This window comes from Pseudomonas sp. SWRI22 (assembly GCF_014268395.2).
GTDB classification, from domain to species: domain Bacteria; phylum Pseudomonadota; class Gammaproteobacteria; order Pseudomonadales; family Pseudomonadaceae; genus Aquipseudomonas; species Aquipseudomonas paracarnis.
The window spans coordinates 450,753-506,762 of sequence record NZ_JABWQK020000003.1; the positions used below are offsets into that span (position 1 = coordinate 450,753).

General features: G+C 61.7%; 55 protein-coding genes (2 of these 55 running past the window's edge). 29 read left to right on the plus strand and 26 right to left on the minus strand.

Features of this window, described 5'->3' with window-relative positions; genetic code table 11:
* The 9 genes from mrdA to HU730_RS25145 form a co-directional block, all read left to right on the plus strand.
* Positions 1-542, plus strand: the 3' end of a protein-coding gene (gene mrdA / locus HU730_RS25105; RefSeq protein WP_034126905.1) for a penicillin-binding protein 2. 1,357 nt of this gene lie to the left of the window's left edge; 542 of the gene's 1,899 nt are visible here — the last part of the coding sequence; the start codon falls outside the window, past its left edge; the stop codon is at positions 540-542.
* Between the two features lie 31 nt (positions 543-573).
* On the plus strand, positions 574-1,677 hold the full coding sequence (rodA, locus tag HU730_RS25110) for a rod shape-determining protein RodA (RefSeq protein WP_044268991.1): 1,104 nt from the start codon (positions 574-576) through the stop codon (positions 1,675-1,677).
* Between the two features lie 17 nt (positions 1,678-1,694).
* Positions 1,695-2,705 carry a lytic murein transglycosylase B gene (gene mltB / locus HU730_RS25115; protein WP_054896188.1) on the plus strand — a complete coding sequence of 337 codons (1,011 nt, stop codon included), beginning with the start codon at positions 1,695-1,697 and terminating at the stop codon, positions 2,703-2,705.
* On the plus strand, positions 2,705-3,709 hold the full coding sequence (locus HU730_RS25120) for a septal ring lytic transglycosylase RlpA family protein (RefSeq protein ID WP_014720084.1): 1,005 nt from the start codon (positions 2,705-2,707) through the stop codon (positions 3,707-3,709). Before mltB ends, HU730_RS25120 begins: the two co-directional genes overlap by 1 nt.
* A 180-nt stretch (positions 3,710-3,889) precedes the next feature.
* Complete coding sequence (locus HU730_RS25125) at positions 3,890-5,047, plus strand: D-alanyl-D-alanine carboxypeptidase family protein (protein ID WP_014720083.1); 1,158 nt, start codon at positions 3,890-3,892, stop codon at positions 5,045-5,047.
* A gap of 85 nt (positions 5,048-5,132) precedes the next feature.
* Entirely contained in the window at positions 5,133-5,414 is a 282-nt protein-coding gene (locus HU730_RS25130; protein WP_005791752.1) for a DUF493 domain-containing protein, read from the plus strand.
* Complete coding sequence (gene lipB, locus HU730_RS25135) at positions 5,414-6,061, plus strand: lipoyl(octanoyl) transferase LipB (protein ID WP_014720082.1); 648 nt, start codon at positions 5,414-5,416, stop codon at positions 6,059-6,061. The genes HU730_RS25130 and lipB overlap by 1 nt, the downstream gene beginning before the upstream one ends.
* Before the next feature lie 25 nt (positions 6,062-6,086).
* Positions 6,087-7,088: a lipoyl synthase gene (lipA, locus tag HU730_RS25140; RefSeq protein ID WP_161793230.1), complete on the plus strand. Its 1,002-nt coding sequence runs from the start codon at positions 6,087-6,089 to the stop codon at positions 7,086-7,088.
* A 152-nt stretch (positions 7,089-7,240) separates the two neighbouring features.
* Positions 7,241-8,161 (plus strand): LD-carboxypeptidase, encoded by a 921-nt coding sequence (locus tag HU730_RS25145; RefSeq protein WP_057975549.1) that lies wholly within the window; start codon positions 7,241-7,243, stop codon positions 8,159-8,161.
* Between the two features lie 115 nt (positions 8,162-8,276).
* Here the strand turns inward: HU730_RS25145 and HU730_RS25150 are convergent, their stop codons facing one another.
* The 5 genes from HU730_RS25150 to leuS form a co-directional block, all read right to left on the minus strand.
* Positions 8,277-9,602 (minus strand): lytic murein transglycosylase, encoded by a 1,326-nt coding sequence (locus HU730_RS25150; RefSeq protein WP_127881465.1) that lies wholly within the window; start codon positions 9,600-9,602, stop codon positions 8,277-8,279.
* Between the two features lie 62 nt (positions 9,603-9,664).
* Complete coding sequence (gene arfA, locus HU730_RS25155) at positions 9,665-9,829, minus strand: alternative ribosome rescue factor ArfA (protein ID WP_003176285.1); 165 nt, start codon at positions 9,827-9,829, stop codon at positions 9,665-9,667.
* A gap of 233 nt (positions 9,830-10,062) precedes the next feature.
* The gene (holA, locus tag HU730_RS25160) at positions 10,063-11,100 is read right to left on the minus strand and encodes a DNA polymerase III subunit delta (protein WP_003194456.1); all 1,038 of its coding nucleotides are present in this window, start codon (positions 11,098-11,100) and stop codon (positions 10,063-10,065) included.
* Between the two features lie 39 nt (positions 11,101-11,139).
* Entirely contained in the window at positions 11,140-11,745 is a 606-nt protein-coding gene (gene lptE, locus HU730_RS25165) for an LPS assembly lipoprotein LptE (RefSeq protein ID WP_014720078.1), read from the minus strand.
* An 87-nt stretch (positions 11,746-11,832) separates the two neighbouring features.
* On the minus strand, positions 11,833-14,439 hold the full coding sequence (gene leuS, locus HU730_RS25170; RefSeq protein ID WP_003194453.1) for a leucine--tRNA ligase: 2,607 nt from the start codon (positions 14,437-14,439) through the stop codon (positions 11,833-11,835).
* A 261-nt stretch (positions 14,440-14,700) separates the two neighbouring features.
* On the opposite strand from leuS, the gene HU730_RS25175 reads away from it, so the two are divergent.
* Entirely contained in the window at positions 14,701-15,006 is a 306-nt protein-coding gene (locus HU730_RS25175) for a hypothetical protein (RefSeq protein WP_020301951.1), read from the plus strand.
* A gap of 97 nt (positions 15,007-15,103) precedes the next feature.
* Positions 15,104-15,865, plus strand: coding sequence for a YdcF family protein (locus HU730_RS25180; RefSeq protein WP_034126912.1), 762 nt, complete (start codon positions 15,104-15,106; stop codon positions 15,863-15,865).
* Positions 15,866-15,976: 111 nt separating this feature from the next.
* Here the strand turns inward: HU730_RS25180 and lnt are convergent, their stop codons facing one another.
* The 5 genes from lnt to miaB form a co-directional block, all read right to left on the minus strand.
* Entirely contained in the window at positions 15,977-17,500 is a 1,524-nt protein-coding gene (gene lnt / locus HU730_RS25185; protein WP_034126913.1) for an apolipoprotein N-acyltransferase, read from the minus strand.
* Between the two features lie 8 nt (positions 17,501-17,508).
* Positions 17,509-18,348 (minus strand): HlyC/CorC family transporter, encoded by an 840-nt coding sequence (locus HU730_RS25190; RefSeq protein WP_003194444.1) that lies wholly within the window; start codon positions 18,346-18,348, stop codon positions 17,509-17,511.
* Positions 18,349-18,390: 42 nt separating this feature from the next.
* Positions 18,391-18,849: an rRNA maturation RNase YbeY gene (gene ybeY, locus HU730_RS25195; protein ID WP_003194442.1), complete on the minus strand. Its 459-nt coding sequence runs from the start codon at positions 18,847-18,849 to the stop codon at positions 18,391-18,393.
* Positions 18,842-19,846, minus strand: coding sequence for a PhoH family protein (locus HU730_RS25200; protein ID WP_019818064.1), 1,005 nt, complete (start codon positions 19,844-19,846; stop codon positions 18,842-18,844). Before HU730_RS25200 ends, ybeY begins: the two co-directional genes overlap by 8 nt.
* 306 nt (positions 19,847-20,152) lie before the next feature.
* Positions 20,153-21,481 (minus strand): tRNA (N6-isopentenyl adenosine(37)-C2)-methylthiotransferase MiaB, encoded by a 1,329-nt coding sequence (miaB, locus tag HU730_RS25205; protein ID WP_014720071.1) that lies wholly within the window; start codon positions 21,479-21,481, stop codon positions 20,153-20,155.
* 130 nt (positions 21,482-21,611) lie between these two features.
* On the opposite strand from miaB, the gene HU730_RS25210 reads away from it, so the two are divergent.
* Positions 21,612-21,938, plus strand: a complete 327-nt coding sequence (locus tag HU730_RS25210) for a DUF1820 family protein (RefSeq protein ID WP_003215457.1) — start codon at positions 21,612-21,614, stop codon at positions 21,936-21,938.
* Between the two features lie 127 nt (positions 21,939-22,065).
* Here the strand turns inward: HU730_RS25210 and HU730_RS25215 are convergent, their stop codons facing one another.
* The 4 genes from HU730_RS25215 to HU730_RS25230 all read right to left on the minus strand — a co-directional run bounded on the left by HU730_RS25215 (position 22,066) and on the right by HU730_RS25230 (position 25,599).
* The gene (locus HU730_RS25215) at positions 22,066-22,620 is read right to left on the minus strand and encodes a tetratricopeptide repeat protein (protein WP_034126914.1); all 555 of its coding nucleotides are present in this window, start codon (positions 22,618-22,620) and stop codon (positions 22,066-22,068) included.
* 226 nt (positions 22,621-22,846) lie between these two features.
* Positions 22,847-24,130, minus strand: a complete 1,284-nt coding sequence (hemL, locus tag HU730_RS25220; RefSeq protein WP_186527217.1) for a glutamate-1-semialdehyde 2,1-aminomutase — start codon at positions 24,128-24,130, stop codon at positions 22,847-22,849.
* Positions 24,131-24,141: 11 nt separating this feature from the next.
* Positions 24,142-24,771, minus strand: coding sequence for a thiamine phosphate synthase (gene thiE, locus HU730_RS25225; RefSeq protein WP_034126916.1), 630 nt, complete (start codon positions 24,769-24,771; stop codon positions 24,142-24,144).
* A 30-nt stretch (positions 24,772-24,801) separates the two neighbouring features.
* The gene (locus HU730_RS25230; protein ID WP_060764047.1) at positions 24,802-25,599 is read right to left on the minus strand and encodes a hydroxymethylpyrimidine/phosphomethylpyrimidine kinase; all 798 of its coding nucleotides are present in this window, start codon (positions 25,597-25,599) and stop codon (positions 24,802-24,804) included.
* A gap of 275 nt (positions 25,600-25,874) precedes the next feature.
* Here HU730_RS25230 and HU730_RS25235 point away from each other — a divergent pair, with 275 nt between their 5' ends.
* From HU730_RS25235 to HU730_RS25250, 4 genes are all read left to right on the plus strand, one after another.
* Positions 25,875-28,274 carry a hybrid sensor histidine kinase/response regulator gene (locus HU730_RS25235; RefSeq protein ID WP_186527218.1) on the plus strand — a complete coding sequence of 800 codons (2,400 nt, stop codon included), beginning with the start codon at positions 25,875-25,877 and terminating at the stop codon, positions 28,272-28,274.
* A 68-nt stretch (positions 28,275-28,342) separates the two neighbouring features.
* Positions 28,343-29,995: an acyl-CoA dehydrogenase family protein gene (locus HU730_RS25240; RefSeq protein ID WP_060764049.1), complete on the plus strand. Its 1,653-nt coding sequence runs from the start codon at positions 28,343-28,345 to the stop codon at positions 29,993-29,995.
* Positions 29,996-30,177: 182 nt separating this feature from the next.
* Positions 30,178-31,650: an AMP nucleosidase gene (gene amn, locus HU730_RS25245; RefSeq protein WP_153475217.1), complete on the plus strand. Its 1,473-nt coding sequence runs from the start codon at positions 30,178-30,180 to the stop codon at positions 31,648-31,650.
* Positions 31,651-31,721: 71 nt separating this feature from the next.
* Complete coding sequence (locus HU730_RS25250; protein ID WP_254914196.1) at positions 31,722-32,357, plus strand: pseudouridine synthase; 636 nt, start codon at positions 31,722-31,724, stop codon at positions 32,355-32,357.
* Here HU730_RS25250 and HU730_RS25255 read toward each other — a convergent pair.
* On the minus strand, positions 32,352-32,561 hold the full coding sequence (locus HU730_RS25255) for a DUF2788 domain-containing protein (protein ID WP_025999909.1): 210 nt from the start codon (positions 32,559-32,561) through the stop codon (positions 32,352-32,354). The two genes, HU730_RS25250 and HU730_RS25255, sit on opposite strands and share 6 nt — an antisense overlap.
* A gap of 226 nt (positions 32,562-32,787) precedes the next feature.
* Complete coding sequence (locus HU730_RS25260) at positions 32,788-33,267, minus strand: Lrp/AsnC family transcriptional regulator (RefSeq protein WP_003194418.1); 480 nt, start codon at positions 33,265-33,267, stop codon at positions 32,788-32,790.
* Positions 33,268-33,694: 427 nt separating this feature from the next.
* On the opposite strand from HU730_RS25260, the gene HU730_RS25265 reads away from it, so the two are divergent.
* On the plus strand, positions 33,695-34,657 hold the full coding sequence (locus tag HU730_RS25265) for a DUF6515 family protein (RefSeq protein ID WP_186527219.1): 963 nt from the start codon (positions 33,695-33,697) through the stop codon (positions 34,655-34,657).
* Between the two features lie 12 nt (positions 34,658-34,669).
* On the opposite strand, the gene HU730_RS25270 is transcribed toward HU730_RS25265, so the two are convergent.
* Positions 34,670-35,575 (minus strand): cation diffusion facilitator family transporter, encoded by a 906-nt coding sequence (locus HU730_RS25270; protein ID WP_034126922.1) that lies wholly within the window; start codon positions 35,573-35,575, stop codon positions 34,670-34,672.
* A 9-nt stretch (positions 35,576-35,584) separates the two neighbouring features.
* Positions 35,585-36,004, minus strand: a complete 420-nt coding sequence (locus HU730_RS25275) for a hypothetical protein (protein WP_003194410.1) — start codon at positions 36,002-36,004, stop codon at positions 35,585-35,587.
* A gap of 253 nt (positions 36,005-36,257) precedes the next feature.
* Between HU730_RS25275 and hrpB the strand changes: the two genes are divergently transcribed.
* Positions 36,258-38,768, plus strand: coding sequence for an ATP-dependent helicase HrpB (gene hrpB, locus HU730_RS25280; RefSeq protein WP_186527220.1), 2,511 nt, complete (start codon positions 36,258-36,260; stop codon positions 38,766-38,768).
* Positions 38,769-38,896: 128 nt separating this feature from the next.
* Positions 38,897-39,652: a TIM barrel protein gene (locus HU730_RS25285; RefSeq protein ID WP_034126924.1), complete on the plus strand. Its 756-nt coding sequence runs from the start codon at positions 38,897-38,899 to the stop codon at positions 39,650-39,652.
* 3 nt (positions 39,653-39,655) lie between these two features.
* Here the strand turns inward: HU730_RS25285 and HU730_RS25290 are convergent, their stop codons facing one another.
* Positions 39,656-40,744, minus strand: coding sequence for an endonuclease/exonuclease/phosphatase family protein (locus HU730_RS25290; protein ID WP_054896177.1), 1,089 nt, complete (start codon positions 40,742-40,744; stop codon positions 39,656-39,658).
* A gap of 41 nt (positions 40,745-40,785) precedes the next feature.
* Positions 40,786-41,445 carry a YciC family protein gene (locus HU730_RS25295; protein WP_032873246.1) on the minus strand — a complete coding sequence of 220 codons (660 nt, stop codon included), beginning with the start codon at positions 41,443-41,445 and terminating at the stop codon, positions 40,786-40,788.
* Between the two features lie 182 nt (positions 41,446-41,627).
* On the opposite strand from HU730_RS25295, the gene HU730_RS25300 reads away from it, so the two are divergent.
* The 5 genes from HU730_RS25300 (at position 41,628) to HU730_RS25320 (ending at position 45,822) form a co-directional block, all read left to right on the plus strand.
* On the plus strand, positions 41,628-42,350 hold the full coding sequence (locus HU730_RS25300) for a DUF2076 domain-containing protein (protein ID WP_096144093.1): 723 nt from the start codon (positions 41,628-41,630) through the stop codon (positions 42,348-42,350).
* Between the two features lie 118 nt (positions 42,351-42,468).
* The gene (locus tag HU730_RS25305; protein ID WP_060764062.1) at positions 42,469-42,945 is read left to right on the plus strand and encodes an NYN domain-containing protein; all 477 of its coding nucleotides are present in this window, start codon (positions 42,469-42,471) and stop codon (positions 42,943-42,945) included.
* Between the two features lie 25 nt (positions 42,946-42,970).
* Complete coding sequence (locus tag HU730_RS25310; protein ID WP_032895195.1) at positions 42,971-43,582, plus strand: 3'-5' exonuclease; 612 nt, start codon at positions 42,971-42,973, stop codon at positions 43,580-43,582.
* Positions 43,583-44,999: 1,417 nt separating this feature from the next.
* Positions 45,000-45,566 (plus strand): hypothetical protein, encoded by a 567-nt coding sequence (locus tag HU730_RS25315; protein ID WP_034126927.1) that lies wholly within the window; start codon positions 45,000-45,002, stop codon positions 45,564-45,566.
* Positions 45,556-45,822: a hypothetical protein gene (locus HU730_RS25320; RefSeq protein WP_034126928.1), complete on the plus strand. Its 267-nt coding sequence runs from the start codon at positions 45,556-45,558 to the stop codon at positions 45,820-45,822. The genes HU730_RS25315 and HU730_RS25320 overlap by 11 nt, the downstream gene beginning before the upstream one ends.
* Before the next feature lie 144 nt (positions 45,823-45,966).
* On the opposite strand, the gene HU730_RS25325 is transcribed toward HU730_RS25320, so the two are convergent.
* On the minus strand, positions 45,967-46,428 hold the full coding sequence (locus HU730_RS25325) for an Lrp/AsnC family transcriptional regulator (RefSeq protein WP_034126929.1): 462 nt from the start codon (positions 46,426-46,428) through the stop codon (positions 45,967-45,969).
* Between the two features lie 160 nt (positions 46,429-46,588).
* On the opposite strand from HU730_RS25325, the gene yedA reads away from it, so the two are divergent.
* Together yedA and HU730_RS25335 are read left to right on the plus strand one after the other, a co-directional pair.
* Positions 46,589-47,485 carry a drug/metabolite exporter YedA gene (gene yedA / locus HU730_RS25330; protein WP_072448278.1) on the plus strand — a complete coding sequence of 299 codons (897 nt, stop codon included), beginning with the start codon at positions 46,589-46,591 and terminating at the stop codon, positions 47,483-47,485.
* A gap of 48 nt (positions 47,486-47,533) precedes the next feature.
* Complete coding sequence (locus HU730_RS25335; protein ID WP_034126931.1) at positions 47,534-48,868, plus strand: DEAD/DEAH box helicase; 1,335 nt, start codon at positions 47,534-47,536, stop codon at positions 48,866-48,868.
* Between the two features lie 110 nt (positions 48,869-48,978).
* Here HU730_RS25335 and HU730_RS25340 read toward each other — a convergent pair whose 3' ends face one another.
* Positions 48,979-50,205, minus strand: a complete 1,227-nt coding sequence (locus HU730_RS25340) for a TIGR03862 family flavoprotein (RefSeq protein ID WP_127881450.1) — start codon at positions 50,203-50,205, stop codon at positions 48,979-48,981.
* A gap of 171 nt (positions 50,206-50,376) precedes the next feature.
* Entirely contained in the window at positions 50,377-51,297 is a 921-nt protein-coding gene (locus HU730_RS25345) for a histone deacetylase (RefSeq protein ID WP_034126932.1), read from the minus strand.
* A gap of 77 nt (positions 51,298-51,374) precedes the next feature.
* On the opposite strand from HU730_RS25345, the gene HU730_RS25350 reads away from it, so the two are divergent.
* The 3 genes from HU730_RS25350 (at position 51,375) to HU730_RS25360 (ending at position 53,557) form a co-directional block, all read left to right on the plus strand.
* Positions 51,375-51,944, plus strand: a complete 570-nt coding sequence (locus HU730_RS25350; protein WP_014720044.1) for a GNAT family N-acetyltransferase — start codon at positions 51,375-51,377, stop codon at positions 51,942-51,944.
* A gap of 159 nt (positions 51,945-52,103) precedes the next feature.
* Positions 52,104-52,973, plus strand: a complete 870-nt coding sequence (gene tesB, locus HU730_RS25355; RefSeq protein ID WP_014720043.1) for an acyl-CoA thioesterase II — start codon at positions 52,104-52,106, stop codon at positions 52,971-52,973.
* On the plus strand, positions 52,970-53,557 hold the full coding sequence (locus HU730_RS25360; RefSeq protein ID WP_060764072.1) for an HAD family hydrolase: 588 nt from the start codon (positions 52,970-52,972) through the stop codon (positions 53,555-53,557). The genes tesB and HU730_RS25360 overlap by 4 nt, the downstream gene beginning before the upstream one ends.
* 132 nt (positions 53,558-53,689) lie before the next feature.
* Here the strand turns inward: HU730_RS25360 and HU730_RS25365 are convergent, their stop codons facing one another.
* The 3 genes in view from HU730_RS25365 to HU730_RS25375 are tightly spaced (at most 45 nt apart) and all read right to left on the minus strand, a layout consistent with a single transcriptional unit that may run on beyond the window.
* Positions 53,690-54,664 carry a hypothetical protein gene (locus tag HU730_RS25365; RefSeq protein WP_089042496.1) on the minus strand — a complete coding sequence of 325 codons (975 nt, stop codon included), beginning with the start codon at positions 54,662-54,664 and terminating at the stop codon, positions 53,690-53,692.
* Positions 54,665-55,552, minus strand: a complete 888-nt coding sequence (locus HU730_RS25370; RefSeq protein ID WP_014720040.1) for a neutral zinc metallopeptidase — start codon at positions 55,550-55,552, stop codon at positions 54,665-54,667.
* Between the two features lie 45 nt (positions 55,553-55,597).
* On the minus strand, positions 55,598-56,010 hold the 3' portion of the coding sequence (locus tag HU730_RS25375; protein ID WP_034126935.1) for a lipoprotein. Its footprint extends 1 nt past the window's final position; the window shows 413 of its 414 coding nt (coding positions 2-414); only part of the start codon is in view: it crosses the right edge, with 2 bases visible at positions 56,009-56,010; its stop codon occupies positions 55,598-55,600.

Here is a 56,010-nt window from a genome sequence, read left to right on the forward strand (position 1 = left end):
GCTATATGCAGGCCACTCCGCTGCAACTGGCCCAGGCCACGGCGCTGGTGGCGAACAAAGGCGTGTGGAATCGACCGCACCTGGCCAGGACCATCGAAGGCGAAAAGCCGGTGGACGACAATCCGATTCCTGACATTGTGCTACGTGACCCGTCTGATTGGGCCAAGGTCAACCACGGCATGCAGCAGGTGATGCACGGCGCTCGCGGCACTGCGCGCAAAGCGGCAATTGGCGCTCAATACCGCATTGCCGGCAAAAGTGGTACCGCCCAAGTGGTCGCGATCAAGCAGGGCGAAAAGTATGACCGCTCCAAGGTCCAGGAACGCCACCGCGACCACGCCTTGTTTGTCGGCTTTGCCCCGGCGGAAGACCCGAAGATCGTTGTGGCAGTGATGGTCGAGAACGGCGAGTCCGGCTCCGGCGTCGCGGCCCCAGTGGTACGCCAGGTGATGGACGCCTGGCTGCTGGCCGACGATGGCCGGCTCAAGCCCGAGTATGGCGGCCCCCCTTCAAGCCCCGAGGTTACGGCCCGTGAAGAGTAATTTTGACCGCATCCTCTCCAGCGAAGATGTGATGCGTCGCCGTGCGACGTTGCTGCAACGCATGCACATTGATGGCCCCCTGCTGATCCTGCTGCTGACCCTGGCGGCCGGCAGCCTTTTTGTACTGTATTCGGCCAGCGGCAAGAACTGGGACCTGCTGATCAAGCAGGCGTCCTCGTTTGGCCTGGGCCTGCTGTCGATGGTGGTCATCGCCCAGTTGGAGCCGCGTTTCATGGCGCGCTGGGTGCCCTTGGGGTATGTCGCCGGCGTGTTGTTGCTGGTGGTGGTGGACGTCATGGGCCACAACGCCATGGGCGCCACACGCTGGATCAACATCCCCGGGGTGATTCGCTTCCAGCCGTCGGAATTCATGAAGATCCTGATGCCCGCCACCATTGCCTGGTACCTGTCCAAGCGCACCTTGCCGCCGCAGCTCAAGCACGTGGCGATCAGCCTGATCCTGATCGGCGTGCCCTTTGTGTTGATCGTGCGCCAGCCGGACCTTGGCACCTCGTTGCTGATCCTCGCCGGTGGCGCGTTCGTATTGTTTATGGGCGGCCTGCGCTGGCGCTGGATCCTCAGCGTGTTGGCAGCCGCCGTGCCCGTGGCCGTGGCCATGTGGTTCTTCTTTATGCACGACTACCAGAAGCAACGGATCCTGACGTTCCTCGACCCGGAAAGCGACCCGCTGGGCACTGGCTGGAACATCATCCAATCCAAGGCGGCCATCGGTTCCGGCGGGGTGTTTGGCAAGGGATGGTTGCTGGGCACCCAGTCTCACCTGGACTTCTTGCCCGAGAGCCACACCGACTTCATCATCGCGGTGATGGGCGAAGAGTTCGGCCTGGTGGGCATTTGCGCGTTGTTGCTGATTTATCTGCTGTTGATTGGTCGCGGCCTGGTGATCACTGCCCAGGCGCAAACGCTGTTCGGCAAATTGCTCGCCGGCAGCCTGACCATGACTTTTTTTGTTTACGTTTTCGTCAACATCGGTATGGTCAGTGGCCTGCTGCCGGTGGTTGGGGTGCCGTTGCCATTCATTAGCTACGGCGGAACTTCGCTGGTGACATTGCTGTCAGCGTTTGGGGTTTTGATGTCGATTCATACGCATCGCAAGTGGATCGCACAGGTTTGAATAAGGTGAAGATGTCAATGCAAGTAATGCGCGGCTGGGCGACTCGGCATGCGACCTGGATGGGCCTGATCGGGCTGCTGGGGGCAACGCAAGAGGCGCAGGCCGGTGACTACGATGGCTCTCCCCAGGTTGCCGAATTTGTCGGTGAGCTGACCCGCGACTACGGTTTTGCCGGTGAGCAACTGATGGGCGTGTTCCGCGAAGCCCAGAAAAAGCAGGCGATCCTCGACGCCATCTCCCGGCCCGCCGAACGCGTCAAGCAGTGGAAGGACTATCGCCCGATGTTCCTCACTGATGCGCGCATCGCCCGCGGCGTGGATTTCTGGCGCCAGCACGAGGCGGTACTGGCCCGCGCCGAGCAGGAGTACGGCGTGCCGGCGCAGGTGATCGTCTCGATCATCGGCATCGAAACCTTCTACGGGCGCAACACCGGCAGCTACCGGGTGATCGACGCCTTGTCGACACTGGGCTTCGATTACCCGCCCCGCGCCGAGTTCTTCCGCAAGGAACTGCGCGAATTCCTGTTGCTGGCCCGCGAAGAGCAGGTCGACCCGCTGAGCCTCAAGGGCTCCTACGCCGGGGCGATGGGCTTGCCGCAGTTCATGCCGAGCAGCTTTCGCGCCTATGCGGTGGATTTCGACGGTGACGGGCACATCAATATCTGGAGCAACCCCGACGATGCCATCGGCAGCGTGGCCAGCTACTTCAAGCGCCACGGCTGGGTCGCCGGCGAGCCGGTGGTTATCCGCGCCGATGTCACGGGCGAGCGCGCCGACGAGGGCCTGACCCAAGGTATCGAACCGGTCAAGACCGTCGGGGAGTTGCGAGCGCTGGGCTGGTCGAGTCAGAATGCGCCACGCGACGACATGCCGGTGACGGCATTCCGCCTGGAAGGCGCAAATGGCCCTGAATACTGGATGGGCCTGAAGAATTTCTACGCAATCACGCGTTATAACCGCAGTGTGATGTACGCCATGGCCGTGCATCAGCTGTCAGATGAGCTGGTTCAAGCACGGGGCAACAAGTAATGCGGGTATCGCCGTTCAAAAAACCGCTCAAGCTGGTGGCGTTCGCCGCGTTGTCCTTGTTGGTAGCCAGTTGTTCCACCACCCCTAACCGTGCGCCGGCCAAAAAGGCGGGCGGTGCGGTGGTACGTGCCCAGCCGGGCCTGGACATCAACCGCGCGCACAAAGACGGCGCGCCGTGGTGGGATGTGGATGTGTCGAAAATCCCGGACGCCACGCCGACCCTGCACACCGGCCCGTACAAGGCCAACCCCTATACCGTGCTGGGCAAGAATTACTTCCCGCTGCAGGAATCCAAGACTTACGTGCAGTCAGGCACCGCGTCCTGGTACGGCACCAAGTTCCATGGCCAGAACACCGCCAACGGCGAAGTGTATGACCTGTATGGCATGAGCGCGGCCCACAAGACCCTGCCGCTGCCTAGCTATGTGCGCGTGACCAACCTGGACAACAATCGCACCGTGATCCTGCGGGTCAATGATCGTGGGCCGTTCTATTCGGACCGGATCATCGACCTGTCCTACGCCGCCGCCAAGAAGCTTGGCTACGCCGAAACCGGCACCGCCCGGGTGAAAGTCGAAGGCATCGACCCGGCGCAGTACTGGGCCCAGCGCGGCAAGCCGGCGCCGTTGATGCTCAACGAACCGGCTACCCCGCAACCGCAAGTGACGGCCTCGACCGGCAAGATCGAGCAGTGGACGCCGCCGCCGGCGCAACATGCTCCGGATACCGTCGTCGTCCCTCACGCGGCACCGGGCGCCTCGATGGCGGGCGGGCAATACCTGCAGGTCGGCGCTTTCGCCAACCCGGATGCGGCAGAACTGTTAAGGTCCAAGCTCAGCGGCATGGTCAGTGCGCCGGTTTTCATCAGCTCCATCGTGCGTAACCAGCAAACGTTGCACCGTGTGCGCATGGGCCCGATCGGCTCGCCGAGCGAAGTGGCGCAAGTGCAGAACAGCGTACGCCTGGCCAACCTGGGGCAACCTAGCGTGGTCACCGCAGAATAAGTAACGCATTGATGGCTCGGGGGCGTCTGCGTGCCCGAGCCCTGGTTGTTGGCTCGTTGAACAATAAAAACCCAGGGGCAAGGGGTGAGCGGGCAACCGAACACGTGACAGTCTGGAAGCGGGCTGTCTGAATAGTTTTGCCCGCGAGGGCAAGTTTCCATAAGCAATTTCGAGAGACGGATGAACATCACCACCTTAGCCAAACGCACGTGCCTGCTTATCTCGCTGATCATCACCCCGGCCGCCTGGGCGGTTGAAATGGTGCCGGCCTCCCCGCAACTGGCCGCCAAGTCGTGGGTCCTCATGGACGCCGCCAGTGGCAACGTGCTGGTCGAAAACGGCGGTGATGTACGCCTGCCGCCTGCCAGCCTGACCAAGCTGATGACTGCCTACATCGCGACCCTGGAAATCCGTCGCGGCCAGATCGGCGAAAACGACCCGGTTACCGTCAGCGAAAACGCCTGGCGTACCGGTGGTTCGCGGATGTTCATCAAGGTGGGTTCGCAAGTGACCGTGAGCGACCTGCTGCACGGCATCATCATCCAGTCCGGTAACGACGCCAGCGTCGCCCTGGCCGAGCACATCGCCGGCAGCGAAGACGCCTTCGCCGACATGATGAACAAAACCGCCGGTGAGCTGGGCATGACCAACAGCCACTTCATGAACCCGACCGGCCTGCCGAACCCAGAGCACTATTCGTCGGCTCATGACATGGCGATCCTGGCACGCGCCATCATCCGCGTTGACCCGGTGCACTATGCGATCTACTCCCAGAAGGAATTCTTCTGGAACAACATCAAGCAGCCTAACCGCAACCTGTTGCTGTGGCGCGACAAGACCGTCGATGGCCTGAAGACCGGCCACACCGACGAAGCCGGCTACTGCATGGTGTCGTCCGCCGTACGTGATGGCCAGCGCCTGATCGCCGTGGTATTCGGCACCAACAGCGAGCAGGCCCGTGCGGCCGAGACGCAAAAACTGCTGACTTACGGCTTCCGCTTCTTCGAAACCCAGACCTTCTACCAGAAGGGTGCTGAACTGGCGACCGCGCCGGTGTGGAAGGGCTCGACTTCGCAAGTCAAGGCCGGCCTGGCCGACGACCTGACCCTGACCATGCCTAAGGGCCAGCTGAAAAAACTCGCCGCCAGCATGACCCTGAACCCGCAATTGGTTGCGCCAATCGCCAAGGGTGATGTGATCGGCAAGGTCGAAGTGAAGCTGGACGACAAGGTGGTGCACAGCGCCGACCTGATCGCGCTGGACGCTGTCGAGGAAGGTGGTATCTTCCGCCGCGTATGGGATAGCATCCGTCTATTCTTCTACGGCTTGTTCAACTGATTGTGTGCACCTGCAAAGCCCCGCGTTGATCCAACGCGGGGCTTTGCCCGTCGCCACGGCTTAGCGCTTACGAGGCTGTTCTGCCATGACCGATAAAGACGTAGAAGTAAAGGCGCCAAAGATCGAATTTCCTGTGACGGATTATCCCGTCAAGGTGATCAGCGATACCGGTGTCGGCCGCAAGGACAAGATTCTCGAGATCGTCAGGAAGCACGCGACGATCAACGACAACCGCGTGGACGAGCGCCAAAGCTCCACCGGCAAGTACACCACGATCCAGTTGCACATCGTTGCGACCGATCAAGACCAGCTCTACAACATCAACAGCGAACTGCGAGCCACCGGCTTCGTGCATATGGTGCTGTGATGTCGCAAGTCCTGGGCTTTCGCGAGCTCGGCCGGATGGCATACGAGCCGGTCTGGCATGCCATGCAGCGCTTTACCAATGAGCGCGGCACTTCGGCCCCGGATGAAATCTGGCTGGTGGAACACCCGCCGGTCTTCACCCAGGGTCAGGCCGGCAAGGCCGAGCACTTGCTGCTTCCGGGCGATATTCCGGTGGTGCAGGTCGACCGAGGGGGGCAAGTGACTTACCATGGGCCCGGTCAACTGGTGGCTTACCTGCTACTGGACGTGCGCAAGCTGGGGTTTGGCGTGCGCGACCTGGTCAGCCGCATGGAGACGTGCCTGATCGAGCTGTTGGCCAGTTACGGCGTGACCGCCGTGGCCAAGCCCGATGCACCGGGTGTATACGTGGATGGCGCGAAAATCGCCTCCCTGGGGCTGCGCATTCGCCACGGTTGTTCGTTTCATGGCCTGGCCTTGAATGTGGACATGGACCTGGCGCCGTTCCGACGGATCAACCCGTGCGGTTACGCCGGGCTTGCGATGACCCAGTTGAGTGAGCATGCAACATCCATAGAATTTGCCGAGGTAAGTGCCCGGCTGCGCGCGCAGCTCGTCAAACACCTCGACTATGCAGAGCAGACGACCCTGACGGGCGGAATCGATTGATATGACTACTGATGTTGTGCAAACCATGATCCCGACGCTGGACATCACTGAGCGTCCAGCCCCGGCCCCGCGTGCCAAGGTGGAAGCCGGCGTCAAGCTGCGCGGCGCCGAGAAGGTTGCACGCATCCCGGTCAAGATCATCCCGACCACCGAACTGCCGAAGAAACCTGACTGGATTCGCGTGCGCATCCCGGTTTCGCCGGAAGTCGACCGTATCAAGTCGCTGCTGCGCAAACACAAGTTGCACAGCGTATGCGAAGAAGCCTCCTGCCCGAACCTGGGCGAGTGCTTCTCTGGCGGCACCGCCACGTTCATGATCATGGGTGACATCTGCACCCGTCGCTGCCCGTTCTGCGACGTCGGCCACGGCCGTCCGAAGCCGTTGGACGTCAATGAGCCAGAAAGCCTGGCCATCGCCATCGCCGACCTGAAGCTCAAGTATGTGGTGATCACCTCGGTAGACCGCGACGACCTGCGTGACGGTGGTGCCCAGCACTTTGCCGACTGCATCCGCGAGATCCGCAAGCTGTCGCCGAACGTGATGCTCGAAACCCTGGTGCCGGACTACCGTGGCCGTATGGACGTCGCCCTGGACATCACCGCTGCCGAGCCGCCGGATGTGTTCAACCACAACCTGGAAACCGTGCCGCGCCTGTACAAGGCTGCGCGGCCGGGTTCGGACTACCAGTGGTCGCTGACCCTGCTGCAGAAATTCAAGCAGATGATGCCGCACATCCCGACCAAGTCCGGCTTGATGCTGGGCCTGGGTGAAACCGACGAAGAAGTCATCGAAGTCATGAAGCGCATGCGCGAACACGACATCGACATGCTGACCCTGGGCCAGTACCTGCAACCGTCCCGCAGCCACTTGCCGGTGCAGCGCTTCGTGCACCCGGACACCTTCGCTTGGTTCGCCGAGGAAGGCTACAAGATGGGCTTCAAGAACGTGGCCTCGGGCCCGTTGGTGCGGTCTTCGTATCATGCCGATGAGCAGGCCAAGCTGGTCAAGGCGAGCCTGGTTTCGTAAGCCGCTCCAGAATCAATGTGAAATGCGGGCTTGTGTGGGAGCTGGCTCGCCTGCGATAGCATCACCTCGGTGTCACTGATACACCGAGGCGCTTGCATCGCAGGCGAGCCAGCTCCCACATTTCGTTCTGCGTCATATAGGGAGAACCATGGATGACCGCCGCCGTACCTGCACTGCGCCCCGAAGGCACCCTCGGCCTGATCGCCCCCGCCGGCCCCGCCGCGCTGGATGTTGAAAAAGCCCGGCAATGGATGCGTGCCCGTGGCTACGACCTGCACATTTTCCCTGGTGTGCACGAGCGCGACGGCTACCTGGCCGGTAGCGATGAAGTGCGCCTGCGCGATTTGCATGCCGCCTTCGCCAACCCCGACATCGATGCCATCCTCTGCCTGCGTGGCGGCTATGGCACGCCCCGTTTGCTCGATGCGCTGGACTTCGACCTGCTGCGCGCCAACCCCAAGCCGTTTGTGGGCTACAGCGATATCACCGCCTTGCACCTGGCCATCAACCGCTATGCGGGCTTTGTGACGTTCCATGGCCCGATGCTCAATGCCGACCTGCTCGGTGGCAAACAGCCGCCCACCGAATCCTCTTTGTTCAGCCTGCTGCGTGGCCAACGGGGCGCCGGCAGTGTGCTGCCGCACCCGATGGCCTACCCGTTGATCACAATCGAGCCCGGTGTGGCTTGTGGGCGCTTGCTGGGCGGTAACTTGTCGATGATCGCCGCAGTCATGGGCACGCCGTACGAAATAGACGCTGACGGCATCATCCTGTTTATCGAAGACGTCAACGAACCGCTCTATCGCATCGACCGCCTGCTGACCCACCTGCGCTTGGCTGGGAAGCTGGCTCAGGTCGCCGGTGTGCTGGTAGGGGATGTGGCCGGTGTGGATAGCGCGGCGTTGGCGCATCTGCTGAAGCAGACCTTTGAGCCGCTGTGCATTCCAGTGCTGGCAGGCTGGCGCAGTGGGCATTGCGACCCGAACCTGACATTGCCGATGGGCGCCTTGGTGCGCCTGGATGCGGGAGAGCAGCGGGTGGTGTTGGAGCAAGATGTAGTGTTCAAGGCCTGATCGTTCCCACGCTCTGCGTGGGAATTCCTCCAGTGACGCTCTGCGTCACCCTCTTCAGTCGCCGACGCGGAGCGTCCAAGGCAGCGCTCCCACGCAGAGCGTGGGAGCGATCACTTCAGCGGTTCTGCAGCGACTCCAGCAACTTCACCGTCGGATACCCATCCGCCGGCCAGCCCAACGCCTGCTGTGCAGCCCGAATCGCCTTGCGCGTGTTGGCGCCAATAATCCCGTCGGCATTACCCGCGTCATACCCTTTGGCGCTGAGCGCCGTCTGCAGGTCAATGCGTTGCGAACGGCTCAGCGGCAGCTCATCCTTTGGCCAACTGCCCCGAATCACACCGCCACCGCCAAACCGCTCGGACAGCAAGCCAACCGCCAGTGCATAAGACGACGAATTGTTGTACTTGAGGATCGCGCGGAAGTTATCCAGCACCAGGAACGCCGGGCCACGGTAGCCGGCCGGCAGCAGCAGGGCGGCGGACAGCTGGTCGACATTGGCCGGCAGGCTCACGCCAGGCGGCAGTTGGATGCCCAGTTGCAGCCATTGCGCCACGGTCTTGCGCACGCCGCCATCGGCCAGGCTGTAGTCGAAGCCAGACGGCAGCGGCTGCACTTCAACGCCCCATGGCTGGCCTTTCTGCCAGCCGGAGCTTTGCAGGTAATGCGCCGTGGAGGCGAGGGCGTCGGACGGGCTGTTCCAGATATCGCGGCGACCGTCACCGTCGAAGTCCACGGCATGGGTGTTGTAGGTGGTCGGGATGAACTGGGTCTGGCCCATCGCCCCGGCCCAGGAACCCTTCATCTGGTCGGCCTGAATATCGCCATGCTGGATGATCTGCAGCGCTGCCAGCAACTGCGCTTGCGCAAAGGCCGGACGACGTCCTTCATAGGCCAGGGTGGCCAGGGAGCGGATCACCGAGTTATTGCCCTGGAAAGCGCCGAAGTTGCTCTCCATGCCCCACACCGAGACCAGCGCCTGGCGGTCGACGCCATAGCGTTGCTCGATGCTTTGCAGAATATCGGCGTACTTGACCAGCAGTGCCTGGCCATTGCGCACGCGCACCGGCGACAGTGCACCGTCGAGGTATTCCCACACCGGGCGAGAAAATTCCGGTTGGCTGCGGTCGGCGCGAATCACCGCCATATCAGGGGTGACGCCGGCAAAAGCGTTGTCGAACACGGTCGCAGTGATCCCGGCTTGCAGCGCTTGAGCACGGAAGCCAGCTTGCCATTCGGCAAAGGTCTGGGTCGGCTGGATATCCAGATTGTCCACCGCCAACGGGGCCACCACGGCAGGCGCGATAGCCGGGGCCGTCTGGAGCTTGGGCAGGGGTTGAGCGTCCGCAGCGGTAGGTTTTTCGGCGCAGGCGACGAGCAGAATGAGGCTGGAGGCAGCGATCAATTGGCGTAGGTGCCAATGACGAGAAAGACGAGAGGGCATGCACAGGTCCAGGGGGTTACAAATCAGGTACAGACCTTATCATGCCAGAGGGGCGCTTGCCTTCAGGCAGCCAGAAAGTAAGAAGCCTCCCAGCTATTAGACTGGAAGGCTTCGCGGCGGTAGCTGCCTTTGCCTTTGCCGGCGCGTTCCTGACGGCTGCGGAACAGTGGCTGGGCGATGATGGATTTGGCTTTGTTGGGGCCATGCTTGGATGGCTTTTTGCTCATGGTGGATTCTCTCGCTTGGGGTGGAATGCAGCGGTGCAAATCATCTGCCGAAGTGGGCCGGCTGTAAAGCCCGTCGATAGGTGGGAAATGTCGCAAATAAGCAGTGGGCAGAGTCAATGTGGGAGCTGGCTTGCCTGCGATGGCGGTGGGTCAGTTGGCACAAAGGGCACTGATACACCGCCATCGCAGGCAAGCCAGCTCCCACAGGGTTTTGTGCCGTTGTACAGAGGTGGTTATTCGGCAGGCAACGCCAGGCGCTGGCCGGCCATCAACAGCGACAGACGGCTCAGGCTCATCCACGGCGAGCCGGCCGCCTGGCCTTTGATCTGTGCATCGATGCGCTGCGCTTCCAGCAACAGTTGCGCCCAGCGTTGCGCCGAGTGCCGTTGCAGGGCTTTGCTCATCAGGGGTTTGCGCTTGTCCCACACCGGTGGCCGGGCCTGGCTGAAGCATTTGTCCAGCGGTGTGCCCTGGCTGTATTGCAGCGCAATGTTCGCCAACACGCGCAGCTCACGGGCCAGGGCCCAGAGAATCACCGGGGGTTCCACCCCTTCGCCGCGCAGGCCTTCAAGCATGCGCAGGGCGTGGGCGGGCTCGCCGTTGAGGATGGCGTCCACCAGGCCGAACACATCAAAGCGCGCGCTATCGGCCACTGCGCCTTGCACGGTTTCGACGGTGATCTGCCCGTCTTCGGCCATCAGCTTGAGCTTTTCGATCTCCTGGGCGGCGGCAAGCAGGTTGCCCTCGACCCGAGCGGCGATCAGCTCCACGGCATCCTGTGTCGCAGCGAGACCTGATTGAGACAGGCGCTGACGAATCCACTGCGGCAACTGGTTGCTGTCCACCGGCCAGATCTGGATGAACTGAGTCTGTGGACCTTCAACCAGAGCCTTGCCCCACTTGGTTTTCTGCGCGCTGCCGTCGAGCTTGGGCAGGCTGACCAGCAACACGGTGTCTTCGGCGGGGCGCGAGCAGTATTCCATCAACGCCGCCGCGCCTTTATCGCCCGGCTTGCCCGAGGGCAGGCGCAGTTCCAGCAGGCGTTTCTCGGCAAACAGCGACATGCTCGCGCCAGCTTGCAGCAGGGTGCCCCAGTCGAAACTGGCGTCGGCGCTGAACACCTGGCGTTCATCGAAGCCTTGCTGGCGTGCGGCGGTGCGGATAGCGTCAGCTGCTTCCTGGCACAGCAGCGGGTCGTCGCCGCTGACGATGTACACAGGCGCAAGGCCACCTTGCAGGTGCTTGGCGAGTTGGGCGGGGGCAAGTTTCATAGGCGGGGCGAACGGGGCGCCAGAGGCGCCCCGTCTGGCTTACTCGACAGGGACTTCAACAGGCGACTGTTTCGGTGTGTTGTCTTCATATTCCTGCGCGGCTTTCAGGGCGTCGGCGTCAGCCTTGGCCTTGTTGTCGGCCACTTGCTGCAGCTCAGCCAGTTTTTCCGGGGTGAGCATTTGCAGGCGAGTCATCATGCGCTGGATCAGCTCACGACGCATTTCCTTGCGCACCTGGATGGTCTCGGAGTCCGAACCCACCAGGTTGTTGCCATCGTGGCTCACCACTTTCTGCACCTGGATCTTGTCACCCATCAACGGCAACTGATCACGGCCTTGTATTTCGAACATCAGCGCCGTGTTCAACTCGACGTCGGACGCACGGCCAGCACTGGCGTAGCTGATATTGCGCTGGGTTTCTCGCTCATCCGTCAGGATCAGTTTGTAGGTTGCGCCGTTGTACACGTGCACACCGCTGTTTTCCAGGGTCTGGCGCAGCTGGGTGACGGTTTCGCCGTAGGCGTTGCGGGCGCTGACGTCGAGTTCCTTGAGCGACAGCTCATTGGTGCCGGTGCCGCGCAGCTGGAAGCCGCAAGCGCTCAACAGCACGGCAAGGCCCATAACCAGCAGATTGCGTTTGATCATTTTGTTGCTCCCCTTGAAACCAGGTGGGCCTTATCGGGCCCTAAAGGTTTAGTTCGGCGCGGGGCCAAGCCCCGCGCCCGATCCGATTTAGCTGGCGACGATATTGACCAGTTTGCCGGGTACCACGATCACCTTGCGGATGGTCAGGCCTTCGGTAAAGCGCAGCACGTTCTCATTGATACGTGCAGCTGCTTCAACCTCTTCACGGCTGGCGCTGGCCGGCATGTCGATCTGGCCACGCAGTTTACCGTTAACCTGGATGACCAGTTGCAGCGTGTCCTGTACCAGGGCGCTGTCATCCTGCACCGGCCAGGCGGCATCGATGACGGCACCGCTGTGGCCCAGACGGCTCCACAGTTCATGGCTGATGTGCGGCGTGATCGGCGCGAGCAACAGGGTAACTGTTTCCAGGCCTTCCTGGATCAGCGCACGGTCTTGTTCGGTCGCCTGCGAGGCTTTTTCCAGCACGTTCATCAGCGTCATCACCTGGGCGATGGCGGTGTTGAATTTGTGGTTCTGCCCAACGTCCTGGCTGGCCTGGCGGATAGCCAGGTGGATGCTGCGGCGAACGGCTTTCTGCTCGTCGTTCAACGCGCCGATATCCAGCTTGCCCGGCAGGCCCTGGCTGACATGAGCGTGGGCCAGGCGCCAGACACGCTTGAGGAAACGGTGCGAGCCTTCGACGCCCGAGTCGGACCATTCGGCGCTCATGTCAGGCGGCGAGGCGAACATCATGAACAGGCGGCAGGTGTCGGCGCCGAACTGATCGATCATCGACTGTGGGTCGACGCCGTTGTTCTTGGACTTGGCCATCTTCTCGGTGCCACCGATTTCCACCGGCAGGCCGTCGGCTTTCAGCTTCGCGCTGATGACCTTGGCCTTGCTGTCACGCTCAAGCTCGACATCCGCCGGGTTGAACCAGGTGTAGGCGCCATTGGCTTCGCGGCGATAGTAAGTGTCGGCGATCACCATGCCCTGGGTCAGCAGGTTCTTGAATGGCTCATCGGAGCTCACCAGGCCTTCGTCACGCATCAGCTTGTGGAAGAAGCGCGCGTACAGCAGGTGGAGGATGGCGTGTTCGATGCCACCGATGTACTGATCCACTGGCAACCAATGGTCGGCTGCGGATTTCTCCACCAGGCCGCCTTCATAGTGCGGCGAGGCATAACGAGCGTAATACCACGAGGACTCGACGAAGGTGTCCATGGTGTCGGTTTCACGCTTGGCCGGCGCGCCGCATTTAGGGCAGCTGCACTCGTAGAACTCGGGCATGCGCGCCAACGGCGAGCCAGCACCATCCGGCACCACGTCTTCTGGCAGCACGACCGGCAGTTGGTCTTCCGGTACCGGCACGTCACCGCAGGTTTGGCAGTGGATGATCGGGATCGGGCAACCCCAGTAGCGCTGGCGGCTGATGCCCCAGTCACGCAGACGGAACTGGGTGCGCGAGGCACCGAGGTTTTTCTTGATCAGGGCCACTTCCATGGCGTCGAACGCGCCCTGGAAGTCCAGGCCGTCGAATTCGCCGGAGTTGATCAGCGTGCCGTGCTCGCCGTAGGCGTCTTGCCACGGAGCGGGGTTGGTATCACCCGAGCTGGTACGCACGACCGACTTGATAGGCAGGCTGTACTTGGTGGCGAATTCGAAATCGCGCTCGTCGTGGGCCGGCACGGCCATGACGGCGCCATCGCCGTAGTGCATCAATACGTAGTTGGCGACCCAAACCGGCAGTTTCTCGCCGGTCAACGGGTGCTCGACGAACAGGCCGGTTGGCAGGCCTTTTTTCTCCTGGGTGGCGACGTCGGCTTCGGCCACGCTGCCGCCTTTGCATTCAGCGATGAACGCCTGCAGCTCAGGGTTGTTCTGTGCGGCCTGGGTGGCCAGCGGGTGTTCGGCGGCCACGGCGACGTAGGTCGCGCCCATCAGGGTGTCGGGGCGGGTGGTGAACACCTTGAGTGCGCCGGCTTCGCCGATGGAGTCGACGTTGTACGGGAACTGCACTTCCATTCCCTTGGATTTGCCGATCCAGTTGCGCTGCATGGTCTTGACCTGTTCAGGCCAGCCCGGCAGATCGTCAAGGCTCGACAACAGTTCATCCGCGTAGGCGGTGATCTTGAAGTAGTACATCGGGATTTCGCGCTTTTCGATCAGCGCGCCGGAACGCCAGCCGCGACCGTCGATGACCTGTTCGTTGGCCAGTACGGTCTGGTCGATCGGGTCCCAGTTCACGGTGCCGCTTTTTTTGTAGATCACACCTTTTTCGAACAGGCGCGTGAACAGCCATTGTTCCCAGCGGTAGTAATCCGGCTTGCAGGTGGTGACCTCGCGGGACCAGTCCACCGCCAGGCCCAGGCTGCGCAACTGGGTCTTCATGTAGGCGATGTTTTCGTAGGTCCACTTGGCGGGCGCCACGTTGTTTTTCATCGCGGCGTTTTCTGCCGGCATGCCGAAGGCGTCCCAACCCATGGGTTGCAGCACGTTCTTGCCGAGCATGCGCTGGTAGCGCGAAATCACGTCGCCGATGGTGTAGTTGCGCACGTGCCCCATGTGTAGCTTGCCGCTGGGGTAAGGGAACATCGATAGGCAGTAGTAAGTCTCCTTGCCTGGCTGTTCACTGACTTCAAAGGACTTTTGCTCGTCCCAGAAGGTTTGGGCGGCATTTTCTATTTCACGGGGCTGATATTGTTCGTGCATGGCTACTTTTGAACTGGATAGGGGTGGCCTAATCCTCTTCGGTGCACTGTCCGGGTTGTTCGACACCAAGAAGCGGCGCGTCCGTGCCCAAACCCTGCGGGAAGTGGAGTTACAGGAAGCGCCGTAGCATACATGACCCCACTCTATCGAGGGAAACCCTGATTGCGCGCCAAGGGCCGTCTGTCGCGGCACCGGGCAGGCGCAGCAACGGGGGCTACGCTGTTTAGTGGGGAGCAAGTATTTCTTCAATGAGGTGAGGGGATGGTTGAATCGCAGCGAACTTTAACGAAACCGCAGTTGTATGAAGGATTGATCGACCGTTTGGGTCGGGCATTGGACGCCGCAAGAACCGCAGGCCGATTGCGTGATGAACGGCCTCTGGAGCTGGAGTTGCGAGGCTTGAGCCAGGCGGAGCTTGAATTGATCAAGAACTATCTGGCGTTGAATCACGACCGCGCCTCCCATGGGCAGGCTTCCCCGCCTGCTCATTCGGCCAAGGTCATCTGGCTCAAAGACCTGGCGACCGGCCGCGGGCCAGAGAACTTCCGCTCCGTGCGGTGCAAGTGAGCCCCGCGTTATCCGTTAGCGTTATCAAAATGTTGTCGGTAAGGATTGTTGCAAAACCCCGATGCATCTAGGCTTCGGGCATCTTTGGAGATGCCCGATGCCTTTTCGTTATTTCATTAAACAACTGTTGTTGCCGCCCGGTATTTTTCTGCTGTTGTTGGCGTGTGCCTGGTGGTTTCGCCGCAGCCGTCCGCGCCTGGCGGGCTTGTGCTTTGCCCTGGGGCTGGGCGGAATGTGGTTGATCAGCCTGCCAGTGATGGTGCAATGGGGCGCCCGTGCCCTGGAGACAGAGCCGCCTTTGGCCCGGGAAGACTGGGCCACCCTGGCCCAGCGTGCCGATGCGATTGTGGTGCTGGGCTCGGGGCGCGAGCGTGGAGATATTGCGTGGGGCAGCGACCAGCCCACCGGTATTGGCCTGGAACGTGAGCGTTTTGCCGCGCGGCTGGCCAAGGCATCCGGTTTGCCAGTGCTGACCAGCGGCGGCTTGCACTACGGCACGCCGCCCAGTGAGGCCGAGCTGATGGCCGTGTCGATGCAGGATGACTTCGGTGTCACCGTGCGCTGGAAAGAAGAGCGCAGCCGTACTACCTGGGAAAACGCCCAGATGAGCGCCGAGATTTTGTTGCCGCAAGGCATCAAGCGTGTAGTGGTAGTGACCCAGGCCTGGCACATGCCGCGTTCGGTGTGGAGTTTTGAAAAGGCCGGCTTCACCGTGGTGCCGGGGCCGGTGGGCTTTTTGGGTGTCGACCATGGCCGACCGCTGGGTGGCTGGATGCCGGAGGTCAAGGCGGTGTGGCAAAGCGGGCAGTTGATCAATGAAGCGGTGGGGCAGGTGGGGTATAGGTTGTTCTACCGATAGGTGCAACACAGGAGATCAAATGTAGCAGCTGGCTTGCCTGCGATGGCGGTGGGTCAGTGAGCACTCAGGGCACTGATACACCGCCATCGCAGGCAAGCCAGCTCCCACAGGTCAGACCGTTTTGGCCATCCGAGCCGCCAACAGCGCCCAGCCAAAGAGCAGCACACACACAATGATCAACGGCCACGAACGCCATTGCAGGTACGGCGTGAGGTTATGCATCGGCACCACCTCCCCATAGAGAATGCCACGCTCGAACTGCGGGATCTGCGCGGTGATCTGCCCAAACGGGTTGATCAGCCCGGTCACGCCGTTGTTGGTGGCGCGGATCATCCAGCGGCCAGCCTCCAGCGCACGCATTTGCGCCATTTGCAGGTGCTGCAGCGGGCCGATGGAGCGGCCGAACCAGGTGTCGTTGCTGATAGTCAGCAGCAGGTCGCTCTGGGCCGACAGGCCGGCGGCGAATTCGGGGTACACCACTTCATAGCAAATGAACGGCGCAATCTGATAACCCTTGGCCTGCAGCATGGCCTGGTCAGAAGGGCCGCGGGCGAAGTCCGACATGGGCAGGTCGAAGAAGGCAATCAGCCCGCGCAGCATGTCCTGCAGCGGAACGTACTCGCCAAACGGCACCAGTTTTTGCTTGAGGTAGGTGCCGTCGCCTTCGCCGACCACGGTGATGCCGTTGAAGTAGCGCTTCTGGTGGTGCACTTCCTGGCGAATCGGTACCCCAGTGATCAACGCGCTGTCCCGGTCGGCGGCAAACTTGCCCATCATGCCCAGGTAGCCCTCCACGGACTCCTTGAGCACCGGCACGGCAGTTTCCGGCCAGACCAGCAGGTCGACGCGCTTGGAACTCAGGCTCATGTCGCGGTACAGCGCCAACTGTGCATTGAGCTGGTCCGGGTCCCACTTCATGCTTTGCTCGACGTTGCCCTGAATCGCAGCCACGCTCAGGGGCGCACCAGACGGCGATGTCCAGGCGTGATGCTTGAGTGCCAGGCCAATCGCCCAGGGCGCAACCAGCAATAACAGGCCCGCGCCGATGAAGGCATTGCGCTTACTGGCCAGCAGGCGCGGCAGGTTGCACAGCAATGCGGCAGTGAGCGCGAGGGCGAAGGAAATCAGCCACATCCCACCCAATGGCGCGAGGCCGGTCAACGGCCCATCGAGTTGACTGTAACCGGAGTACAACCACGGGAAACCGGTAAGGAACCAGCCACGAAAGGCTTCCTGGCCGACCCACAACGCGGCGAACGTCAATGCATCCGCCAGTGGTGCTTCGTTACGGCGCAACCAGCGCGCCCATAGCCAGGCGGGCAGGGCAAAGAACCAGGCGATGGCGGCGGTGAACAGCAGCATCAGGAACCCCGCCAGCAGCACCGAAGCGCCGCCGAAGTGGTGGATGCTGTAGTAGATCCAACTGGTGCCGGCACCAAACAGGCCGAAGCCGAAACACCAGCCACGGCCCAGGGCCTGGCGGGGTGTCAGCTCCCGCAGGCCGATATAGAACAGGCCGACCGCTACCAGCGCCAACGGCCAGATATCGAACGGCGCCAGCGCCAGGGTTGTGATGGCGCCGGCCACCACGGCCAGCAAGTTACCGGGCCAGCCGGGTGAGGTGAGACGGCGCATGTCAGTCCTTAGCGGGCGATGGGTGTCAAACGGATCAGATGGATACGACGGCTATCAGCATTGAGGATGCGGAAGCGATAGGCGCCGATCTCGGTGGTTTCATTACGCTTGGGCAGGTGCCCGAACGCACTCATCACCAGGCCGCCGACGGTGTCGAACTCATCGTCCGAAAACTCGCTGTCGAAGAACTCGTTGAAGTTCTCGATGGGCGTCAGCGCCTTGATCAGGAAGTCACCGCTGGGCAGCGGCTTGATGTAGCTGTCTTCTTCGACGTCGTGCTCGTCTTCGATGTCGCCGACGATCTGCTCCAGCACGTCCTCGATGGTGACCAGGCCGGCCACGCCGCCGTATTCGTCAATCACAATGGCCATGTGATTGTGGTTGGCGCGGAACTCGCGCAGCAGCACATTCAGGCGCTTGGACTCGGGCACGAAGGTGGCCGGGCGCAGCAGGTCCTTGATGTTGAAGCTGTCGCCATTCTCCTTGAGGATCAACGGCAGCAGGTCCTTGGCCAGCAGGACACCCATGACGTCGTCATGGCTTTCACCGATCACCGGGTAGCGCGAATGCGCCGAGTCGATCACGGCCGGGAGGAATTCCCGTGGGGTCTGGGTCGCCTTGATGCTGATCATCTGCGAGCGCGGGACCATGATGTCACGTACTTGCAGGTCAGCCACCTGGATGGCGCCCTCGACGATGGCCAGCGCTTCGCTGTCCAGCAACTTGTTCTGGTGTGCATCGCGCAGCAGCTCCAAGAGCTCCTGGCGGTTTTTCGGCTCGTGGGCAAAAGCCTGGGTCAGTTTACCCAGCCATGACTTCTGCCCGTTGCTCGATCGGTCTTCGCTCATAGCGATTACTCTAAATCCTTTGATATGACAGTTTAGTGTTGATCAGCTTTCATCGTCTGCATATGGGTCGCGGTGACCCAGTTCTGCAAGCAACGTTCGTTCCAGTGCTTCCATTTCCTCGGCTTCGTCATCGTCTATATGGTCGTAACCCAAGAGATGCAAGCAGCCGTGGATGACTAGATGGGCCCAATGGGCCTCAAGTTCCTTGCCTTGTTCCGCCGCTTCTCGCTCGACCACCGCGACGCAGATCACCAGGTCGCCCAGCAGCGGGATATCCAGCAATTCGTCGGGCACGTCGGCGGGGAAGGACAGCACGTTGGTCGCGTAGTCTTTCTGGCGCCAGGTGTGGTTCAGCTCACGGCCTTCGGCCTCGTCCACCAGACGAATGGTCAGCTCCGAGTCAGCGGTGCGCTGGCGCAAAGCCAGTTCACACCATTGGCGGAACTGGGCTTCGCTGGGGGCGGGCGCGTCGGTGGCCAGTTGCAGGTCTAGCTCAAGCATCGTGGCGAGCGTCCTTGGCGGGCGCGTCGTCGCGGTGTTCGAAACGCTCATAGGCTTCGACAATGCGCTGCACCAGCGGGTGGCGCACCACGTCCTTGGGCATGAAGTGCGTGAAGCTGATACCCGGCACGTCCTTGAGCACCTCGATCACCTGGCCCAGGCCCGACTTGGTGCCCTTGGGCAGGTCGACCTGGGTGATGTCGCCCGTGATCACGGCAGTGGAGCCGAAACCGATACGGGTGAGGAACATCTTCATTTGCTCGACGGTGGTGTTCTGGCTTTCGTCGAGAATGATGAAGCTGTTGTTGAGCGTACGGCCACGCATGTAGGCCAGCGGGGCGATCTCGATCACCTGGCGCTCGATCAGCTTGGCCACGTATTCAAAACCGAGCATCTCGTACAGCGCATCGTAGAGCGGGCGCAGGTACGGGTCGATCTTCTGGGCCAGATCGCCGGGCAGGAAACCGAGCTTTTCGCCGGCCTCGACCGCTGGGCGCACCAGCAGGATACGCCGCACTTGCTCGCGCTCCAGGGCGTCGACGGCGCAGGCCACCGCGAGGTAGGTCTTGCCGGTACCGGCCGGGCCGATGCCGAAGTTGATGTCGTTGCCCAGGATTTCCTTGACGTACTTCTGCTGATTCAAGCCGCGTGGGCGAATCATGCCTTTTTTGGTACGCAAGGCTACGCTGGCTTCGGCCACCGGGTTATTGGCCAGGTCTTCCACAGCCGACTCCTGCAGGTACAGGTGCACGGTCTCCGGCGACAGCTCGCTACCCTTGGTTTCGCGGTAGAGACGGCGCAGCAGGTTTTCTGCAGACGTGGTGTGTTGGGGTTCACCAATGAGCTCGAACTGATTGCCGCGGTTGCGGATCTCGATGCTCAGGCGTTGTTCGATCAGGCGCAGGTGCTCGTCGAACTGTCCGCACAGGTTGGCGAAACGGCGAGCCTCAAAAGGCTCGAGGATAAAACGATGGGGTTCTGCTATGGGTGCGTTCAAGGTTGCTTTTAGCCGCCCTTTGGCTGATGAGGTGAGAGAGAGAATAACGCCAGGCGCTGGTGTGCGAAAGCACTTAAATAGCCTGGCCCCACTCTCGATAACCCTGAAGAACCCCTGTGGGAGCTGGCTTTCCTGCTGTAGGAGCGAGCTTGCTCGCGAAAAACGTCAACGATAATGCGTGTTTGCTGAATGAGCGCGGCGCCGGTGAGTTTTTCGCGAGCAAGCTCGCTCCTACAAAAAAGCCTTAACTGACTGGCATTAAGGCAAGCCAGCTCCCACATTTTGATCTTCATCCGGTCAGCGAGATCAGTTGATCAACGAGCCGCGCAACGAGTGTGGCTGCGCCGCATCAATGTGCACATCGGCAAACTGGCCGATCAGCGTGGGATTGTCGCAGCGGAAGTTGACGATTCGGTTGTTCTCGGTACGACCCTGCAATTCACCCGGGTCTTTCTTCGAATAATCGGTCACCAGAATGCGCTGGATCGAACCGACCATTTGTCGGCTGATTTCGAAGCCCTGCTGATTGAGGCGATGTTGCAGCGCGTTCAAACGCTCTTTTTTCAACGCCTCCGGGGTTTCATCCAGCAGGTCGGCAGCCGGGGTGCCAGGGCGCTGGCTGTAGACGAACGAGTAGGAGAAGTCGAAACCCACGTCTTCGATCAGCTTCATGGTCTGCTGGAAGTCTTTCTCGGTTTCGCCCGGGAAGCCGACGATAAAGTCCGAACTGATGCAGATGCCCGGCACGGCGGCGCGAAGTTTGCGCAGTTTGGATTTGTATTCCAGTGCGGTGTGGTTGCGCTTCATCGCCGAGAGAATGCGGTCCGAACCCGATTGCACCGGCAAGTGCAGGTGCTTGACCAGCTCTGGTACTTCGGCGTGGGCCTGGATCAGGCTGTCGGAAAACTCCAGCGGGTGCGAGGTGGTGTAGCGGATGCGCTCGATGCCATCGACGGCGGCGACCACGCGGATCAATTCCGCCAGGTCGGCCAGGCGGCCGTCATCGGTCTGGCCACGGTAGCCGTTGACGTTCTGACCCAGCAGGGTGACTTCGCGCACGCCGTTTTCAGCCAGGTGGATGATTTCCGACAGCACATCGTCAAACGGCCGGCTGACTTCTTCGCCACGGGTGTAAGGCACTACGCAGAAGGTGCAGTACTTGCTGCAGCCTTCCATCACCGACACATAGGCGCTCGGCCCATCGATGCGCGGTTCGGGCAGATGGTCAAATTTTTCGATTTCGGGGAACGACACGTCAACCTGCGGCAGCTTGGTGATACGTGCTGCGTCGATCATCTCGGGCAAGCGGTGCAGGGTTTGCGGGCCGAACACCACATCGACATAGGGCGCGCGGTCGCGGATCGCGGCGCCTTCCTGGCTGGCCACGCAACCGCCGACGGCGATCACCATGTCCGGGTTGGCCAGTTTCAATTCGCGCCAGCGGCCCAGCTGCGAATACACACGGTCCTGGGCCCGCTCGCGGATCGAGCAGGTATTGAGCAGGATCACGTCGGCATCTTCGGCGCGGGCAGTGACTTCCAGGGCCTGGTGTTCGCCCAGCAAGTCGACCATGCGCGAGCTGTCGTACTCGTTCATCTGGCAACCGTGGGTTTCGATGTAAAGCTTCTTGGCCATGGGAATCGTCAACTGGTGGTAAAGAACCGCGCATTATAGGGGGCATGCCCATTGGTTCCTAGCGCTGTGCATCGGGTGCCATGCTATAGTTCGCGCCCTCTTTTATATCCCCATGTGTTGTTCGCCCACCATGACCAAACGTGAAGCTCCAATCTATAAGGTGATTTTCCTCAACCAGGGCCAGGTGTTCGAAATGTACGCCAAGCAGATCTATCAAAGTGATCTGTGGGGCTTCCTGGAGGTGGAAGAGTTCGTCTTTGGCGAGCGCACCCAGTTGGTGGTCGATCCGGGCGAAGAAAAGCTCAAGGCCCAGTTCGAAGGTGTGGTGCGCAGCTTTGTGCCGATGCATTCGATTGTGCGCATCGATGAAGTCGAGCGCCTGGGGACGCCGAAGATCAGTGAGGCTCGGGGCATGAGCAATGTGATGCCGTTTCCGATGCCGATGCCTGAGAAGTAGGGCTTTAGACCGAGGGGTGCCTATCGCAGGCAAGCCAGCTCCCACACTCGACCGCGTTTCAATGCTGGAATGCGGTCCACTGTGGGAGCTGGCTTGCCTGCGATAGCGATGTAAGGTCTACAAAAAATCAGGGAAGGGGTGAGAACGGCGAACGCCCATCAGCACTCTGCAATTCTTGCAGGTAGTTGCGGAAAATCTGCCCCAGCACCTGGGTTGCCACTTCCAGTTCATCGCGCTGCATGTGCTCGGCGACTTCGTCGGCAGTGTCCAGTGCGTCTTCGGCGCCGTTGACCGCGGCCATTTTCAGCACGATGTACGCCTGGACGTTGTTGGCCGGCACGCCTTCGCCTTTGAAGAACATGTTGCCCAACTGGTATTGCGCCTGGGCGTGGCCCTGCAGCGAGGCTTTCTCGAAGTAGCTCAACGCTTTGTTGAGGTCAACGGCCGGGTTCTTGCTGTCGTGGTAGTACTCGCCCAACTCGTATTGCGCTTGCGCATCCCCTTCCTCGGCCTGTTTCTGGCACGCGCTCAGGGCTTCGGCCTGGCTCTCTGGCTGGGTATTGAGGGTGCAACGACCCATCGCTGGGATTAACAACGAGTTGCCGCCGGCCTGGGCATGTGCCAGTAGCGGTTGAAGGAGCAACAGGCAGCCCAGAACCAGGGTGCGGCCGGTGCGTTTCATGGGAATCGACTTACCTCTGACGGGGCGCGCGGACCCTCCAGGGAGTCCAATAAGCGCGCATTATGAAATAAGCAGGCCTCTGCTTACAAAGTCTTTACTCGTTTTTCTGCTGCTTGGGCAAGTTATCTGCCGGATTGCAGGGCAATTCTCGAAAAAACCAGGAATTCTCTGTAAGCAAAGTAGCAAATCTGACGCTGCCAGGGGCAACGTCAGAGGTTGCCGTCACTTATTTCAGGGCCGCGAACGCGCGCTCGGCAGCCTCCAGAGTCAATTTCAGTTCGGCTTCGCCATGGGCGATCGAAGTGAAGCCGGCTTCAAAGGCGCTCGGTGCCAGGTACACGCCGCCTTCGAGCATCAGATGGAAGAAGCGCTTGAACAACTCGGCATCGCTGCCCATCACGTCATCGAAGGTGACGATATCGTCGGCGCCGCTGAAGTACAGGCCGAACATGCCACCGGCCTGGGTGGTCACAAACGGGATGCCGGCGGCATCGGCGCGCTGTTGCAGGCCGTCGAGCAGGCGTGTGGTGTAGTCGGTCAGCTCGGCGTGGAAGCCCGGGCGGCTGATCAGGCGCAGGGTGGTCAGGCCGGCGGCCATTGCCAGCGGGTTACCCGACAAGGTGCCTGCCTGGTATACCGGGCCGAGCGGGGCGATGTGTTGCATGATCTCGCGCTTGCCGCCGAAGCAGCCTACCGGCATGCCGCCGCCGATGATCTTGCCGAAGGTGCTCAGGTCTGGCGTGACGCCATAGTAAGCCTGGGCGCCACCGAGGGCGACCCGGAAACCGGTCATCACTTCGTCAAAAATCAGCACCACGCCATGCTTGTCGCACTGCTCGCGCAGGCCCTCAAGGAAACCCGGGGCCGGTGGAACGCAGTTCATGTTGCCGGCGACTGGCTCGACGATGATGCAGGCAACGTCCTGGCCGACTTCGCTGAGCATCTGCTCGACGGCCGCGATGTCGTTGAACGGCAAGGTCAGGGTGTGCTTGGCGAACGCCGCAGGTACGCCAGCGGAATTGGGTACGCCTTGGGTCAGCGCGCCGGAGCCGGCTTTTACCAGCAGGCTGTCGGAGTGCCCGTGGTAGCAACCTTCGAACTTGATGATGTTGTCGCGGCCGGTGAAACCACGGGCCAGGCGGATCGCGCTCATGGTGGCTTCGGTGCCGGAGCTGACCATGCGCACCATTTCCATCGACGGCACGATCGAGCAGACCAGGTCGGCCATCTCGGTTTCCATCGCGGTCGGGGCGCCGTAGGACAAGCCGTGCTGCAGTTGCTGGCGCACCGCGTCCAGCACGTCCGGATGGCTGTGGCCGAGGATCATCGGGCCCCAGGAGCCGACATAGTCGACATAGCGCTTGTCGTCTTCATCGGTGACGTAGGCGCCTTCGGCATGCTTGAAGAACAACGGCGTGCCGCCCACGCTCTTGAACGCACGCACGGGGGAGTTCACACCGCCGGGGATGTGTTTCTGGGCGTTGACAAACAGGGTTTCGGAACGGGACATGATCGGGCTCTCTAAACTGAAGATTTAAGAAGATGGTTGAACGCACGGGCGCGGCGAGTGACTTCCTGGGTGCTATCGGCACCGAACAGGCCATGGACCACGGCGAGCAGGTCGGCCCCGTGGGCCACCAGCGGTTCGGCGTTTTCCAGGGTGACGCCGCCGATCACGCAGATCGGCAGGTGCAGGCGCTTGCGGGCCTGGGCCAGCATGTCAACGGTGGCGGCAGGTGCGCCGGGTTTGGTCGTGGAATTGAAGAAGCGGCCGAAGGCCACGTAGCTGGCGCCTTCTTTGGCGGCCTGTTCGGCCAGTTCGATCTGGCTGTGACAGGTGGCGCCGATGATCGCCTTGGCGCCGAGCAATGCCCGGGCCGAGGTCAGCGGGCCGTCGGTCTGGCCCAGGTGCACGCCGACGCCCAGGCGCGCGGCCAGTTCGGCATCGTCGTTGATGATCAATTGGGTCTTGTAGCGTGAGCACAGTTCGTACAGCTTTTCGGCTTCACGCAGGCGCCGTGCCTCGTCGCTGCTTTTGTCGCGGTACTGCAACAGGGTGACGCCACCGTCCAGCGCCGCCTCGACGTAGGCGAGGAATTTGCCGGCCAACAGCTGGCTGTCGGTAATGGCGTAAAGGCCGCGTAGTTTCATCGGGCAAACCCCTTGCTGACGAGCGATAAGTTACGAGCAGAAATCCAGCGGCAATCGGCGCGGCACGAACTGGCCCTGGCCGAGTTGTTCGGCATCACGCAGGGTACGCCACGTGTAGTTGAGGGCCGATTGCACGGCGCTGGCCAGGCCTTCACCCTGGGCAATGCGCCCGGCCAGCGCACTGGCCAAGGTGCAACCCGAGCCGTGATAACTACCGGGCAAGCGCTGGCAGGTAAAGGTCTGGCGCGTGCCGTCGCGGCTGTACAGGCGATTGTGCACTTCGTGCTCATCGCCATGGCCGCCGGTGATGAGCAGGTGCTTGATGTACGGCAGCAGCTTCTCGGCGCAGTCGTCGGCGCTGCCGTCGGGCAGTTCCGCGAGGATGCGCGCTTCTGGCAGGTTGGGGGTGGCAATCAATGACAGGGGCAGCAGCCGCTCGCGCATCGCATAACCGACCTCGTCCTTGCCCAGGCTACCGCCGCCGCCGGCGCGCAGCACCGGGTCGCAGACCACCGGCAAATGCGGGTGCGCCTGCAGCAGTTCGACCACGGTGTCGACCATCGCAGTGGAGCCGAGCATGCCCAGCTTGACCGCCGCGACTTCAGAGTCGCCGAGCACGGCATTGGCCTGGGCCAGTACCCACTCACGGTCAAGCACGCGGAAATCACTGACATTGACGGTGTTCTGCACGGTCAGCGCGGTGACGGCCGGGGCCGCGTGGCAACCCTGGGCGAGCAGGGCTTCGATATCTGCCTGCAGGCCGGCGCCACCACTGGGATCGTGGCCGGAGAGACAGAGGACAACGGGGCGAGAACTGTAGATATTCATGGTGCGCGAGCTTACCACCAAACGCTTTTTGCGTGGCTGCCTGGCGATGGCAGAAGTTTGCTGCTGCAGCGTCGCTTTGCGTGGCCGAACGCTGCAACGCAGTGGTCTGAAAGCATTGCGCTAGAGCTGTTCTAAAAAAAGTTCCGGCAGTGGCTAATGGCTTTTACTGGCTATGCTAAAGTGCATCCCAATAACTTACTGTATCGCCGGTGTACGTCTTCTCAAAAGGAATGGGGGGCTTTTGACACAACCGGACCAGGCTACGCTGGGGCTCTATGCGCTATTTGCTGATGTTTATATTGTGCGGGCTACCGATGCTCGCCGGCGCTGTCGAGTTCAACCAGGACACGCGCAGCCTCCCGTTGGGCCGGGTCATGCAAGTGCTCGAAGACCCAACCGATACCCTCACCATCGCCGATGTCAGTTCCCCCGCCTATGCCGCCCAATTCAAGACCCACGACAAAGACACGCTCAATGCCGGCTATTCACGCTCGGTGTTCTGGCTGAAGGTCAACCTGCACTACACCGCCAAAGATCCCCGCGCACCGCGCACCTGGTTTCTGGAGCTGGCCTACCCGCCGCTCAATCGCCTGGACCTCTACCAGAACGACGGCACCGGCCACTACCGCCTCACCGCCCGCACCGGCAGCGCATTGCCGTTTTCCAGCCGTGAGGTGAGCCAGAGCAACTACCTGTTCAAGCTCAGCTTCTTGCCCGACCAGCAACAAACCGTCTACCTGCGCTTGCAAAGCCAAGGCTCCATCCAGGCACCGCTGACGTTGTGGGCGGGCACCGCCTACATGGAAGAGCAACCGTTGCGTTTGTACGTGCTCGGCGCCATCTACGGTGTGTTGCTGGGCATGCTGATCTACAACCTGTTCATCTACCTGAGCGTACGCGACACCAGCTACCTCTATTACATCTTCTATATCGCTTCGTTCGGCTTGTATCAGCTGTCGGTCAATGGCGTTGCGGTGGAGTACTTCTGGCCGAACAACCCCTGGTGGGCGAATGCCGCGGTTCCCTTCCTGATCGGCTCGGCGGCCTTGTTCGGCAGCCTGTTCGCGCGCAGTTTCCTGCACACTGCGCAGCACAGTCGCTGGCTCAACCGCATCCTGCTGGCGCTGGCGGCCTGTGGCGGGTTGGTGATGGCACTGGCGCTGTTGACGAGTTACGCTGTGGCCCTGCGCCTGGCCACTGCGCTGGCGCTGGTGTTTACCGTGACCATCTTCGTAGCGGCCATCAAGGCCTGGTATTGCGGGCAGCGCATGGCGCGTTATTTCATCATCGCCTGGTCGGCCTTCCTGCTCGGCGGGGTGATCAATACCCTGATGGTGCTGGGTTATCTGCCTAACGTGTTCCTGACCATGTATGCCAGCCAGCTCGGCTCAGCCATTGAAGTGGCGCTGTTGTCCCTGGCCCTGGCTGACCGCATCAACGGCATGCGCGAACAGCAGGCGCAGATTCTCCTCGATGCCAGCCAGAAGCTGGAAGCGCTCAACCAGCAACTGGCTCGCAGCAATCGCCTCAAAGACGAATTTCTCGCCACCCTGACCCACGAATTGCGCACGCCGATGAACGGTGTGATCGGCTCTTTGGAACTGATGCAAACCGTGCCTTTGGACGATGACCTGACGCAGTACCAGCAAACCGCCGCCGGCTCGGCGCGGGACATGATGCGCATGGTCAACGGCATCCTCACTCTCACCGAGTTGCAGGCCGGTCGCCTGGTGGCCCAGCCGCAAGTGTTCAGCCTGCGCGGCGAGCTCGATACCTTGCGCCAGCAGTTCACCGGCAGCGCCCAGGCCAAGGGGCTGGCGTTCTCCATTGACGTCGCGGATGAGCTGCCAGACCGGCTCATCGGCGATGCCCAAAAGTTGCGTCAGTGCCTGGATTGCCTGCTCGACAATGCGTTCAAATTCACCCACGTCGGCGCGGTTCGTTTGCGTGTGGTGGGCGTGCCGCAAGGGGATGGGACCTTGCACTTGAGCTTTATCGTCACCGACACCGGTATCGGCTTTGCCTTTCTCGATGAGGCCACGTTGTATCAGCGTTTCTTTCAGTTGGACGGCTCGATGACGCGTGAATACGGCGGCCTGGGCATTGGCCTGGCGATTTGCCGGCAGTTGATCGAACTGCTGGGCGGGCGCCTGACCCATCATTCGGAGCCCCGTAAAGGCAGCCGCTTCCAGTTGGAAATGGACGTCAGCGCCGTGCCGCAGCAGGTGACGCCGGCCGCGCAGGCTTTGCCTGCACAGCGTGCGCCTCAGGAATGCACGGTGCTGTTGGTGGACGACAACAGCGTGGGCCAGTTGGCGGTGCGTGGCATGTTGCTCAAGCTCGGTTACCGGGTCAAAACCGTAGACAGCGGCCCGGCGGCGCTCGCTGCATTGCAGGGGCACAGCTTCGACGCCGTGCTGCTGGATGTGCCAGAGGGTGGCTTTTCGTTGTGCTGCCAGATTCGCGCATTGCCCGGCTGTGGTGAATTGCCGGTGATCGCCCTGAGTGCTTCGCCCAATGGGCCGGAGCGTGAGCGCTGCCATGGCATTGGCATGACGGACCGACTGGCCAAACCGGTGCGTTTCGACGCCTTGCAGGCGGCACTTGAACGTAGCGTGCTGTGCGCGGATGAGGGTGAAAGCGCCGAACATTCGGCGCGTATGCCACTTTTTTAAGGTCTTGCACGGTGCTTAACTGAATTCCGGGCCACTGTTCATACGGCCTTTTTTCCAGGAGGCCCGTCATGAACCTGCATCAGTTTGCCGAAACCCACGACGTCACCAACCAGCCACCGTCCCTGGACGGCACTAACCTGTATCGCATCGACTTGCCTTTGCAGGAATGGTCACGCCGCTTCGGCGCCGGTTGGGCACAAGCGCGCATTGATGCCTACGGTGCGCTGGCCGGTGGGCCGTTGATGGCAGCCGGGTTCCTGGCCAACCAGAACAAACCGGTGTTCAGTAGCCATGACCGTTACGGCCATCGTATCGACCTGGTGGAGTTTCACCCGGCTTATCACGAGTTGATGCGCACCGCCGTCGAGCATGGCCTGCCGTCGTTGCCGTGGGCCCATCCGCAGCCTGGCGCCCATGTGGCGCGTGCGGCGATGACCTACCTGCATAGCCAGGCCGAAGCCGGCAGCGGCTGCCCGCTGACCATGACCTTCGCCTGCGTTCCGGCCCTGCGCCTGCAACCGGAGCTGGCGGACCTCTGGCTGCCTAAAGTGCTCAATACTCACTACGACCCGCGCAATGTCGGCATCGCCCACAAGGCCGGCGTTACTATCGGCATGGCCATGACCGAGAAGCAGGGCGGCACCGACGTGCGCGCCAATACCACTCGCGCTTATCCCGTGGGCGCGGGTGGCCCCGGCCAAGCCTACGAACTGGTGGGGCATAAGTGGTTCTGCTCGGCACCAATGTGCGATGGCTTCCTGACCCTGGCCCAGACCGATAAGGGTCTGACCTGTTTTTTGCTGCCCCGGCACCGCCCGGATGACACGCGCAACGAGTTCTATATCCAGCGCTTGAAGAACAAACTCGGCAACTGCTCCAACGCCTCCAGCGAAGTGGAATTTCGCGGCGCCCTGGCGTGGATGGTCGGTGAAGAAGGCCGCGGCGTTCCCACCATCATCGAAATGGTCGCCATGACCCGCTTCGATTGCATGGTCGGCTCCAGCGCCTTGATGCGCCAGGCGCTGACCCAGGCCAGCCATCACTGCGCCCATCGCCAGGTGGGTGGCCGCGAGCTCAGCGAGCAGCCGCTGATGCAGAACGTGCTGGCCGACCTGGCCCTGGAAAGCGAAGCGGCCCTGGCCTTGAGCCTGCGCATGGGGCGCGCCCTGGATCATCTTGATGATGAACATGAAGCCAAGTTCGCCCGGCTGGTCACGGCGGTGGGCAAGTATTGGATCTGCAAGCGAGCGCCGGCGATGATCAACGAAGCCGCCGAATGCATGGGCGGCGCCGGGTACGTGGAAGACAGCATCCTGCCGCGTCTTTACCGTGAGGCACCGGTTAACTCCACGTGGGAAGGCTCTGGCAATGTGCAATGCCTGGACGTGCTGCGTGCGTTGTCCAAAGAGCCGGGTGTGCTGGAGGTGCTGTTTGTGGAGCTGGGGGATGGCCATGGCGACAAACAGCTGGCGCGGCATATCGAGCAGTTGAAGGCGGCGTTCATGGACACCCAGGATATCCAGTATCGGGCACGGCAACTGACCGAGGACATTGCCCTGGCGTTGCAGGCCAAGTTGTTGTTGGAGGCGGGTAATGCGGCGGTGAGCGACGGGTTTATCGCCAGTCGGTTGGGTGAGTCGTCGGGGCGGGTATATGGCACCTTGCCGCGTGGGATGGATGTGCAAGCTATTGTCGCCCGCTCAACCCCACAATCCCTCTGAATAAACACAGTCAAATGTGGGAGCTGGCTTGCCTGCGATAGCGGTGGTCCAGCCAGCAATTATGTGGCTGATAGACCGCTATCGCAGGCAAGCCAGCTCCCACCTATCAAAGCATTCCACTTCCGGTGTTTCGGTGAGGCCTGGATACAGGCAAGATAAAGGCCTGCAAGTCAGAACACAGGATGCTTACCGTGACCGAAGCTTTTGTTGTCGTTAAAACCGCCGAAGAAGCCGTGGACCGGCTGGCGGCGCTGCATGAGCGTGCGACTGGCGCGCTCAACCAAGCGCTCAAGCAATACCTCAAGGACCGCGTCGAACCCGACGCCGCTCAACGCGCACTGTTTCGCTACCCGGAACTGCGCCTGACCTACCACTGCCACGGCGAAGTCCCACAGACCACTCGGGCGTATGCCAAGGTGCAACTGCCGGGTACCTACAGCGTCACCGTGACCCACCCGGCCGCGTTCCGTAAGTACCTGCTGGAGCAACTGGTGCCGCTGATGCACGACTTCACCGTGACCGTGGAAGTGGGCGTCAGCCAGCAGAACATCCCGTACCCCTATGTGGTGGAGCAGGGTGATGAACTGGCCGGCTCCGGCGTCACCGCCGCGACCCTAGCTCGTGTATTCCCCAGTACCGACCTGTCCGCCGCCACCGACGGCATTGCCGATGGCCTGTACGACTGGGAAAACACCGACCCACTGCCCCTGGCCCTGTTCGATGCCGCCCGCGTGGACTTTTCCCTGCGTCGCCTGGTGCATTACACCGGCAGCGACTGGCGCCATGTGCAGCCGTGGATCCTGCTGACCAACTACCACCGCTACGTGGACCAGTTCATCCTGCATGGCTTGGAGCAACTGCGCAGCGACCCGCGGTTTATCCGTATGGTGCTGCCCGGCAACGTGGTGATCGACAAGAGCATGGACCACGGCGAAGCCTCGGCCATTGCCGCCGGCGTGGTCTGGCACCGCTACCAGATGCCGGCGTATCACCTGCAGGCCACTGACGGCCACGGCGTGACCTTGGTGAACATCGGCGTAGGCCCGTCCAACGCCAAGAACATCACCGACCACTTGGCCGTACTACGCCCGCATTGCTGGCTGATGATCGGCCACTGCGGCGGCCTGCGCCAATCCCAGACCATCGGCGACTACGTACTGGCCCACGCCTATATGCGCCGCGACGGGATTCTCGACCGCGTGGTACCGCCGAACATCCCTATTCCGGCCCTGGCCGAAGTGCAGTTGGCGCTTCAGCAGGCGGCTGCCAAGGTCACTGGCGAAAAAGGCGAAGAGCTGAAAAAACGCCTGCGCACCGGTACCGTGCTGACCTATGACGACCGGAACTGGGAACTGCGCTGGGCCCAGGAGCGGCCGCTGATCAACCTGTCCCGTGCCGTGGCCGTGGACATGGAAAGCGGCACCATCGCCGCCCAGGGTTACCGTTTGCGCGTGCCTTACGGCACCTTGTTGTGCGTATCCGACAAGCCGCTGCACAGCGAGATCAAGCTGCCGGGTTCGGCCAACGCTTTCTATGAGCGTGCGGTCAGCCAGCACTTGAAGATCGGCATCGAGGCGGTCGACCTGTTGCGCACCGAACTCAACTCCCTGCACTCGCGCAAACTGCGCAGCTTCGACGAGCCGCCGTTCCGCTAAGCGGTTGGGATGGTCATTTAGCGGTCAGGCCACTAGCATTGTCGGTCCTGACCGTTAGATGTTCCTTTGCCATGTCCCGTCCTACCCGTCCCGATTCGCGCCGCCCTGGCGTGAAACCACCACACTCTGCCGCTCGCCGCGTTGCCAAGGCGCCACCGGCCGAGCCCAAGTTGATCCTGTTCAATAAACCCTTCGATGTGCTGACCCAGTTCAGCGACGAAGGTGGGCGCGCCACCCTCAAGGATTTTATTGATATCCCCGGCATTTACCCGGCAGGGCGCCTGGACCGTGACAGCGAGGGCCTGCTGCTGTTGACCAACGACGGTCAGCTCCAGGCGCGCATCGCTGACCCCAAGCACAAGCTGGCGAAAACTTACTGGGTGCAGGTGGAAGGCGAGCCGACTGAAGAGCAGCTGCAACGCCTGCGTGAAGGCGTGGAACTCAACGACGGCATGACCTTGCCGGCCGAGGCGCGGCAACTGGATGAGCCGGCATTATGGCCGCGCAACCCGCCGGTACGCTTTCGCAAAAGCGTGCCGACGTATTGGCTGGAGTTGGTGATTCGTGAAGGGCGCAACCGTCAGGTACGGCGCATGACCGCAGCAGTGGGCTTGCCGACGCTGCGCCTGGTGCGCGTGCGTATTGGTGAGTGGTCGATCGATGGCCTGGATCAAGGCCAGTGGAAGGCAGTGCCGGCGCGCTTATAAGGCGCCGGATTCAATCAGGCCGATCACCACGCTCTTGATGATGAACGCCGCCACGCCCAGGCCCAGCACGAAAAACAGGATGAACGAACCAAAGCGCCCGGCCTTGGATTTCTTTGCCAGGTCCCAGACGATGAAACCCATGAAAATGATGAGGATAGTGACCAGGCCGGTCATCATCCATTCTTCAAACAGGGCGGGGTCGATGTTGTTCATGGGGCTCTTCCGACAAGACAAGCGAGCAGTATACGGCAGCGTCACAGACGCAACATTGACCTGAGTCCTGCGCGGTCAAACTGTGGGGGCCTGATGCCATTGTAGGAGCGAGCTTGCTCGCGAAAAACTCACAGACGCCGCGTTCATTCAGGAGGCACGGGTTATCGTTAACGTTTTTCGCGAGCAAGCTCGCTCCTACAGTTGAGCATCGTTGTTCTCAGGTCCGCAGGTGGGTCAGGGGCAGTTCGGTGCTGTTCAATACCTGATTGAGCACGAAGCTGGAACGCACGCTGGTCACGCCTTCAATCCGCGTCAGGTGGCCCAGCAGCAGCTTCTGATAATGGTCCATGTCAGGCACCACCACCTTCAACTGATAGTCCGCATCCATGCCGGTCACCAAACTGCACTCCAGCACTTGCGGCAGGGTGCGGATGGCGGCTTCGAAATTCTCGAAGCGCTCCGGCGTGTGTCGGTCCATGCCGATCAATACATAAGCGGTAAGGCTCAGGCCGAGCATCTTGCGGTCGAGCAGGGCGACCTGGCGGGCGATGTAGCCGTCGTCTTCCAACTGCTTGACCCGGCGTGAGCAGGGCGAAGGCGACAGGCCGATGCGTTCGGCCAGCTCCTGGTTGGAGATCCTCGCGTCGCGCTGCAATTCCGCCAGAATACTCAGGTCGTATCGGTCAAGCTTGCTCATTGGGTTGGCCTTTGTCGTAACTATTGCGGTGAATTATCCATGAAGGGTTAAAAATTGCGCAAGCACTGTTTATTGACGCAATCTTCGCAATCCTCTGCCCGCCCGGCACGCCTATGATTACCAACAGAATCACCGCCTGGACAACAGTCCACAGCAGCGCGCCCAATCAGGCCCGTTGCGGCCGCCGCCCCAGCAGGGTTGAGCCGGCCTCCAGGCTGCACACTGTCCACAAGACGGCGTGAGGTGAGCCAACGTCAAAAGCGTTGAGCACGGACGAAATTCTCAAGGGGTGGCCGACGGGTCACCCCTTTTTCTTTGTGCGCGTTTTGCCTTCAGAAAATAGTTCTCGTGACTGATAACCTGTCTCAGAACCGGGCGAGGCTTTTCCAGTCTCATGATCAAGCCCCAATCCGCAGTGAGGAAAAGCATGAAGCGCATCTGGCGTATGGCAGGTGTTGGTTTGCTGGTGGTCAGCGTCGGCTCCCAGGCGATAGCCGAGGAACGCGATAACTCACCGGGCCAGGGGCAACGGCCTGAGCACAATCAGCCACGCCCACAAAACCCGCAGGGTGATCGTGGCGGCCAGCACGAGGGCGGCCAATGGCAAGGTCGGCCTCAAGGTCATGAGCCGGGGCGACCGGCACCGCAACCGCAACCCTCCAATAACCTGCCGATCCAGGGCCGGCCCGATACCGTGCGCCAGACCCAGGAGCCGCGCCAGGGTTATTACCGTGATATTCCCAGACGCCCCGACGATAACCGGCATTGGGAGGCCGGCGGCCCCGGTTCGCGTCCGAGTAACGATCGCCCCGGTGATAACCGCTGGCCAGGCCGCCCCGACGGGCATGGCAATGGCTGGGGCCCTGGCCCGCAGCATCGCCCTGGATATGTCATCGACCGTTTCCCCGATCGCAATTACCGCGTGCCTTACCGTGGCCAGGACTACTTTTTCTCCGGCGGCTACTGGTATCGCCCCCAAGGCCCACGCTACGTGGTGGTGACGCCGCCCTATGGCATTCGCGTGCATTACCTGCCGGACTACGCACGTGAAGTGTGGGTAGGCGGCTCGCTGTTGTTCCTCGCCGCAGGCGCCTATTACGCCTACGAGCAAAGCACCCAGCAATACGTGGTGGTGCAGCCGCCGGCGCAGGTGCCGTCACCCCAGCCAGCGCCGCAAGGCAACGGCTATGACGTAGAGGCATATCCTGCCAATGGCCAGTCCCCGGCCCAGGTGCAGCAGGACGGCTACGACTGTTATCGCTGGGCGGTGCAACAAAGTGGCTTCGACCCGCGCACCGTTACCTACGCCCCGGACCCTGCGGTAGTACAAACCTACCGCCAGGCCCAAGGCAACTGCCTGGGCAGTCGTGGGTATCAGGTGCAGCAGTAGCAGCGGCAAGCTTCAAGCTTCAAGCTTGTCACTTGAAGCTTGTAGCTGATCCACCGGATCCGCATGCACCAGCACTTCGGCCTTCGGATATTCGCGGTGGATGGCATCGGCGGCCTGGTCGCTGATGCCGTGGGCCACCGACAGGGTCAATTCCCCCGGCAACTCCAGATGCAACTGCACAAACCAGTGGTTACCGGAAACCCGCGTGCGCAAGTCGTGGGCCCCCAGCACGCCGGGTACGCCACGGGCCAGTTCGAGCATGTGCTGGCTGACATCCGGCGGAAGCTCTTCGTCCATCAACACCGCAAAGCTTTCCCGGGCGATCTGGATCGCGCTCCACAGAATGTAGGCGGCGATCCCCAGGCCAAACCAGGCGTCGACCTGATGAAAGCCAAAACCTGCCAACACCAGCGCAATCAGGATGCTGCCATTGAGCAGCAAGTCCGAGCGGTAATGCAGCGAGTCGGCGCGCACCGCATTGGAGCCGGTCTCGCGCACCACGCGGTGTTGCAGCACCAGCAGGGCCACGGTCAGCGCCAGGGACAAGATAATCACGCCGATACTCAACCACGGTGCGCCAACCGGCTCTGGGTGCTTGAGCCGTTCATAGGCCTGGAGCGCAATCAGCACCGCACTGCCCGCGATAAACAAGGCCTGCGCCATCCCCGCCAGCGACTCCGCCTTGCCGTGCCCATAACGGTGATCGTCATCGGCCGGGCGCAGGGCGTAATGCACTGCCAGCAAATTCAACAGCGAAGTGACGCCGTCGAGCAGTGAGTCGGTCAGCCCGGCGAGCATGCTCACCGAGCCGCTGAGCCACCAGGCGATGGCCTTGGTCACAATCAACACACAGGCCACGCCCACCGAGGCGCGGGTGGCCAGGCGCAAGAGCCTTGCGTGTTCGGGGCTGCTGGTCATGAGCTGTCCTTACGCGGCAGGCTGCAGGCCCAGGGCCGCCAGTTGCTGCACGCTGCCCTTGAACTGGATCAGGCGCGGGTCATCCAGCGGCAAGGTGCGGCCGGTTTCCTTCTGGATGATGCTTTGCAGCTTGGCGTTATCGACCGTGCCGTCGGCGCCGATGGCTTCGTGCAGTTTCTCGGGGGCGACCTGGGCGGTCTTGCCCGGTTCGAAGTAAATGGCGCCCGTGGCGAAGTCGACACCGAAGGCGATCAGGCCGGGGATCACATAAAACAACAGGCCGAGGGCATCGAGTACCGCGATGGTTGGGTCGATCTTGCCGTCGATCTGGCCACGGCGGTCGGGGTAGAAAATCGACCCACAGGCGGTGAGTTGGCTCAGCAGGGTGACGGCGAGGACACCGCCGATGACACGGGAAGCGATACGCATGAAAAAGTCTCCTGAACAGATTTAAGGGTGACTATAAGCCAGATCGGCCAGGCGCCGATGAATCCATGTGGGAGCTGGCTTGCCTGCGATAGCGTCGGCTCGGGGAATACAGTGGCAACTGTCATACCGCTATCGCAGGCAAGCCAGCTCCGACCTTTGACTGCATTCCCAGTCCCAAGAGTGGCTGTTTTTGAGACCCGCATCGGCATCCGGCAGTTCGCCGTTATACTCGCCGCTCTGCTTTGGAGCCAGTATGAATTCGTTGCCGATCGATGATGTTTTACCCGCCTTGCGTGACGCCTTGGCTCATCGCCATGAAGCCGTGCTGGAAGCGCCCCCCGGAGCCGGTAAAACCACCCGCGTGCCCTTGGCTTTGTTGCATGAGCCCTGGCTTGCCGGGCAAACCATCCTGATGCTCGAACCCCGGCGCCTGGCTGCCCGTGCTGCTGCCGAGCGGCTGGCCAGTGAACTGGGCGAAAAGGTCGGTGAGACCGTGGGCTACCGTATCCGCCTGGACAGCAAAGTCGGCCCCAACACGCGCATCGAGGTCGTCACCGAAGGCATCCTCACCCGCCGCCTGCAGGACGATCCGGCGCTGGACGGCGTGGGCTTGTTGATCTTCGACGAATTCCACGAGCGCAGCCTAGACGCCGACCTGGCGCTGGCCCTGAGCCTTAACGGCCGCGAGCTGTTTCGCGACGAGCAGCCGCTGAAAATCCTGCTGATGTCCGCCACCCTCGAAGGCGAGCGCCTGGCCGGTCTGCTGGATGACGCGCCGATCCTGCGCAGTGAGGGGCGCATGTTCCCGGTGCAGATGCGCTGGGGACGCCCTTACCATGCCGGGGAGTTTATCGAGCCGCGCGTGGTGCAAACCATCCTCGAAGCCCTGCATGACGAGCTCGGCAGTGTGCTGGTATTTCTGCCGGGGCAGGCGGAGATTCGCCGGGTCAACCAGCAACTGGCCGATGCCCTGGGTGATCGCCCTGATGTGCTGCTGTGCCCGTTGCACGGTGAGCTGGACCTCAATGCCCAGCGCGCCGCCATCGACCCGGCGCCGGCCGGCAAGCGCAAAGTGGTGTTGGCTACCAACATCGCCGAGACCAGCCTGACCATCAACGGCGTACGCGTGGTGATCGACGCCGGGTTGGCTCGGGTGCCGCGTTTCGACCCCGGCAGCGGCATGACCCGCCTCGACACCCAGCGCATCTCCCGCGCCAGCGCCACCCAGCGCGCCGGTCGGGCAGGACGGTTGGAACCGGGGGTGTGTTATCGGTTGTGGTCCGAAGACCAGCACGATGGTCTGGCCGCTTATGGCAGCGCGGAAATCCTCGCCGCCGACCTGGCGGGGCTGGCCTTGCAACTGGCCCGTTGGGGCGTGACGCCCAGCCAGTTGGTGTGGCTGGATGCGCCACCCACAGCCGCGTATGCCCAGGCCCAGGATCTGTTGCAACGCCTCGGTGCATTGAACGACGAAAACCTCACCGCCCATGGCCAGAAGATGGCCGAGTTGCCCGCCCACCCGCGTATTGCCCACCTGTTATTGCGTGGCCAAGACCTGGGGCTCGCCGCCACCGCCTGTGACGTGGCGGCGCTGTTGGGCGAGCGCGATATCCTGCGCGGCGGCGGTGCCGATTTGCACAGCCGCCTGGCGCTGATGTCTGGCGAGGAGCGTGCGCGAGGTACCCAGGGTGGCGTGCAGCGCGCCAAGCAACTGGCCCGGCAATACCGTGGCTACCTGCGCGGCAAGGCGACCCAGCCGGTGGACAACCCCGACCACCCGCGCTGGCTCGGCGCCTTGCTGGCACTGGCCTACCCGGACCGCGTCGCCCAGCAACGTCGCCCCGGTGGCGCTGAATACCGCCTGGCCAATGGCCGCGCAGCGCTGTTTGCCGAAGCCGACAGCCTGATGAAACAACCCTGGCTGGTGATCGCCGACCTGGGCAGCCGCCAGGGCCAGCGCGAAGAACGCATCTACCTGGCGGCGGATTTTGATCCGGCACTGTTCGACACGGTGCTGACCGAGCAAGTGCGCAACGTCGACCAACTCGACTGGGACGAGCGCGAAGGCGTCTTGCGTGCCGAGCGCCAACGCAAAGTCGGTGAACTGGTGCTCAGCCGCGAACCCCTGACCGGCCTCGACGAATCCGCCCGCAGCCAGGCGCTGGTCAACCTGGTGCGCCGCAAAGGCCTGGAGCTGCTGCCCTGGACCCCGGAACTGCGTCAGTGGCAAGCCCGTGTGATGCTGCTGCGCCAACTGGATGCCGGCAACACCAGCGAGTGGCCCGACCTCAGCGACAAGGCCCTGCTCGCCAGCCTCGAACACTGGCTGATGCCTTATCTGGGCAAGGTCTCGCGCCTCAGCCATTTCGCCAACCTGGATATCTCCAGCTACCTGCACAACCTGCTGCCCTGGCCCTTGCCCCAACGCCTGGAAGAGCTGGCGCCGCAGCATGTGAAAGTGCCGTCGGGGTCATCGGTACGCCTGGACTACAGCGAGCAGCCGCCGATCCTGGCGGTGCGCTTGCAGGAACTGTTCGGGCTGGCAGACACCCCGCGCATTGCCGGCGGACGCCTGGCCGTGAAGTTGCACTTGCTGTCCCCGGCGCGTCGGCCGGTGCAGGTCACGCAGGACCTGGCGAACTTCTGGCGCAGTACCTATGCCGAGGTGAAGAAGGATCTCAAGGGGCGATACCCCAAGCATTATTGGCCAGATGACCCGTTGGTGGCCGAAGCGACGGCCAGGATCAAGCCCAGAAAGCCCTGAGTGTTCAAGTCATTCCCAGTCTTTACGCAGGCTGGGCTCATTACCTGAAGGCTTGGAATCAAGGATTCGGCCGCCAACGACACCCAAGGCTGATGATTTCGTTTTTTCCCAGGATGGATATGCACCCAATGCTCAAGTTCAATGCTCACCTCGGTTTCCAATTCAACGAGTTGCCTTTTCTGCAACGCATCGAAGCCGCCGCCGCTGCCGGTTTCAGGGCAGTGGAGTTCCCGTCACCCTATGAATTCGACGCCAGCCTGCTCGCTGACCATCTGGCCCAATACAACCTGCCGTTGATTCAGTTCGCGGCGCCAGCGGGCGTGACCAAAGGCATCGCTGCCTTGCAGGGCAAGGAACAGGAATTTCGCGAGGGGCTGCGCGAGGCGGCCCGCTATGCGAAGGCGCTGAACTGCTCGGATGTGCACATCATGTCGGGCGTGACCACGCCTCAGGATGAGAGCGCGCTTGCCTACACCAATAACCTGGAATACGCGATCAAGTACCTTGAAGATCAGGGTTTGCGAACTTTGATTGAAGTCATCAGCCCGCAGGCGATGCCTGGCTATTACCTGTCTGACTTCAGCAAGGCCCAGCAGGTGCTGGAAACCTTTACGAGTGTCGGGCTGATTCTGGACCTTTACCATGCCCAGTTGTTGACCGGCGACCCAGCCGGGGTGCTGGCGCAGTTTTACGACAGGACCGTCCATGTACAAATCGCCGACAACCCGGGGCGTCATGAGCCGGGCACTGGGACCATGGACTTTGCTGGCTTGTTCGCGGCGCTGGAGCAGCGTGGCTACCGAGGATGGATCGGCTGTGAATACCGCCCATCCGGCACCACGGTTGCCAGCCTTGAGTGGCTTAAGCCGCTCCTGAAACCCTAGGGGTTATTGCGCGGCAGGCAACAGGAATCGGGCGATCACCGGCAGGTGATTGGAAATACGCAACGTATCTTCCTGGCGCACCTTGGCTTCCACGCGTTTGACGCGCGAGCTGTAGAACAGGTAATCCAGCGTGCGATCCGGGCCATCAAGGCCTGGGTCGTTGGGGAAGTGCGTCAGCCATTTCTCGCGGTCGATGCCACTGGATTGGCTGTTGCTGGGGATCATCGGGTACTTGTCCCACAGCAGATGCAACTCACTGTCCGGCGAATACTGGCCACGCTTTTCTGCGTCCAGGCGCAGGAACTGGCCCAGTGGCAGCAGGTTGAAATCCCCGCCAATCAACCAGGGTGTGCCGCGACCTTCGAGTTTATCCAGCAGTCTTACCGTACTCGTCACTTGCTCCCGCAGGGCACTGCGCCCTGGCGCACCGGCGTCCAGGCGGGTGTTGAGCACCGCCAGTTGGCCTCCGTCGCTCAAGGGCAGATACGTCAGCAGCAGGGCCGGCTTGGGTTGGAACTGACGGCTGACGAAGTTGGCATCGGCGGTTGGCAGTTGCAGGCGTTCGGCATGTTCGATCTGGTAGCGGCTGAGCGTAGCGAGCTTGCGCCCGACGCTACCGAAGATATGCAGGCTGGGCACAAAGTCGGCTTTCCAGTCGAAGGCCTGGGCGCTGCACGGGTAGAGGTCGACCAGACGCTCCTGCAACAGCGCAAGCTGGTCCTGATAGTGGGAAGGCTTGGCGCCTTCGTCGACTTCCTGCAACAGCAGGATGTCGGGCTGTTCGTCGCGAATCACCCGCGCCACTTCGTCGAGGCTAAAGGCCATGTCTTCGACGGTGGGGCGATCGTCCGGGCCGCTGCCGTCCGGGGTGTCGTACCAGAACACGTAGTTCTTGCCGGCCAGGTATTGCACATTCCAGGTCATAACCTTGAGCGCCTGCCCCGGCAACAGTGTCGGGGCGCGGGGTGCCACGCAGCTGACGGGCAGGGTCTCTTTGTCGGCAGGGCGCCAGGTCAGGCTGTAGATCAGCGCGGCCAGCAGGCCGGCGATGATCAACAGGCTCAACAGGGTTATGCGCAATAAACGGGTCATCGGCTCGGCTTATATGCGTGTCAGAAGAGCCACGGAGCATATCACCGCACGTCGGCGTCGCCACCGATCAGCATGAATAAACGGAACAGCACCACGCTGGTGAACAGTTGCAGGAAGCTGTGGGCGCTGTCCATCAGCAACCCCAGCAACGGCGCGGGCTCAGGGTACGCCGCCACGCTGGCGCCCTTGAGCAGCCACAACGGCGTCATCACACACAGCAGGCACACCAGGATGCGCCAGAAATGCCCGCGGGTCAGGCGAAAGCTTTCCTTCATCGCCTCCAGGGCGGGCATGCCGCGCAGCACCAGCAGGTATTCGGCAAACGCCAGCACCACCATCAGCCACAAGCCCGGCAGGAAATACAGCGACAGCCCCAACAGAATCAGCAAGGTGCTCATGGCTGTCAGCAGGGCAAAACGCGGCCACAGGCTCAAGGCCATGGCCCACACGTCCTTGGTGCGCGGCGACTCGCCCCGGGTGCGGGCGTCGAGAAACAGGATCAGGGCGCCGGTGTACAGCGGGTACACCAACAAACCTACGACCACGCTGTAGCCGGGAAACGCATCCGGGCCCAGCGTGTGGTCCAGCACCTGTTGCAGCAAGGCTTCGAGGATCACCAATGGCAGGCACAGCTGGACGATGGCGCCCAGGTTGCGCTGGGTAAAGCGGAAGGAGTCGCGCAAAACGTCTAACGGATTCATCAGGGTCATCACAGGCCTGGAAGCAGAGGGCCACACTTTAACCGATCAGGGTCCAAGGGGCGCAAACGTAAACCTTGAGTAAAGACCATTGAAACAACTCGTAACATCCCCATAACTGGAAAGCCCCCAGCCTGATCACAGGCGGGACCGGAATTTTTTATCGGCAATCTAACGAGGTCGCCATGAACAGCGAAGAGCAAACCCTGATCGATGGACTGTTTTCACGGTTGCAGCAAGCCGAAACGGACTCAGCCCCCCGCGACGCCCAGGCCGAAGCGCGGATCAAGGAGCATATGGCTCGCCAACCTGCCGTCGGCTACTACATGACCCAGTCGATTCTGGTACAGGAACATGCGCTGCAGAGTCTTGACGCGCAGAACAAGCAACAGGCCCAGCAGATTCAGCAATTGCAGGACGAGCTGCAACGGGCCAAGGCCACGCAACCTGCGCCGGCCAGCGGTGGTGGGTTCCTGTCGAGCATCTTTGGCGGCGGCTCCCGTGAGCCACAGCCTGCGCCGAGCAACTCAGGTGGCGGCTGGCGTGAACCGGCGCGACCCGCTTTTGGTCAGCCAGCGCCGCAGCAGAACTACCAACCGCCGCAAGCACCGGCCGCCGCGCCAGCCGGCAGCGGCTTCCTCGGTGGCGCCATGAAAACCGCTGCCGGTGTGGCAGGGGGCGTGTTGCTGGCCGAAGGCATCAGCAGCCTGTTCCATCACAACCAGCAGCCGCAGGTGGTGGAAGAAATCATCGAACAACCGGCACCGGCCAGTGATCAAGGCAACTGGGGCAACGATGACCAGAAGTTTGCCGGCAATGACAGCTGGGGCAGCAACTCTGACAACTTCGCCGACAGCGATTATTCCGACGACTCCTCATCCTTTGGCGACGACGATTCCTTCGTCTGACACACCAAGCCGGGGCGCTGCGGCGCTCCGGTCTGATTTTTTCCCGGAAATGCTCCCTTGGCTGGCATACTGACGCCCTTTCCGGGCGCTGGCGCCTGGCTGTCCATGAGGAAGTGCGGTGAAGAAAATTGCAGTGTTCGCCGATGTGCAAAACCTCTACTACACCGTGCGCCAGGCCTATGGTTGCCACTTCAACTACGCCGCCCTGTGGGCTGACATCAGCGCGCGCGGGCAGATTGTCGAGGCGTACGCCTATGCCATTGACCGCGGCGACAGCAAGCAGCAACAGTTCCAGCAGATCCTGCGCAACCTGGGCTTCACGGTAAAACTCAAGCCGTATATCCAGCGCAGCGACGGCTCCGCCAAGGGCGACTGGGACGTGGGCATCACCCTCGACATCATGGACGCCGCCGACCATGTCGACGAAGTCGTGCTGGCCTCCGGTGACGGTGATTTCGACATGTTGCTCGAACGCATCATCTACAAGCATGGCTTGCGGGCCGTGGCCTACGGCGTGCCGGGGCTGACGGCCAACTCATTGATACGCGCCGCCAGCCACTATGTGCCGATCGAAGGCGCGTTGTTGCTCAAATAGATCGTAGAACGGAGTTGGAACAGGTTTGGAACGTATAGCGGTCATCGACTTTGAAACCACCGGCATCACCCCCAGCAGCCACTGCCGGGCCACGGAGATTGGCGTGGTCATCCTCGAGCGTGGGCAGATCGTGGACCGCTACCAGAGCCTGATGAACGCCGGTGTGCGCGTACCGGCGTTTATCGAACAGCTCACCGGCATCAGCAACGCCATGCTGCGCAGCGCGCCACCGGCTGAACGGGTGATGAACGAAGTCAATGAGTTCGTCGGCACCACGCCCTTGATGGCGCACAACGCCGCGTTCGACCAGAAGTTCTGGGACTTTGAGCTGGGCCTGATCCGCCGCACCCGCCTGCAGAAATTCGCCTGCTCCTTGCTGCTGGCCCGCCGCCTGATGCCGGCGGCGCCCAACCACAAGCTCGGCACCCTCAACACCTACGCCAAACTGCCCCACACCGGCCAGGCTCACCGGGCGCTGGCGGATGCGGAAATGGCCGCCAACCTCACAGCGCACCTGGCCCAGGAACTGCGCCAGACTCATGGCTTGCGGGAGCTGTCCCATGACTTGCTGTGCACCTTGCAAAAAGTGCCGGCCGCGAAGATCAATGAGCACCTGAAGAAGCATCGCGGGTTTTAAGGCCTGGCGCTGATCGTCCCCACGCTCCGCGTGGGCATGCATCTGGAGACGCTCCGCGTCACGACTTTAAGAGTGGACGCAGAGCGCCCAGGGCGGCATTCCCACGCAGAGCGTGGGAACGATCAGTAAACAGCGCGGGTTCTGATTTGGCTACTGCCTCAAGAACATTGGAGTTCCCATGTGGGAGCTGGCTTGCCTGCGATCGCTGTGTATCAGCCAGCCATTTATTGCCTGACCCTCCGCTATCGCGGGCAAGCCCGGCTCCCACATGGGTTATGCGTCGTTTGATCGTCCCCACGCTCCGCGTGGGCATGCATCTGGAGACGCTCCGCGTCATGACTTTAAGAGTGGACGCAGAGCGCCCAGGGCGGCATTCCCACGCAGAGCGTGGGAACGATCAGCAAACAGCGCGGGTTCTGATCCGGCTACTGCCTCAAGAACACTGGATTTCCCATGTGGGAGCTGGCTTGCCTGCGATAGCGGTGTATCAGCCAGCCATTTATTGCCTGACCCTCCGCTATCGCGGGCAAGCCCGGCTCCCACATGGGTTATGCGTCGTTTGATCGTCCCCACGCTCCGCGTGGGCATGCATCTGGAGACGCTCCGCGTCATGACTTTAAGAGTGGACGCAGAGCGCCCAGGGCGGCATTCCCACGCAGAGCGTGGGAACGATCAGCAAACAGCGCGGGTTCTGATCCGGCTACTGCCTCAAGAACACTGGATTTCCCATGTGGGAGCTGGCTTGCCTGCGATAGCGGTGTATCAGCCAGCCATTTATTGCCTGACCCTCCGCTATCGCGGGCAAGCCCGGCTCCCACATGGGTTATGCGTCGTTTGATCGTCCCCACGCTCCGCGTGGGCATGCATCTGGAGACGCTCCGCGTCATGACTTTAAGAGTGGACGCAGAGCGCCCAGGGCGGCATTCCCACGCAGAGCGTGGGAACGATCAGTAAACAGTGCGGGTTCTGATCCGGCTACTGCCTCAAGAACACTGGAGTTCCCATGTGGGCGCTGGCTTGCCTGCGATAGCGGCGTATCAGCCAGCCATTTATTGCCTGACCCTCCGCTATCGCGGGCAAGCCCGGCTCCCACTTAGGTTATGCGTCGTTTATCGAGGCTGTGGGCACTCCAACGCCTGGCCCACCACCCCCTTCGCCATCTCCACCCAACGCATCTCATCACTCCGCCCGATGCGTGGGCCTGGGCGTCGGACTTGCACGTCCGGTCACCAAGTATTCGATGACAGGGCGAGACTGGCTACCGAATCCGACGCAAACAAGGCACCTGAGCGCTGAATGGTCGGTAGGTCAAATCCGGCTATGAGTTAGGACCTTTCTGGTTTTCTTCTTTACTCATCCATCGCGTTTTACTGCGACCTACCATTCTGTGTGTCATTCACGCACAGGGACAAAGAACATGCAGGAAAGCGACCTTCATACAGCGATCATGCGAAGCAAGTTGGAACTTGAATCAAATGGCATTGATCTGGGTTCCAGTTCAAGCATGGCGTTTCATGTGGGCAACACGATGACAAGCTGCCCGGCAGTCATGGTGTTGCCGAGTTCGCCAGGTTGGAGTCATGGCCCTCATTACCAGTTACTCAAGCCGATTCACGCTGACCCCGTTGCGCCCGATACGACGTTTGATGAACTCTGGAAATGTACACAGCAACACTACGGCCTCACGGCAGCCACAGTGATCACTGGCGCGGCGGGCATACCCATAAGCAAAATTGCGGTGGGTGCTTGGGTTCACGTCGGCTCCAGCAAAACCACGAACCTGGCTAGCCTGATCGGAATGCGCTTTTTCCCTCGTACGTTGATCAAGCACCCCACCATGGCCAGAATGGCAAAGGCAACGTTTGGCACGGTCCGGGTATTTGGCATCATCGGGAGAGGCATGCCCTTCGTCGCTGCCGGGCTTGCAGTCTTTGACCTGGTCAGTATTGGTAAGTGTGCCTATGAGGCGAGAAATGGAAGGTAGCCTGGCAAGAGCCGACATCAGCGAAAAAGTTATCCAGCTATTCGTCGATATCATCGGTTTTATCGACCGAAGCGAAGTGACGGAGCAAACCGATTTCATCCATGACTTCGACATCATTGATGACGACCTGACCTGCTTTGTCATGCAGATCAAGTGGCAGTTCAAGCTGCAAGCGACGCAGGAGGATTGGGATCACATCACGACCATCAAGCAGATAGTTGATTTGATCGAGCGCAGATCAAGCTCCTACAGTTAACCGCGTCGCTCGGGCAGAACAGCCGGGCTGATCGTTCCCACGCTCTGCGTGGGAATGCTGCCCTGGACGCTCTGCGTCCGCCCTTAAAGTCGTGACGCAAAGCGTCACGGGATGCATTCCCACGCGGAGCGTGGGAACGATCGCTCAGCCAGCATTTTTGCCATTGGTGTCCAACTGCCCCAACGGCACCCGCCGCTCTATCGCGCTGGACAGAATAATCGAGGTCTTGCTGAAGCCAAACTTCGCTACGCGGTTAATCAGGCTCTCCAACTCGGGCATCGAGCCCACCGCCGCTTGCATGATCACGCATGGGTCGCCCGTGACCCGGTGGCATTCGGTGAGTTCGGGTATCTCCGCCAGGGCGTCGTACACCTTTTGGCTGCCATGGTTGGTCAGCCGCAACTCAATCACGCATTGAATCGGCAAGCCCACTTTGGATAAATCCACCTTGGCCTGGTAGCCGGTGATCACGCCGCTGGCCTCAAGCTTGGCCACGCGTTCGGCCACGGCGGGGGCGGAAAGGTTCACGGTGCGCGCCAGTTGCGCGTAGGAAGCACGGCCATCTTCAAGCAGGGCGCTGAGGAGCATGCGGTCGTATTTGTCCATGATAAGGCTCCGGTTGCGCGTGGCTTTCGAAAGCACGGTTTATAGCCTTGATAACCATGGTTTGAGAAGTGTATTGGCGTTTTAAACAGGTTTTGTAACTTAAGTTTATCCACCTTCGTTTCTAGAATAAGTCTCCCATTTCCTGCCATAGAGCCGCCCAATGCCTGGCCCACGTCGCTTTCCCTTACCGTTGATCGCCGCCTTTTTTGCGTTGTATGTGATCTGGGGTTCCACCTACCTGGTGATCCGTATCGGCGTGGAGTACTGGCCGCCGCTGTTGCTGGCGGGGATTCGGTTTTGCACGGCGGGGGTATTGATGTATGGCTTCCTCAGATGGCGCGGGGTGCCGGCGCCGACCTGGCCGCAGTGGAAGGCGGCCGGGATGATCGGCATTTTGTTGCTCACCGTGGGCAATGGTGGCGTCAGCGTGGCGGAACATATGGGCGTGTCGTCCGGCGTGGCTGCGCTCGCGGTGGCGACGGTGCCGCTGTTTACCTTGCTGTGTGGTTTTTTCTGGGGCGCGCGTAATACGCGGTTGGAATGGGCCGGGGTGCTGCTGGGGATCATCGGCATCGCCATGCTCAACATGGGCAGCACCTTGCAGTCGAGCCCACTGGGCGCGGTGTTGCTGTTGATGGCGGCGGCGTCCTGGGCCTTCGGCTCGGTGTGGAGCCGCCACTTGCCGCTGCCCCAAGGCGCCATGGCCAGCGCCGCGGAAATGCTCGTGGCTGGCGTGGCGCTGCTGATCGTCAGCGCATTGTCTGGCGAGCACCTGAAGGCCATGCCGCCGCTGGAAGGCTGGCTGGCCCTGGCGTACCTCACGGTGTTCGGCTCGATCATCGCCTTCAACGCTTATATGTACCTGCTCAAGCACGTACGCCCGGCGGCGGCGACCAGCTACGCCTATGTGAACCCGGCCGTCGCCGTGTTGCTGGGGATTGTGTTCGTGGGTGAGAGCATCGGCCTGGAAGAAGCCCTGGCAATGCTGGTGATCATCAGCGCGGTGTTGCTGATCAGCCTGCCCCAATGGCGCAAGCCCAAACCCGAAATAAGGTAAACTGCCGCGCATTACGCCCTTGCGCTGAATTTTTCCTACGGTAACTACATGACTTTCGCCACCCTTGGCCTGATCGAACCCTTGCTGCGCGCCCTTGAGACGCTTGGCTACCAGACCCCGACGCCGGTGCAGGCGCAAGCCATTCCGGCAGTGCTGGCCGGTCGCGACCTGATGGCCGCGGCCCAGACCGGCACCGGCAAGACCGCAGGTTTCGCTTTGCCGCTGCTGCAACTGCTGACCATGGAAGGGCCGAAAGTCGCCGCCAACTCGGCGCGTGCGCTGATCCTGTGCCCCACCCGTGAACTGGCCGAGCAGGTTCATGCCAGCGTTGCCGAGTACGCCCAACACCTGCCGCTGACCACTTACGCGGTGTACGGCGGCGTGAGCATCAACCCGCAGATGATGAAGCTGCGCAAAGGCGTCGACATTCTGGTCGCCACCCCTGGCCGCCTGATCGATCTGTTCCGCCAGAACGCGCTGAAGCTCAACCAGCTGCAAACCCTGGTGCTGGATGAAGCCGACCGCATGCTCGACCTGGGCTTCTCCGAAGAGCTTGCCAACATTTATCGCATGCTGCCGAAAAAGCGCCAGACCCTGTTGTTCTCCGCGACCTTCTCCGATGACATTCGCCTGCTGGCCGGGCAGATGCTCAACGACCCGCTGAGCATCGAAGTCAGCCCACGCAACGTTGCCGCCAACACCGTCAAGCAGTGGGTGGTGCCGGTGGACAAGAAGCGCAAGCCGGAGCTGTTTGTGCACCTGATGCGCAAGGGCCGTTGGAAGCAAGTGCTGGTGTTCGCCAAGACCCGCAACGGCGTGGATGCGCTGGTGGACAAGTTGCAGGGCCTGGGGATCAACGCCGACGGCATCCATGGCGACAAACCACAAGCCACCCGCCAACGCGCACTGGACCGCTTCAAGGCCAGCGAAGTGCAAATCCTGGTGGCCACCGATGTGGCGGCCCGTGGCCTGGATATCGAAGACCTGCCGCTGGTGGTCAACTTCGACCTGCCGATCGTGGCCGAGGACTACATCCACCGTATCGGCCGTACCGGGCGTGCGGGCAACACCGGTGAGGCGATTTCCCTGGTGTGTGCCGATGAGGTGAACATGCTCTCGGCCATCGAGATGCTGACCCGCCAGACTCTCACCCGCAAAATGGAACCGGATTTCGAGCCGGAGCACCGCGTGCCGGACACCGATGCCAGCGGGCAGGTGGTGAAGAAACCGAAAAAGCCGAAGAAGCCGAAGGCGTCCGGCGGTGGCGGCAAGCGCAACCTGGGCAAGTGGGTGGACAGTGGGGAAGTAGCCCCGGCTGAGCCGTCGATCAAGCCGGTGCGCAAGGTGCCGGTGTTTAATACTGGGCCGCGTAAGAAGAAGTGATTGATCGTTCCCACGCGCGTGGGAACGCATCCTGTGATGCTCTGCGTCACGAACCTAAAGCGGGACGCAGAGCGTCCCTGGCGGCATCCCCACGCAGAGCGTGGGAACGATCAGCGTTGGAGCCATTCCAACATCCCCAGCCCAGCCGCCCGGCCACTGGCAAAACACCCGGTCAGCAAATACCCACCGGTCGGCGCTTCCCAATCGAGCATTTCCCCCGCACAAAACACCCCAGGCAATGGCTTGAGCATCAACCGTTCATCCAGCGCTTCAAACGGCACACCGCCCGCCGTGCTGATCGCCTCATCCATCGGCCGCGTTTTCACCAACGTCAGCGGCAACGCCTTGATATCCACCGCCAATTGCGCCGGGTCGGTGAAGTGTTCAGCAGGCGTCAGCTCGCGCAACAACGCCGCTTTCACGCCATCCAACCCCAGCTGACTGTGCAAATGCTTGCTCATCGACCGCGAGCCACGGGGCTTGGCCAATGCGGCCTGCACCTTGTCCAGCGGCTTGCTGGGCAGCAAATCGATATGCACCGTGGCCGCACCGTCGCGGTTGATCGCTTCGCGAATCGGCGCCGATAAGGCGTAAATCAAGCTGCCTTCGATACCGGTGGCAGTGATCACGCATTCGCCCAGCCGAGGTTTGTCATCCCCCAGGCCAATGGCGACGTTTTTCAACGGCGCGCCAGCGAATTTGCTGACCATCAACTCGCTCCATGCCGACACTTCAAATCCGCAGTTGCTCGGTTGCAGCCTCACATAGGGCAGGCCTCTGCCTTCAAACAGGTTGAGCCATGCGCCGTCGGAGCCCAATCGCGACCAGCTGCCGCCGCCCAGGGCCAGCAGCACGGCGTCGCTGTGGACAACTTTTTCGCCGTCCGGGCTGTGGATAAGTAAATCGCCCTCATCATTCCAACCCGTCCAACGATGCCGGGTGTGGATAACCACACCTTGCTCCCGCAGACGCTTGAGCCAGGCGCGCAGCAGTGGCGCGGCTTTCATATCGGTAGGAAATACGCGGCCGGAGGTGCCGACAAAGGTCTGGATACCCAGGCCATGGATCCATTCGCACAACGCCTCGGCACCAAAGCTGCGCAGCAGCGGCGCCATGTGCGGCGCGCGTTCGGCGTAGCGCGACAGGAACGCCGGGTACGCCTCGGAGTGGGTGATGTTCATGCCGCCCACGCCTGCCAGCAGGAACTTGCGCCCCACCGACGGCATGCCGTCGTACAGGTCCACGCGCACGCCAGCCTGGCTCAAGACTTCGGCGGCCATCAGCCCGGCGGGGCCGCCGCCGATAATGGAGACGTGGTGGGCAGAAGTCTGAGGCATGGGCAGGGCTACGGTGATGTGAATAGGCCGAGCATTCTACCCGACCACGACGCCGCTGCCTGATCAAAAAACGTACACTTTCCTACAGGCCATGCGGTCAAACGCTTGTAGCCGCTTACGCTCAAGTTATCCACAGGCCGTTCCACAGGCATTGTGGGTAACGCTCACACTTCAATGACAGCCTGATGACGTCCACACCCGCTGCGCGCTGTGGTGCAGGATGCCGTGGCGGCGGGCGAGGGCGGGGCGGTCCTTGCTGTAACCGCCGCCGATCACGCCCATCACCGGTATGTCGCGGCCCAGGCAGTGGCGCATCACGCTTTCATCACGGGCGGCGACGCCTTTGTCTGTCAGCTTGAGGTAACCAAGGGCGTCGTCCTTGTGCACATCCACGCCGGCGTCGTACAGCACCAGGTCCGGCTGGTAGAGCGGCAGCAGGTAGTTGAGCGCGTCATCCACCACCTTGAGGTAGTCGGCATCGCCCATACCCATGGGCAGCGGGATGTCCCAGTCGCTCTGGGCCTTGCGTGCCGGGAAGTTCTTTTCGCAGTGCAGCGACACGGTGATGGCGTCCGGCGTGTCGTGCAGGATGCGTGCGGTGCCGTCACCCTGGTGTACGTCGCAATCGAAGATCAGCACGCGATTGACCCGGCCGTTGGCCAACAGGTAATGGCTGATCACCGCCAGGTCATTAAAAATGCAGAAACCCGCCGGATAATCGTAATGGGCATGGTGGGTGCCGCCCGCCAAATGGCAGGCCAGGCCATGTTCTAGGGCCTGTTCGGCGGCCAGGATCGAGCCGCCCACCGCACGCACCGTGCGCCGGGCCAGGGCTTCGCTCCACGGCAGGCCGAGGCGGCGTTGGTCTTCGCGGGACAGTTCGCCGCTCATGTAGCGTTCGATATACCCCGGTTCATGGGCCAGGGCCAAAATGTCTGCCGGGCACAGCGGCGGGCGCAGCAATTGGCTGTCTTCGGTCAGGCCGCTGTCCACCAAGTGGTCACGCAACAGGCGAAACTTGTCCATGGGGAACCGGTGGTCCGCCGGGAACTCAGGGCTGTAGTCTTCGTGGTAGATCAATGGCAAGGACATGGCATTTTCTGACGGGAACCTGCGACGGATCTTAACAGCGCTGTACACTCACGCACATGGCAAGGCAGGGGGGCCCCATGGAGCCGATACTGGAATTGGAAAGTGCACGCTTGGTGCTTCGCCAATGGCGCGACAGCGACCTGCCGGACTTTGCGCGCATGTGCGCCGACCCGCAGGTGATGCGCTACTTTCCGGCTCAATTGAGCCACTTGGAAAGCGCCGCGTTGATCGGCCGGATTCGCGGGCATTTTGCTGAATATGGCTTTGGTTTTTGGGCATTGCAGCGCAAGGACACGGGCGAATTTATCGGCCTGACCGGGCTTGCGAATGTCAGCTTTGAAGCCGGCTTTACCCCGGCGGTGGAAATCGGCTGGCGCCTGGCCCGCGAACATTGGGGGCTGGGTTATGCCAGTGAGGCCGCCTGGACAGCGTTGCGCTGTGGTTTTGACCGCTTGCAACTGGACGAAATCCTGGCCTTCACCACCGAGAGCAACCTGCCCTCACAAAAAGTCATGCAGGCCATCGGTATGCATTACGATCCGCAGGCAGATTTTGAACACCCGAAAGTCGCAGCCGGTGACCCGCTGCGACCGCATGTTTTGTACCGCATCACCCGCGCCCAATGGTTGGACACGCTGCACGGATAAGCAGGCGGTCATGCTCAACAGAAACCCGTAGGAGCGAGCTTGCTCGCGAAGAACGCAAGAGCGCTGCGGTAAACCAGAAGCGCTGCGTCATCGTTAACGACCTTCGCGAGCAAGCTCGCTCCTACAGGTGGATACCGTTTTGCTTTGAGGAGAGTTTCAATGAGCCAAGTATTGGAAGATCTGGTGGACTTGCTGACCCTGGAGCCGATCGAGGAAAACCTCTTTCGCGGCCGCAGCCAGGACCTGGGCTTTCGCCAACTGTTCGGCGGCCAAGTGCTCGGCCAGTCGCTGTCGGCGGCCAGCCAGACCGTGGAAGAAGCGCGGCATGTGCATTCCCTGCACGGTTATTTCCTGCGCCCTGGCGATGCCGCGTTGCCGGTGGTGTATTCGGTGGACCGCGTGCGCGACGGTGGCAGTTTCAGCACGCGTCGTGTCACCGCGATTCAAAAGGGCAATCCGATCTTCACCTGCACGACCTCGTTCCAGTACGACGAACAAGGCTTCGAGCACCAGACCACCATGCCGGTGGTAGTGGGCCCGGAAAACCTGCCGTCGGAGCTGGAGCTGACCCAGCAACGTGCGCACCTGATCCCCGAGCACATGCGCGACAAGCTGCTGTGCCCCAAGCCCATCGAAGTGCGCCCGGTCACCGAAAAAGACCCGTTCAACCCGCAGCCGTCCGACCCGGTCAAGTACGTGTGGTTTCGTGCCGACGGTGCCTTGGCGGACACGCCGGCGTTGCATAAATACCTGTTGGCCTACGCCTCGGACTTCGGCCTGTTGACCACCTCGTTGCTGCCCCATGGCAAGACCGTGTGGCAGAAAGACATGCAGGTCGCCAGCCTCGATCACGCGCTGTGGTTCCACGCCGACCTGCGTGCCGATGACTGGTTGCTGTACGCCATGGACAGCCCGTGGGCTGGCAACTCCCGGGGTTTCTCCCGGGGCAGCGTGTACAACCGCGCCGGGCAACTGGTGGCGTCGGTGACCCAGGAAGGTTTGATTCGCCATCGCAAGGATTGGGCATGAGCCTCTGCGACGTGAAGCACTGGGTGTTCGACATGGACGGCACCCTCACGGTGGCGGTGCATGATTTTGCGGCTATCCGCGTGGCGCTGCAGATCCCGCCTGAAGACGACATTCTCACGCACCTCGCGACATTGCCGGCAGATGTCGCGGAGGCCAAACATGCCTGGTTGCTGGAGCATGAGCGCGAGCTGGCGCTGGGTTCCATTGCGGCCGAAGGTGCCGTTGAGCTGGTACGCGAATTGGCCGGGCGCGGTTATCGCTTGGGGATCCTGACCCGTAATGCGCGGGAGCTGGCCCATATCACCCTGGAGGCGATAGGCCTGGCGGACTGCTTTGCCATTGAGGACGTGCTGGGGCGCGATGATGCGCCGCACAAGCCGGATCCCGGTGGGTTGCTGAAACTGGCGGCGGCTTGGGACGTAGCACCCCGCGAAATGGTGATGGTCGGGGATTATCGCTTTGACCTGGATTGTGGCCGGGCAGCGGGCACCAGGACGGTGTTGGTGAACTTGCCGGAGAACCCTTGGCCGGAATTGGCGGATTGGCATGCCGAGGATTGTGCGGCGCTGCGCCGAATGATCTAAGCCGGGCGACAGAGAGCAAATGTGGGAGCTGGCTTGCCTGCGATAGCGGTGGGTCAGCTGACACTTTATCAACTGACAGTCCGTCATCGCAGGCAAGCCAGCTCCCACATTTTGATGGGGTTCCTTCAGGTGCTACTGGGCGAACAGTACCTTTTCTCCCTCTGGCGAGGTAAACATCTTATCCCCGTCATGCCCCACCCCCGGCACTTCTACCAGCCGGTGGCCCAACTGCGGATGCCGCTGCTTGAGGTAGTCAAAGTAGTTGTGGCCACGAAGCAGTCGATACGCACCCTGGGTTTCGGCTTCGCAGCTTTTATCCAATGCCGGGTGGTTGGGGTCGGTGTCCTGCTGGCCCAACAGGTAAGTGATGTCGCGTGAGACGTAGTCTTGTTCCAGCTGCTGGGCACCTCGGCCCCCCACGTAATCCGGCAGGTTTTGCATGCCGTACTTCCAGTCGTTGAAGCCTGGGCAATTGGCAATGTCGAACGTCACCGGGCGTTGCGGACTGAAGTACGCATAGGACGACGGGTTAGCCACCACATACCGCAGGCGGATGCCCTCGGAATTGAGCAATGGGTGGTCGTGGCCGGTGAGGGCGAAGCGCTGCACCACTTGGCCGCCACCGGAATGCCCGGCGACCACGATTTCTTTCAGTGCCGGGAACAGTTTGCGGTTGCCCAAGTGCTTGATGATCTGGTCCAGAGCGCCATAAGAGCTGATCTGCCCTGGGCCGGTGGACGCTTCGCCGGCCATCCAGTCGTTACCCTTCCAACGCACTACCTCGTCGCCCAGGTGGTTGCGTTTCACGTCGGCTTGATTGAGAAACTGCGGCGCGATCACCAGTGTACTGCCGCCCACCCCGGCATGCTCGGCGGCGTCGATCCCGCTTTGCAGGTAGGTTTGTGCATTGCGCAGGCGGCCATGCACGATGATCAATGCGCGTGTGACCTTGGGCAGCGGCTGGCCCCAGTTTTGGCTCAGGCCCAGGCTGAGGTCTCCGGCCTCCAGATGAAAGCGATCGGGGCTGACCACCTTGACGCCGTGTTCAGCCGCGAAGGTGCAACAGGACACGAGCACACCCAGCAGCAACCCCAATCGTTTGATCATTTAGAGACTCTTGGCCGCGAAGGTATCGCATTGAGTGATCTGGCCCTGGGCGAAGCCGGTCTTGAACCAGCGCACGCGCTGGGCCGAGGTGCCGTGGGTGAACGAGTCTGGTACCACGCGCCCCTGGCCCTGTTGCTGCAAGCGGTCATCGCCGATGGCATTGGCTGCGTTCAGGGCCTCTTCGATATCACCGGGTTCCAGCCAGTTCAGGCGTTTTTGCGCATGGTTGGCCCACACGCCGGCAAAGCAATCGGCTTGCAGTTCCTGGCGAACCAGCAGGCCACCGTCGCCTTCCATCTGCCGACCCTGTTGGCGCGCTGCCTGGATCTTGGACGAGATGCCCAGCAACGTTTGTACGTGGTGCCCGATTTCGTGGGCGATCACGTAGGCCTGGGCGAAATCACCGGCGGCCTGGAAGCGTTGCGACATTTCCCGGAAAAAATCCAGGTCCAGGTACACCTGCTGGTCAGCCGGGCAGTAAAACGGGCCGCTGGCCGAGGTGGCGCCACCACAGGCTGAGTTCACCCGGCCACGGAACAGGATCAGTTTCGGGTTCTTATAGGCCAGCCCATTTTCCTGGAACACCTGGCCCCAGGTGTCTTCGGTATCGCCCAGCACGGCGCGCACAAAGTCGGCTTGCTCATCGTTGGCTGGCGGCGCTTGACGCGGCTGGGTGCTGACCGACGGCGCCTGTTCCATCTGGCCGGTCAATTGGCCAAGAATCTGCATCGGGTCCTGGCCGGTCAGCCAGCCAATGCCGACGATCAGCACGATGGCCGTGAGGCTCAGGCCCTTGCCGCCGCCGAAGCGCATACCGCCACCGCCGCCGCCACTGTCGTTACGGGCATCTACCACGTTGTCGCTGCGTCGGCCTTTTTTCCATAGCATGGGAGCAATCCTCTGTGTGCTAACCGTGATTGATTATGGTCGGTATTAACGGCAATAGCCTTCGCCAGTGGCGACGATCAGGCAGTCTTTTTTATCTGCCAGCCACTTCAAGCCGGTGGCAGCGCCATCGCCAGCGCGCAACAACTGCGGGCCGTCGGGGCGGGTGAAGGCGATGCCGTCTTCAGCGGCCTCACCTTTGAAGGTGCCGGCGTCATCGGCGTCCAGGCCATATTGCATGGTGAGAAGGTAGTGGCCGCGGCCAATGCTGTCGTCCTTGGCGATGGTCAGGTGCAAGCCTTCGACGCCGACCCACTTGCCGACCCATTTATCGGTGGGCGGGGTTTCGGGCACCAGGGTCGCTTGCACGGAGGCGGGCGCGGGCTTGGGGGCTTCTTTCGGGGTTTTATCGCAGGCGGCGAGCAGGGCGAGGGCAGACAGGGCAAAGAGGATTTTTTTCA

What these genes read in the sequence shown, in the direction of transcription:
- rodA (WP_044268991.1), top strand. Translation starts at nt 574, where the DNA reads ATGCGTCGCCGTGCGACGTTGCTGCAACGCATGCACATTGATGGCCCC.
- mltB (WP_054896188.1), top strand. Translation starts at nt 1,695, where the DNA reads ATGCAAGTAATGCGCGGCTGGGCGACTCGGCATGCGACCTGGATGGGC.
- HU730_RS25120 (WP_014720084.1), top strand. Translation starts at nt 2,705, where the DNA reads ATGCGGGTATCGCCGTTCAAAAAACCGCTCAAGCTGGTGGCGTTCGCC.
- HU730_RS25125 (WP_014720083.1), top strand. Translation starts at nt 3,890, where the DNA reads ATGAACATCACCACCTTAGCCAAACGCACGTGCCTGCTTATCTCGCTG.
- HU730_RS25130 (WP_005791752.1), top strand. Translation starts at nt 5,133, where the DNA reads ATGACCGATAAAGACGTAGAAGTAAAGGCGCCAAAGATCGAATTTCCT.
- lipB (WP_014720082.1), top strand. Translation starts at nt 5,414, where the DNA reads ATGTCGCAAGTCCTGGGCTTTCGCGAGCTCGGCCGGATGGCATACGAG.
- lipA (WP_161793230.1), top strand. Translation starts at nt 6,087, where the DNA reads ATGATCCCGACGCTGGACATCACTGAGCGTCCAGCCCCGGCCCCGCGT.
- HU730_RS25145 (WP_057975549.1), top strand. Translation starts at nt 7,241, where the DNA reads ATGACCGCCGCCGTACCTGCACTGCGCCCCGAAGGCACCCTCGGCCTG.
- HU730_RS25150 (WP_127881465.1), bottom strand. Translation starts at nt 9,602, where the DNA reads ATGCCCTCTCGTCTTTCTCGTCATTGGCACCTACGCCAATTGATCGCT.
- arfA (WP_003176285.1), bottom strand. Translation starts at nt 9,829, where the DNA reads ATGAGCAAAAAGCCATCCAAGCATGGCCCCAACAAAGCCAAATCCATC.
- holA (WP_003194456.1), bottom strand. Translation starts at nt 11,100, where the DNA reads ATGAAACTTGCCCCCGCCCAACTCGCCAAGCACCTGCAAGGTGGCCTT.
- lptE (WP_014720078.1), bottom strand. Translation starts at nt 11,745, where the DNA reads ATGATCAAACGCAATCTGCTGGTTATGGGCCTTGCCGTGCTGTTGAGC.
- leuS (WP_003194453.1), bottom strand. Translation starts at nt 14,439, where the DNA reads ATGCACGAACAATATCAGCCCCGTGAAATAGAAAATGCCGCCCAAACC.
- HU730_RS25175 (WP_020301951.1), top strand. Translation starts at nt 14,701, where the DNA reads ATGGTTGAATCGCAGCGAACTTTAACGAAACCGCAGTTGTATGAAGGA.
- HU730_RS25180 (WP_034126912.1), top strand. Translation starts at nt 15,104, where the DNA reads ATGCCTTTTCGTTATTTCATTAAACAACTGTTGTTGCCGCCCGGTATT.
- lnt (WP_034126913.1), bottom strand. Translation starts at nt 17,500, where the DNA reads ATGCGCCGTCTCACCTCACCCGGCTGGCCCGGTAACTTGCTGGCCGTG.
- HU730_RS25190 (WP_003194444.1), bottom strand. Translation starts at nt 18,348, where the DNA reads ATGAGCGAAGACCGATCGAGCAACGGGCAGAAGTCATGGCTGGGTAAA.
- ybeY (WP_003194442.1), bottom strand. Translation starts at nt 18,849, where the DNA reads ATGCTTGAGCTAGACCTGCAACTGGCCACCGACGCGCCCGCCCCCAGC.
- miaB (WP_014720071.1), bottom strand. Translation starts at nt 21,481, where the DNA reads ATGGCCAAGAAGCTTTACATCGAAACCCACGGTTGCCAGATGAACGAG.
- HU730_RS25210 (WP_003215457.1), top strand. Translation starts at nt 21,612, where the DNA reads ATGACCAAACGTGAAGCTCCAATCTATAAGGTGATTTTCCTCAACCAG.
- HU730_RS25215 (WP_034126914.1), bottom strand. Translation starts at nt 22,620, where the DNA reads ATGAAACGCACCGGCCGCACCCTGGTTCTGGGCTGCCTGTTGCTCCTT.
- hemL (WP_186527217.1), bottom strand. Translation starts at nt 24,130, where the DNA reads ATGTCCCGTTCCGAAACCCTGTTTGTCAACGCCCAGAAACACATCCCC.
- thiE (WP_034126916.1), bottom strand. Translation starts at nt 24,771, where the DNA reads ATGAAACTACGCGGCCTTTACGCCATTACCGACAGCCAGCTGTTGGCC.
- HU730_RS25230 (WP_060764047.1), bottom strand. Translation starts at nt 25,599, where the DNA reads ATGAATATCTACAGTTCTCGCCCCGTTGTCCTCTGTCTCTCCGGCCAC.
- HU730_RS25235 (WP_186527218.1), top strand. Translation starts at nt 25,875, where the DNA reads ATGCGCTATTTGCTGATGTTTATATTGTGCGGGCTACCGATGCTCGCC.
- HU730_RS25240 (WP_060764049.1), top strand. Translation starts at nt 28,343, where the DNA reads ATGAACCTGCATCAGTTTGCCGAAACCCACGACGTCACCAACCAGCCA.
- amn (WP_153475217.1), top strand. Translation starts at nt 30,178, where the DNA reads ATGCTTACCGTGACCGAAGCTTTTGTTGTCGTTAAAACCGCCGAAGAA.
- HU730_RS25250 (WP_254914196.1), top strand. Translation starts at nt 31,722, where the DNA reads ATGTCCCGTCCTACCCGTCCCGATTCGCGCCGCCCTGGCGTGAAACCA.
- HU730_RS25260 (WP_003194418.1), bottom strand. Translation starts at nt 33,267, where the DNA reads ATGAGCAAGCTTGACCGATACGACCTGAGTATTCTGGCGGAATTGCAG.
- HU730_RS25265 (WP_186527219.1), top strand. Translation starts at nt 33,695, where the DNA reads ATGAAGCGCATCTGGCGTATGGCAGGTGTTGGTTTGCTGGTGGTCAGC.
- HU730_RS25270 (WP_034126922.1), bottom strand. Translation starts at nt 35,575, where the DNA reads ATGACCAGCAGCCCCGAACACGCAAGGCTCTTGCGCCTGGCCACCCGC.
- HU730_RS25275 (WP_003194410.1), bottom strand. Translation starts at nt 36,004, where the DNA reads ATGCGTATCGCTTCCCGTGTCATCGGCGGTGTCCTCGCCGTCACCCTG.
- hrpB (WP_186527220.1), top strand. Translation starts at nt 36,258, where the DNA reads ATGAATTCGTTGCCGATCGATGATGTTTTACCCGCCTTGCGTGACGCC.
- HU730_RS25285 (WP_034126924.1), top strand. Translation starts at nt 38,897, where the DNA reads ATGCTCAAGTTCAATGCTCACCTCGGTTTCCAATTCAACGAGTTGCCT.
- HU730_RS25290 (WP_054896177.1), bottom strand. Translation starts at nt 40,744, where the DNA reads ATGACCCGTTTATTGCGCATAACCCTGTTGAGCCTGTTGATCATCGCC.
- HU730_RS25295 (WP_032873246.1), bottom strand. Translation starts at nt 41,445, where the DNA reads ATGAATCCGTTAGACGTTTTGCGCGACTCCTTCCGCTTTACCCAGCGC.
- HU730_RS25300 (WP_096144093.1), top strand. Translation starts at nt 41,628, where the DNA reads ATGAACAGCGAAGAGCAAACCCTGATCGATGGACTGTTTTCACGGTTG.
- HU730_RS25315 (WP_034126927.1), top strand. Translation starts at nt 45,000, where the DNA reads ATGCAGGAAAGCGACCTTCATACAGCGATCATGCGAAGCAAGTTGGAA.
- HU730_RS25320 (WP_034126928.1), top strand. Translation starts at nt 45,556, where the DNA reads ATGGAAGGTAGCCTGGCAAGAGCCGACATCAGCGAAAAAGTTATCCAG.
- HU730_RS25325 (WP_034126929.1), bottom strand. Translation starts at nt 46,428, where the DNA reads ATGGACAAATACGACCGCATGCTCCTCAGCGCCCTGCTTGAAGATGGC.
- yedA (WP_072448278.1), top strand. Translation starts at nt 46,589, where the DNA reads ATGCCTGGCCCACGTCGCTTTCCCTTACCGTTGATCGCCGCCTTTTTT.
- HU730_RS25335 (WP_034126931.1), top strand. Translation starts at nt 47,534, where the DNA reads ATGACTTTCGCCACCCTTGGCCTGATCGAACCCTTGCTGCGCGCCCTT.
- HU730_RS25340 (WP_127881450.1), bottom strand. Translation starts at nt 50,205, where the DNA reads ATGCCTCAGACTTCTGCCCACCACGTCTCCATTATCGGCGGCGGCCCC.
- HU730_RS25345 (WP_034126932.1), bottom strand. Translation starts at nt 51,297, where the DNA reads ATGTCCTTGCCATTGATCTACCACGAAGACTACAGCCCTGAGTTCCCG.
- HU730_RS25350 (WP_014720044.1), top strand. Translation starts at nt 51,375, where the DNA reads ATGGAGCCGATACTGGAATTGGAAAGTGCACGCTTGGTGCTTCGCCAA.
- tesB (WP_014720043.1), top strand. Translation starts at nt 52,104, where the DNA reads ATGAGCCAAGTATTGGAAGATCTGGTGGACTTGCTGACCCTGGAGCCG.
- HU730_RS25360 (WP_060764072.1), top strand. Translation starts at nt 52,970, where the DNA reads ATGAGCCTCTGCGACGTGAAGCACTGGGTGTTCGACATGGACGGCACC.
- HU730_RS25365 (WP_089042496.1), bottom strand. Translation starts at nt 54,664, where the DNA reads ATGATCAAACGATTGGGGTTGCTGCTGGGTGTGCTCGTGTCCTGTTGC.
- HU730_RS25370 (WP_014720040.1), bottom strand. Translation starts at nt 55,552, where the DNA reads ATGCTATGGAAAAAAGGCCGACGCAGCGACAACGTGGTAGATGCCCGT.